Consider the following 56,632-nt stretch of genomic DNA (forward strand, 5'->3'; position numbering starts at 1 on the left):
CCGGCGACGCCGGGGTTGACGGCGAGCAGCAGGTCGTCGACGAGGTCGTGGCGCAACAGCGCGCGGGCGAAGCCGGCGCCGCCGAAGCACACCAGGTCGCCGGTGGCGGCGGCCTTGGCCTGGCGCGTGGACTCGGCGAGCGGCCCGGTGACGACCGTGGTGTTCGGCCAGGTCGAGGCCGTGCCGTGCTCGGTGATGACGAACTTGGGCAGCTCGCCGATGCGGTGCGCGAACCGGTGGTCGGGGTCGCCGGGGTGCTGGTCGGCGGTCCGCTGCCAGTGGGCGAGGTACCCCTCGGAGACCATCGGCCGGCTGAGGACGATGCCGGAGACGGAGTCGAGGAGGTCGTTGAAGCGCTTCCTGAGGTCGGGGCTCCAGGGCCAGTCCGGACCCCAGTCCCACAGGTTCCAGGTGGAGCCGGGGACGTGGCTGTCGACGCATCCGTCGATGGAGGTCTGCATGTGGAGGATGAGGCGGCCCATGTCCGTCCGTTCTCTCTCGGTGTGCCAGGGGTGTCTCAGGCCGGCGGCGAGGCCGGCGCCTGGAGCAGGTCGGTCAGGTTGCGCGCCGCCCGCGGGTCGCCGTCGAGGTGAAGGTCGCCGGAGCGGACGGCATCGGCTGGCGTGCGCCGGCCGGCGAGGACGGCGCGCAGGGTGTCGAGGTCGGTGGTGAGCGTCGCGTCCGGCCGCCCGGCGTCGCTGCGGCTGATCTCGATGGACCCCTCGGTGACCTCCAGGGCGTAGGTCTCGGGGGCGACGCGCAGTTCGTAGGTGCCGCGCAGCTCGTCGGCGCGCGCGGCGTCGAAGCAGGCCTTGACGCCGAGCAGCAGGGAGTCGCGGCCGAGCTCGCGGTCGGGCGGGGAGGGCGCCCTGCTTCCCCAGCGTCCGAGCCCGAGGAGCACGGGTTCCAGCTCGCGGCCCCATTCGGTCAGCTCGTAGAGGTGCACACGGGCCGGCGCCCCGAGGTCGCGGCGTCGGACGACGCCGTGGCCGGTCAGGTCGGCCAGCCGCTGGGTCAGAACGTTCGGGCTCACGCCGGGCAGGCCGGCGAGCAGGTCGTTGAAGCGTTTGGGACCGAGGAGGAGATCGCGCACCACCAGCAGTGCCCACCGGTCACCGATGACGTCGAGGCCGCGCGCCACGCCGCACGCATCTCCATAGCTCCGCCTGCCGCTCATGCCCGCCAGGCTAGCAGGTAACTCCTAATTTAGGACCTTTGCTTTTATGTGAGGAGTTGGCTCTCGAGCGTCGGGTCCATGAGCTTCACGAGAACCCGGGCCTCGTCGTCCGGGTCCACCAGGGAGGTGAAGGCGCGCCGGACCTCCGGAGTGCGTTCCATCCGCGGCCCCCTGTCCAAACCGGCGGGGGTGCCGCGTCGGTAGAGCGGGGCCGCCGCGCGGTGGCCACGGATCTCCGGTGGAGGAGCCAGATGAGCGACGATCCGCACGCGAAGACGAAGACGAAGACGAAGACGGGGACGGGGACGGGGACGGGGACGGGGACGGCCACGGCGGACGACGTCCTGGCGTCGCACCCCGATGAGCCCGAACTGCTCGCGGCCTTCGAGGCGACGATGGCGGCGTGGGCGGGCGGCGACGCGAACGCGTTCGCCGACGGTTACGCCGAGGACGCCACGGTGGTGCTGCCCGGGGTGCACCTGAGCGGCAGGGCCGACATCCGGGCCCGTATGGGGGACGCGTTCGCCGGGCCGCTGAAGCACTCGCAGCGCATCCACCAGGTGCGCGGCATCCGTACCCTCGGGCCCGCGGGCTCTGCCGGTGACCACGCCGTCATCGTCCTCACGCGAAGTGCCACCGTGTTCGCCGGCGAGAGCGAGCCTCCGGCCGACCGGTGGGAACTGGCGACCTGGACGCTCTCGCGGCGCGACGACCGCTGGCTCGTCGAGGCGTACCACAGCTCTCCCGCGGCCTGATCGCCCCGGGTCCGCCCGTCACGGACCACCGCGGTGCGAGGAGAACCCCGCGCTCGCCGGCGTTCTCGGACCGGTCGGCCGTTGTCGCCTCGTCCCGCGGGCCGCCCTCATCCCGCGAACCATCGAACAGGACCGCTACTCACGATCGAAAGGACTCGATGTGGTGTCACACCAGAGCCGCGTCGTGGCTCTTCATGTCGTCCGCCATGTCATCTGACCAGAGAACGGGGAACGATTCATGCTGACTCGCAGGGATTCGCTGCGTCTGCTCGCGGGGGCCGTCGTGGGAGCCGCCGCGCTGCCCGCCCGGCAGGCGGCGGCCGCCGCGCCGCCCGCCCGCCCGGCCATCGCGGCCGGCACTCCACCCACCTGGACGGTCACCGGTTCGAGTTCGCCGTCGTTACAGCCCTTCGACGACCTGCTGAGAAGCTTCATGGAGGCGCAGAGCATCTCCTATGCCTCGCTCGCCGTGGTGCGGCAGGGCAGGCTGGTGCTCGCGCGGGGATACAACTCCACGTCGGGCCCGGTCCTGGCCCAGCCGACGTCGTTGTTCCGCCTGGCCAGCGTGAGCAAGCCGGTCACGGCCACCGCGATCATGAAGCTCGTCCAGGACGGCAGGCTCAGCCTGTCGGCCAAGGTGGCGCCGATGCTCGGGCTCAGCACGGCCGCCGACTCCCGGCTCGGTGAGGTCACCGTGCTGCACCTGCTGCAGCACCTCGGCGGCTGGGACCGCTCGGTGTCGTTCGACCCGATGTACCGGTGGGACTTCGCCATCAGCGGCCAACTCCACGTGCCGCTGCCGGTGACGCAGGCGAACATCATGGACTACACCTCCAGGTACACGCTCGACTTCAAGCCCGGAGACAGGTACGCCTACTCCAACTACGGGTACATGCTGCTCGGCAAGGTCGTCGAGAAGGTCACCGGCCTGCCGTACGCGACCTACGTCCAGCAGAACGTGCTCGCCCCGGTGAAGATCACCCGCATGGTGCAGGGCCGCACGGCCCAGAGCCTGCGACGGTCATCGGAGCTCCCCTACTACTCGGAGATGGCTTCTGCGACGACCGTGCTGGACAACTCCGGCGCTCAGGTGCCGATGCCCTACGGCGGGTTCAACCTGGAGAACATGGCCGCGCACGGCGCCTGGCTCTCCTCGGCCGTCGACATGGCGAAGTTCACCACGATCTTCGACGCTCCCGGCCTGCTCACCTCGTCGTCGATCACGCAGGTGTTCGCCCCGCCCGCCATCAACTGGGACGGCTGGTACTACGGCATGGGCTGGTCCGTCCGCCCCGTCGGCGGCGCCCTGAACACCTGGCACGACGGGACCTATCCCGGCACCTCCACCCTCATGGTCCGGCGGTACGACAAGCTGAGCTGGGTCGTGCTCTTCAATCGGTGGAACGACGCCTTGCAGCAGAGCTACACCGATGACATCGATTATCCGTTGCACCAGGCGGCCGACCAGGTCACCTCGTGGCCGGACACGGACCTGTTCCCGTCCTACGGCCTGTGACGCTCGCCTGATCGGCCGCGGCGGGCGCCCCGGCGGAGACCGCCCCGTCGGGGGGCCCGCCTCGTTGTAGTGGTGACGGCGGCGAAAGCCGGTGAACGGAGTGAGGAGGCCGCATGCCGGACTACATGGTGTTGCTCTACGCGCCGGAGGACGAGGACCGGCAGGAGGAGGAAAGGTTCGCGGAGATGCCGGTGTGGCTGGAGGTGACCGAGAGCCTCAGGAAGGCCGGGCTGCTCGTCGCGAACGCGCCGCTGCACCCGGTGGCCGCCGCGACGACCGTCCGCGTCCGTGACGGCGAGGTGGAACTGACCGACGGTCCGTTCGCGGTGACCAAGGAGGTCCTGGCGGGCTACTACGTCCTCAGGTGCGCCGACCTGGACGAGGCGCTGCGCCATGCGGCGCGCATGCCGATCGCGCGCCACGGTTCGGTGGAGGTGCGTCCGATCATGACCACGGCCGAGATCCCGGCCCACGGTCCAGAACCGGCATCGTGAACACGACGGAACCGAGCCACCTGGAACCGGGGACGGGCGACCCGGCAGGGGCGGCGGTCGTGCGGGTGTTCCGCGATGACCGGGCGGCGGTGCTGGCCACCCTGATCAGGTACGCCGGCGACTTCCAGATCGCCGAGGACGCCGTGCAGGACGCGTTCGCCGCCGCGCTCGCCACGTGGCGGCGTGACGGCGTCCCGGCGAACCCGGCGGCGTGGATCACGGTGACGGCGCGGCGGCGGGCGATCGACCGGCTGCGCCGCGACCGGTCGGTGTCCGACCGCGCCGAGCGCCTGGCCGCGCTGCTGCGCCTGGACGAGCAGGAGCATCCCCCGATGGGCGAAGCGAGCCCGATCACCGACGACCGGCTGCGGCTGATCTTCACCTGCTGCCATCCGGCCCTGAACCTGGCGGCCCGTGTCGCGCTGACGCTGCGCACGCTCGGCGGCCTGACCACCGGCGAGATCGCCCGCGCGTTCCTGGTCGCGGAGCCGACCATGGGCAAGCGCATCGTCCGCGCCAAGCGCAAGATCGCCGATGCCGCCATCCCGTACCGGGTGCCCACCGGCGACGAACTGCCCGGACGCGTGCGCGGGGTGCTCCGGGTCGTGTACCTGATCTTCAACGAGGGCTACTCCGCCGGCGAGGGCGACCGCCTCGTGCGCGGAGAGCTGTGTGATGAGGCGATCCGGCTGGGACGGCTGGTGTGCGAGCTCATGCCCGGCGAGGCCGAGGCGTGGGGGCTGCTGGCGCTGATGCTCCTGCACGACGCGCGTCGCGCCGCGCGGGTCGACCGGCACGGCGGCTACGTGGCGTTGCCCCGGCAGGACCGGTCGTTGTGGGACCGGGACCGGATCGGCGAAGGGCTCCGCGCCCTGGAGCGCGCGGCCGGGTTCGCGCGCCCCGGCGAGTACCAGATCCAGGCGGCGATCAGCGCGCTGCACATCCAGGCTTCCGGCGAGGACACGACGGACTGGGCGCAGATCGCGCGGTTGTACGGCGCCCTCGGCAGGCTCACTCCCTCTCCGGTCATCGAGGTCAACCACGCGACCGCGGTCGGGTTCGCCTTCGGGGCCGCGGCGGGCCTCGCGTTGCTCGGGCCTTTGCTGGACGAACCCGCCCTCGCGCAGTACCAGCCGTTGCACGCCGCGCACGCCGAACTGCTCAGGCGGGCCGGTGACCGGACGGGCGCCGCGCGCGCGTACGAGCGGGCGATCGAGCTGTCCGGCAACGCCGTGGAACGGGCCGAACTCCAACGGCGCAGGATGACACTGACGCCGGGCTGAGGGACGGGAGGGCACGGGGCGGCGGCTCCCGGCTGCCGCCGGCCGGAGGGGCACGGCATCCTTGGGGGATGGACCCGACACTCGCTGAGATCAGCCTCCCCGGACGGGTGGAGGACACCGACGGCATCAGCGCCGAAGAGCTCGCGCTGGCGGCACGCAACCACGGCATACCGCTGGAAGCGCTGCGGTACGACGTCACGCCGCTCGGGTTGCACTACCTGTTGATCCACTACGACATTCCGGTGATCGACCCGGCGGAGTGGCGGCTGGAGGTGGGCGGCCTGGTCTCCCGGCCGGCGACGTTCGGCCTGGCGGACCTGAAGGAGCTGCCCCGGCGCACCGTGCGGGTGACCATGGAATGCGCGGGCAACGGGCGGGCCAGGCTCGCGCCCCGCCCGGTGAGCCAGCCCTGGCTGGTGGAGGCGGTCGGGACGGCGGAGTGGACCGGGGTGCCTCTGCGCGAGGTGCTCGCCGCGGCCGGCGTCGACCCCGGCGCGGTGGAGGTGGTCTTCACCGGCGCCGACCACGGCGTCGAGCGCGGAGTCGAACAGGACTACCAGCGCAGCCTGCCGCTCTCGGAGGCCATGCGTGAGGAGGTGCTGCTGGCCTACGAGATGAACGGCGCGCCGCTCGCGCCGCAGCACGGCTTCCCGCTGCGGCTCGTCGTCCCCGGCTGGTACGGCATGGCCCACGTGAAGTGGCTGCGCGACATCGAGGTCCTTCGCCAGCCCTTCACCGGATACCAGCAGAGCGTCGCCTACCGCCTGCGCCGGCAGCCGGACGAGCCCGGCGACCCGGTCACGCGCATCAGCCCCCGGGCGCTTCTGGTGCCGCCGGGTTTCCCCGACTTCATGTCCCGCACGCGGGTCGTGCGGCCGGGGCCGGTGACGCTCGAAGGCCGCGCCTGGTCCGGCGGCGACGCGGTCGAGCGGGTGGAGGTCAGTGTGGACGGCGGGCGGGGCTGGTCCCCCGCGGTGCTCGCCGAGCCGGACGGGCACCGGTGGGCATGGCGGAGGTTCACCTTCGACTGGCACGCGGAGCCGGGGATGCACGTCCTGTCGGCTCGCGCGACCACCGCCGGCGGCCTGAGCCAGCCCGAGACACAGGCCTGGAATCGGGGCGGATTCGCCAACAACGCGATACAGCGGGTGGCGGTGGCCTGCCTGAGGGCATAGCGCACAGCGTCCGGCACGCGAGAACCTCGGAGGCGCGGGCCGGTCTCGGCGGTCCTGTGCGCCGCGCCGGGTTCGTGCTCAGCCGTTCGTGTGGTCTGTGGCATGCGCGCTGGTGGGATGGGGAGCCGGTAGGCGCAGGGTGGCCACGGCGCCGCCGTTCGGCGCGTTGGCGAAGGTCAGCGTGGCGCCGATGACGCGAGCCTGGCCGAGCGCGATGGTCAGCCCGAGGCCGTGGCCGTGCCCGCGTTCGGCCGCGTCGGTGCGGAACCGTTGCGGCCCGCCGTCGAGCACGGCGTCCGGGAAGCCGGGGCCGTGGTCGCGCACGACGACCGACGTGCCCTCCACGGCGACCTCGACCGGGGCGCGGCCGTGACGGTGGGCGTTGATGACCAGGTTGGCGACGATCCGGTCCAGGCGCCGCGGGTCGGTCTCGGTCATGGCCGCTCCGGCGCCCGCGACGCGCGCGGGGAGCCCCGTACGGGCCACCGACTCCTCGACGACCTCGCCCAGCGGCACCCGGGCCAGGTCGGCACGCTCGACGCCCGCGTCGAGCCGCGAGATCTCCAGCAGGTTCTCGACCAGCGCCCGCAGCGCCCCCACCCGATCTCTGACCAGATCGGTCGCCTCGCTCTCCGGCAGCAGCCCGGCGGCGGTGACCAGGCCCATCAACGGGGTGCGCAGTTCGTGGGCGACGTCGGCGGTGAAGCGCCGCTCGCTGAGCAGGCGGTCGCGCAGGCTGTCGGCCATCAGGTCGACCGTGGCCGCGATCTCGCTGATCTCGTCGCCGCGCCGGCCGCCCGCCACGGACCCGGCCCGGTCGTGCCCGCGCCCGGAGGTGCGGGCGTCGAGGTCGCCCGCGGCGATGCGGCGCGCGGTGCGGGCCACCCGTCTGAGCCGCCGGTTCGGCAGCTCGGCCGCGAGCGCCGCCAGCGGTACGACGACGGCGAGCGCGGCCAGCGAGGCCATGACGATGTGCCGGTCGAGGGCGCGCAGGCTGCGCAGGTCGGCGCCCATGTCGACCTGCGCGGCCAGCACGCGGCCGTCGACGCGCTGGGCCGCCCACATCCACGGGACCTCGGGCTTGCCGTCGTCGTACCAGGTGGCTATCTGGTCGCTCCGCCGGACCTGCCGGGTCAGGGCCGCAGGCGGCGCCGCGTCGGCCGCGAAGGTGCCGCGGGTGGAGCCGGTGCGCCGGTAGGCGTCCACGATCGGCAGCAGCGCGGCCGTGGCCCGTTCACTGCCCAGGGTGAGGGAGCGGTCGAACGTGCTGCGATGGACCAGCACCCCGATGCCCAGCGCCACCCCGCACGCCGCGAGGGCCACCAGCGCGGCGATCTTCCAGCGCAGCGAGTTCACGTTCAGCGGGCCGGGTGCCGGCCGCACGGCGGTGTCGTCCATCTCAGCGCCGCAGCTTGTAGCCGAAGCCGCGGACGGTCTCGATGCGCTCGGCCCCGATCTTCTTGCGGAGCCGCTGCACGCACAGGTCCACGACGCGGCTGTCGCCGTCCCAGCCGTAGTCCCAGACGTCGCGCAGGAGCGTCCGCCGATCGAGCACGATGCCCGGATTGGCGGCGAACTCCAGCAGCAGTCGCAGCTCGGTCGGCGCCAGCGCCACCTGCCGTCCGGCACTGAAGACCTCCAGGCCGGCCGGGTCGATGGCCAGGTCGCCGAACACGAGCAGGCCGTGCGGGCCGGCCGGGCCGCCCGCGGTGGAGGGGACGTTCCGGCCGGGTGCGGCACCAGGACCGGCGGCGGCTTGGGAGGTGGGCGCGGTGGGCGCTTCGACGGCGAGCGCGGAGGTGGGTACGGCGGCGGGTCCGACGGCGGGTTCGGCGGAGGCGAAGGTGGCGCGGCGCAGCAGCGAGCGGATCCTGGCCACCAGCACGGAGATGTCGACCGGCTTGACGACGTAGTCGTCGGCGCCGGCCTCCAGGCCGGAGACGACGTCGAGGGAGTCCCCGCGCGCGGACATCATCAGGATCGGCTCCAGGCTCGACTCCCGGATCCTGCGGCACAGCCCGATGCCGTCCAGCACGGGCAGCATGACGTCGAGCAGCAGCAGATCGTGCCGCCGCTCCCGGAACAGCTCCAGCGCGGTCAGGCCGTCGCCGGCCACGGTGACCCGGTAGCCGTAGCGCTCCAGCGCCATCGCCACCGTCTTGCGGATCACCTCGTCGTCCTCGACGAGCAGGATCGTGACCGGCTCGGACGCGCCGCCGCGAGCGGTTGGAACAGACATCTCCTCCAACCTATAGCCGTCCCGAGGGTGGTGACCGACCGCGCCCGGCGCCAGGTGGGCAGGCCGAACAGCCAGGTCGCCCCCATCTTGCGGAGTACGGCCTCCACCAGCAGGCACACGGCCACCACCAGTGCGGTCATCAGCACCGGGTGAACGACCGCGAGGACGTACCGCGCCTGCGTCCCGGCGTGGGACAGGGGCGCGACGAGCGCCCGGTGCAGCAGGGCGAGCACCGGCATGTGGATCAGGTAGACGGCGAGGGTGCGGCGTCCCAGCCAGGCCAGAGCGCCGCCGATCACGGGGACGGCGGCCACCGCCGGGGCCGCGGACACGCCGAACACGGTGGCCAGAACGCAGACGGTCGGCCATACACCGGGCAGATGCCGCGTACCGGTCACCGCCATCATGGCCAGCGCCAGCGCGTACGCGAGCCCGGCGGGCAGTGCCCGCCGCCCTCCCGTGGTCGAGGCGAACCGCTCCACCTGCGGGCGTAGGTGCAGCCCGGCCAGGAAGAACACCAGGTTCTGCAACAGGGACCCCCGGTTTCCCGCGGTGGGCAGGACTCCGGCCGACACGACGACCGACAGGACGAGGGCGGCGGCGATCACCACGGGCGCGGGCACCCGGCGCAGGGCCTTGGCGAGCGCGAAGTAGAGCGCGAGGGCGTAGAGGTACCACAGGTTGGGCGGGCTGATCGTGAGCTGCTCGGCCAACTCGGCCCAGCCGTGCGCGCCGGCCGTGTCGAACCCGGGGGCGAAGCCGAGCAGCACCGTGTGGATCGACACCCACAGCACGTACAGGTAGAGGTAACGCGCCACCCGGCCGCGCGCCACCGTGCGCCATGGCCGGTGGAAGGCGCCGGCGGCGAACATGCCGGAGATCGTGAAGAACAGCGGCATCCGCAGCGTCAGGAGCTGGTCGCCGAGCATGCCCCAGATGCCCGGGATGGGCACGCCGAGATTCCAGCCGACCCGCAGGTAGTGCTTCGTGATGACGTGCCAGAGCACCACCAGCAGGATGCACGCGCCCTTGGCCGTGTCGGCCCACCCCATCCGCTCCGCCGCCCGCTGGGGGCGGAGAAGCGTGGGCGTGGGGCTGGGCGTGGGGATGAGGAACATCGCGGACCACCTCGGGGAGAACCGGTGTGCCGTACCGGCGCACCGGGGCAACCCTGGGCGAGGCGCGTGTCCGCGATGCCGTGACGGCGTATCCGCGACCGCTCAGCCGTGTATCAACTCCACCGGCGCCGCCATCGCCATCGCCACTGGCGCCGTCCGCTGGAGCGGGTCGCGTGTCCGCCGGTCTCTAGGAGCGGGCCGCGTCCGCTGCCATGGCACGGGAGGCGTGGGCCAGGGCGGTGATGCCCGCGCCGGCCAGCAGCCCGGCCGGGATCAGGTAGGCCGGCGCGGAGGCATCCAGGCCGAACGGCGGCAGCCCGGCGACGGTGCGCAGGACCAGCACCGTGAACAGGCCCGCGTACCCGGCGATCGCCATCGCCACCAGCCACACCTGACGGCGCCGGGACAGCCCGCCGAGTCCCAGCAGCCACGCGATGACGCCGAGGACCTGGACGGCGTGCATGGGGACGGCGTGGGCGGACTTCATCGCGCCGGCGGCGCCGTAGGTCGTCATCGAGGTGGTGAGCGGCGTGGCGCCGGCGTCGACCAGCGCGTCGCCGTGCATGATCATCCAGGCGCCGGCGGCGAGCGCCGCCACCAGCCCCACCAGGCCCGCCCGGAGCGCCCAGGCCATCGGCGCGGGCGCGGTCGTGCGGACGAAGGAGGCGACCGCCATGATGACGATGACCAGGACCATGCCTCCGATGACCCACCCCGCGGCCTGGAACAGGGCCTTGTCCAGCGGCGTCGTCTCGTTGAAGTGCGAGGCGACGCCACGGGCGTGCTGCATGGAGATGTAGGCGACCTCTCCGGCGGCCGAGGAGCACAGCAGGACCGACAGCACCCAGCCGATCCACCGGCGCACCGGCAGGTACGCGGCGACCGCGCCGAGCGTCGCCGTGGTCATGCCGAACGACACGCCGAAGGTCACGGGTTTGCGCCAGGACAGCGGGCCGGACGCCGTGCCGCCCATCACGGCCCACAGGACCGCGTGGCCGAGCCCGATGGCGATCAGGATCGCCCCGGTGACGTAGGCCAGGCGCCGGTAGCCGGGAGCCTCGTCCCACGAGGCGCGGGCCGCGGCACGGGCGCGGCCGAGCAGCGCCGCGACCCCGCTCCTGGGCAGCGGGTTCACGCTCAGCGGCGCGCCGAATCCGGTGGCGGGGGTTGTGTCGGTCAGGGGGCGGGCGGGGACGCCGGTCGCCGGGGCCGGGAGCGAAGATGCGGTGAGGGCGGAAGGGATGATCGTGCCGGGGCGGGGGGTTGGGCTGGACATCGGGAGCCTCCCTGAGGGCCGCGAGGACGGCGCGGACGCCGAGGACACCAGGACCGTAGGCCGCCGCCCCTTCCGCCCGGATCCCCCGCGCCGCCCAAATCGCCCCTCCCCGGCGCAGGGGATCCGGCGGCCGTTGATCCCTCTTGCGAGGGAGGTCTTTTCCGGGCGCGAAACGGATACTGGCGGCATGGCAATCAGCCGATCATCGTTGTCCGCGGCCTGGGCCGGGGCGCGTCCGCCGGTCGCTGACGCGTCGCTCGGCGGGGTGCTCGCGGCGGTGTCGCTGCTGGCCCTGGTGCTGCGGGCACGGGCCGAGCACATGCCGCCGCCCGGCCCGGCGGCGGTCGTGCTGGTGCTGCTGATCACCCTGCCGTTGGCCTGGCGGCGGCGCCACCCGTTCTGGGTCAACCTCGGAGTGGGCATGGGATCGGCCGTGTACGGGGCCACGCCGCTGCCCGACCTGGTCACGCCGGTGCCGATCGGCGGCGTCGTCGCCCTCTACAGCATGGCCGCGTGGTGTGAGAACCGTCGCTGGTCGGTGGCCATCGGCGTGCTGAGCGGTGGCGCGGTCATGGCGGTCGCCCTCGCCCCTGCCACCGACAGCGACGCGCTCGACCTCGCCTTCGGCGTGCTGTCGCTGGGCAGCGCCTGGGTCCTGGGCGACAGCGCCCGCATCCGCCGCGCGTACACCGCCGAGCTGGAGGCGCGCACCGCCTGGCTGGCACGTGAGCGGGACTTCGAGGCACGGCGCGCGGTGACCGCCGAGCGGGCCCGCATCGCGCGGGAGCTGCACGACGTGATAGCCCACCACGTCAGCATGATGGTGGTGCAGGCCGAGGCCGGTCCGGTCGCGGCCGAACGCGACGGACTCGCGGCGGGGCGGGCCTTCGACACCATCTCCGGCATCGGGCGCCAGGCCCTGGTGGAGATGCGCCGTCTGCTCGGCGTGCTGAGGGAGGAGACCGGCGACGGGGGACCGAGCCTCGCCCCCCAACCCGGCGTGGCGGAGCTTCCCGCTCTGGTCGAGCAGGTGCGCAGGACCGGTCTGGACGCGACGCTACGGGTGGAGGGCGATCCGGTGCCGCTGCCGGCGGGGGTGGACCTGTCGGCCTACCGCATCGTGCAGGAGGCGCTGACCAACGTGCTCAAGCATGCCGGTCACACACGAGTGCGGGTGCGGATCCGGTACGACCAGGACGACCTGCGCGTCGAGGTCCGCGACAGCGGATCCGGCGACAGGCGTCCCGTTCCGGACGGCGGCGCGGCCGGTGGACGCCCGGTCGCGTCGGAGGGGTGTTCCGTCCTGGACGGCGCTGCGGCCGGTGGAACGGTCGCGCCGGGCGGGCCTCCTGTCCTGGACGGTCGTGGTACGGCGCGGGGGCCGGTCGCGCCGGGCGGGCGTCTCCTGCTGGATGGCGGTGTGGCCGGGGGGTCGGTCGCGTCGGACCGAAGGGCGGTACGGGGCGCGGGGGACGGCGCGGAAGGACTCGGCCGGGCCGTGGCGCGGGGGCACGGCCTGGCCGGCATGCGAGAGAGGGCGCAGCTGTTCGGGGGCGAGCTCGCCGCCGGGCCGGGCCCGGACGGCGGTTTCACGGTGGCGGCGCGGCTGCCGATCGGAGGGACGCGGTGAGCATCACGGTCGTCGTCGCGGACGATCAGGAGTTGGTGCGGGCCGGGTTCCACATGATCCTGGACGCTCAGCCGGACATCGAGGTGGTGGCCGAGGCGGCCGACGGCGCCGAGGCGGTCTCGGCGGCCCAGCGGCTCAGGCCCGATGTGGTGCTCATGGACATCCGGATGCCCAGAATGGACGGGCTCGAGGCGACCCGCCGCCTCGCGGGTCCGGGCGTCGCCTACCCGGTCAAAGTGCTGATGCTCACCACGTTCGACCTGGACGACTACGTCTACGAGGCGCTGCGGGCCGGGGCGAGCGGCTTCCTGCTCAAGGACCTGCGCCGGGACGACCTGGTCAACGCCGTGCGCGTGGTCGCGGCCGGCGAGGCGCTGCTCGCCCCTTCGGTCACCAGGCGGCTCATCGGCGAGTTCTCCCGGCGCCCGCGCCCGCCCGAGAAGGCCCCCGCCGTCCTCGGGACGCTCACCCCCAGAGAGCGCGAGGTGCTGCAGCTCATGGCACGGGGAGGGTCGAACGCCGAGATCGCGGCCGGCCTGGTCATCGGCGAGCAGACGGTGAAGACCCACGTGAGCAACATCCTGGCCAAGCTGTATCTGCGCGACCGGGTACACGCGGTGATCCTCGCCTACGAGATGGGCCTCATCGAACCCGGAACCGCCTGACGCCGCGAACTCCCACGCCCGTACCCGTCCGGCTCGGCTCTGCTGACATCCGTACGTGTCGGGTTGGCTGTCCTGGGGGCCGTACGTGCCGGCTTGGCCCCCGGACGCGTGCTTGTCGGCTTGGCCCCCGGACGCGTGCTTGTCGGCTTGGCCGTCCGGTCGGGGGGTCACTTGAGCGGCGCCGGGTCGGCGGGTCGGGGGTACGGCGAAGTCGGCGCCGTCATACGGCGAGCGACCCGTCGTACGGTGAGTTCGAGGCTGGCGGGATTCGGCGAGAATGGCGTAGAACTGCCCGATGAGCAGTGAGACACTTACCGGCCGCCTCGCGCGGGCCGCCGAGCAGGGACGGGTTCCCGATCTGCACGCCGTCATCGCCGTGCACCGGGGCGAGGTGATCCTGGAGCACTACGGGGAGGGCGAGGACCACCTCCTGAACGAGCCGCTCGGCCATGTCCGGTTCACGCCGGACACCCTCCACGACGTCCGTTCGGTGACCAAGAGCATCGTCTCCCTGCTCTACGGCATCGCCCTGGCCGACGGCCGGGTGCCCGAGCCGCACGAGCCGCTGCTGCGGCACTTCCCCGAGTACGCCGACCTGGCCGAGGACCCGCGGCGGTCCGCGCTGACGGTGGGGCACGCGCTCACCATGACCCTCGGCCTGGAGTGGAACGAGAACGTCCCCTACACCAGCGCCGCCAACGGCGAGATCGCGATGGAGATGGCCCAGGACCGCTACCGGTACATCCTGGAACGGCCGGTCGCCGAGGAGCCCGGCACGCGGTGGACCTACTGCGGGGGCGCCTCCGCGCTGCTGGCGAGGCTGGTCGAGAAGGGAACCGGGGCGAAGATCGAGGACTATGCCCGCGCCAGGCTGCTGGAGCCGCTCGGCGTCACCTGTTTCGAGTGGTCGACCGGCGACGACGGAGTGGCGCTGGCGGCCTCCGGCCTGCGGCTGACCGCCCCGGCGCTGCTGGAGGTGGGGCGGCTGGTCCTCGACGGCGGGCGGGACCTGGTGCCCGCGTCCTGGCTGGAGGTCGCCACGCGCCCGCACGTGCGGATCGACGAGGGCTTCCACTACGGCTACCAGTGGTACGCGGGCGACGGCTGGACGGGCGGGTTCGGCAACGGCGGCCAGCGCCTGTACGTGTCATCGCCGCTGGACCTGGTGGTCGCGGTCAACGCCGGGCAGTACAACGTCCCCGACCAGCCGACCGCCCAGGTGGTCCTGGACGAGGTCATCCTCCCCGCCGTCCGCGCCTGACCTCTCGCCCGCTCCTTCTGTCCGGCCGGTCCCACCGGCGTGCCGCCCGTCCGCGACCGGTGCGCCGTGGGTGTCAGGAGGGCGGCCTCGTGGCGATGACGACGGTGGCGGAGTACTCGTCGGAGGTGGCCACACGCGCGCGCAGCCCCGCGCGTTCGACGGTCTCCACCGCCCGGGACGCCTGGCGTTCACTGGTCTCGAACAGCAGGCGCCCGCCCGGCCTCAGCCAGAGCGGCGCGCCCGCGGCCACCCTCCGCAGGACCGCGAGGCCGTCGGCGCCGCCGTCGAACGCCACCCGCGCCTCGTGCAGACGGGCCTCGGCGGGGAGCAGGCCGATCGCGTCGGTGGGCACGTAAGGCGCGTTGGCCAGCAGGACGTCCACGCGTCCGCGCAGAGTGGGCGGAAGGGGCGCGTAGAGGTCGCCTTCGTAGACCCGGGCGGGCCCGGCGAGCCGGGCGGCGACCGCGGCGACGTTGCGGCGGGCGCACGCCACGGCGGCGGGGTCGATGTCGGCCGCGTGCAGTTCCGCGCGCCGCGCCGTCACGGCCAGCGCCACGCCCAGCGCGCCCGAGCCGCAGCACAGGTCCAGGATCACCGCGTCCGGCGCGGTGAGCGCCACGGCCTGGTCGACGAGGAACTCGGTGCGGCGGCGTGGGACGAAGACGCCGGGGTCCACGGCCACCCGCAGTCCGCGGAACTCCGCCCAGCCGAGGACGTGTTCGAGCGGCAGCCCGGCGGCACGCCGGTCCACCATGGCGGCCACGCCGGCGGGCGTGGTGGCCGTGGCGAGGATCAGGCTCGCCTCGTCCTCGGCGAACACACATCCCGCCGCCCGCAGCCGGGCCGCGACGGCCACCGCCGAGACGGGGTCACGGCCCGCGACCGGCCCGGCGGCCAAAGGTGCGGGAGCGGTGGCTGGACGCGCGGCGGCGCCGGCGTGGCCGGGGATGAGGGGGGCCGTGGAGGGGGCGACGGCGGGGGAAGGGGAGCGGTGCGACGATGAAGCCGACATGTGAGCCTTTCGGGGATGCCTCGCGAGGCGCTCCCGGGCTCACCTACACCGTGCGCATCGCACGACCTGGAGCACGGAGCGCCCAACCGGGTACAGCGGTAATGGGTCTCACCTCCTAGGTCGGTCCACCAATGCGGACGGCACCACTATATGCGTCATTCCATGACCTGGCCTCCTCTTAGGGCCGGTTCCCGGCCCGGGTTTCGGTCCGCGACTCGGTGCGCTCGCGCGGCTCCTGCTCGCGGTGTGGCGGCTCAGGAGGAGTTCGCCGGGGCGGCCTCCGGCGTGAAGGCGGGCAGCAGAGCGGGCAGGACGGCGGCGCCGCGGGAGGTGACGGTGAGCTCGCGGGTGCCTTCGCGCGGTTCGATGAGACCTCGTGCGACGAAGGCGTCGAGCACGGCCTTGCCCAGGACGCCGCCCAGGTGAGGCAGGCGGTGGACGCGGTCGAGGCATGCCGTGGCGAGCTTGCGGCGGCGGGCGTCCACGGCGTCCAGGTCGACGCCGAGGTCGGCGAGGAAGCCGGCGCCGGCGCCGAGGGTGAGCGCGCTGTCACGCCCGTCCGGGGGCCGCAGGGCGCCGCGTTCGACGAGGGCGCCGAACACCGCGACGCCGAGCAGGCCGGCGGCGTGGTCGTAGCAGGTGTGGGCGATGTCGTCGGCGGTCGCGGGGCGGCCAGGGCGTACGGCGAGATCGGCGTGCGCGTACCGGGCCAGCGCGGTGAGCACGTCGCCGAGCCCCGGTGAGGCGACCTGGTAGACGGCGTGGCGGCCGGTGTGCTCGACGGCGACCAGCCCGGCGGCGCGCAGGCGGGCGAGGTGGTTGCTCATGCGCGGCGCGGAGACGCCGAGGACGTCGGCGAGCTGGCTGAGGGTGTGCGGGCCCTCGGCGGAGAGCAGTTGGAGCGCGGTGAGCCGCACCGGGTCGGCGAGTTCGCGCGCGAGGGAGACGACCGAGCCCAGCACCGGCTCGCGCGCGTCGACCCATCCGCCGCTCATCGTCCCTCCCCGTTGCACGGTACCACCATTCACCAAGTCCTGAATGGTGGTTGTCCGGACGGTCCGCGGGTCGTTACATTCACCCTTAAGCGATTCGTGAAGGGTGGTTGGTGGAATGGTGCTGACGCCGGCGACGGAGGCCGCCGCCGAGACCGCCGGGCTGCGGCGGCTGCTGTGGGGGAGGGGCATCTCGGCCCTGGGCGACGGCCTGTGGTTCACCATCTGGGCGCTGTACTTCACGCGCATCCTGCATCTGTCACCCGCCCTGGTGGGCCTGGCCATGGCCGCCGCCGGCGGCGTGGGCCTGCTGGCGGCGATGCCGCTCGGCGCCATGGCCGACCGGTACGACCCGCGGGTCATCCTCGTCGCCGTGACCCTCCTGCGCGGGGCCGCCATGGCCGCCTACACGCAGGTCAGCGCGCCGTGGGCGTTCGTCCTTGTGACGGTGGTCTTCGTCGCGCCCGCCAACGGGGCCTCGGCCGTCCGCACGGCCCTGGTCGCGGAGCTGGTCACCGGCACCGAGCGCCGGGTGGGAGCCCTCGCCCGGCAGCGGGTGGCCCAGCACGCCGGATACGCGCTCGGCGCCGGCGCGGGCGCGGTGGTGCTCGCGGCGGACCGGCCGTCCGCCTACCTGGCCGCCATCTGCGGCAACGTGCTCAGCTTCGCCGTCCTGGTGGCGCTGACCGCCACCATCGCCCCGCCGCCGGGGCCGCGCGCGGCGCGCGAGCCTCGCCGCGGAGTCCAGGTCGTCCTGCGCGACCGCCCCTACCTGGCCGTCATCGGCGCCACATCGGTGCTGTCGCTGTGCTGGGCGATGCTCTCGACCGGCCTGCCGCTGTGGATCGCGAACTTCACGCGCCTGCCCCTGTCACTGAGCGGAGCGGTCGTGGTGATCAGCTCGGTGGGCATCGCCGCGCTGCAGGTCCTGGTCACCCGGTTCACCGGCGCCCCCGCCCAGGCCGCGCGCACCGTGGTCTGGGCGGGCGGGTCGCTGGCCGTGAGCTGCGCGCTGCTGGCGACCACGGCCGGGCGCGCCGGCGCGGTGGCGATCGGGGTGGTGACGCTCGCCGCGCTGTTCCACGTGGCCGGCGAGCTGGGGTACGTCGGCGGCGGCTGGGGCCTGTCGGTGGAGTTGATGCGCGAGGATGCCCGGGGCGCCTACCAGGGGGCCTCGGAGGCGGCGACCGCGACCGTGCAGATGTTCGCGCCGGCCGTGTTCACGCTCGCGCTCACCGGGCTCGGCGCGACCGGATGGCTGCTGATGGCCGTGGTCTTCCTCGCCTGCTCCGCGCCCGTCCCCGCGCTCACCCGATGGGCCGTGCGCACCCGGTGACCCGTCGTCCACGGCTCCTTTCCGACGGGCCGTCCGCCCTCGCCGATCCGCCTCCAGGCCGGCCGCCCGTGCGGGCGGAAGGGGCCGGTCCGGTGTCACCGGACCGGCCCCCGAGCGGGCGTCCGGTCAGCCGCAGTGCTCGAAGGGGCTGTCGTAGGCGGAGGAGCCCGCCTTGCCGCCCCACTTCACGCAGGTGTCGGAGGCGGAGGCCCGGACGGGCCCCGCGTAGTAGGCGAAGGCGCCCGAGTCGGTCACCCGGCTCTTGCCCTGGACCTCCAGATAGGCGGAGGTCGTGGTCGCCGAGCCGACCGACGCCGTCTTGATCGTGGTCACGCAGTTGTAGCCGTTGGAGGTGTTGTAGAGCAGGTAGACCCTGCCCGCGCTGCCGAGGGCGGCGGAGTCGACGACGCTGTAGCCGCTGCCGCAGACCTCCTCGGGCGAGTAGGGGTTGTTGCTGCCGGAGCAGTTGTGCGAGGTCAGGGTCTGCGCGGGGTAGCCGAAGGTGACGCCGTTGAAGACGGCCTTCTGGACGTTGGCCGGGTAGGAGGTGTCGGTCGTGCGCACCTCGTAGTGCAGGTGCGGCGAGATGTTGTTGCCCGGCTTGCTGGTGTTGCCCACCTCGCCGATCTTCTGTCCCTGCGAGACCTGCGCTCCGACGCCGACCGAGCGCAGGCTCAGGTGGGCGTAGTAGGTCGACCAGCCGCCCCCGTGGTCGATCTTGACCAGGTTGCCGAAGCCGTTGGTCGATCCCTGGTGGGCGGAGATGACCACCGTGCCGGCGGCGGCGGCGACCACCGTGTCGCCGTAGTCGGCGTCCGCCGTGCCGCCGCGGTTCCAGTCGATCTCCCACGACTGGTGGGCGCTGCTGCCGCTGGAGTTGCCGCTCCACGACTGGTCGCAGGGGAAGGGCATCTGGAAGTTCGGGCGGGGACCGGCGGCGCTCGCGCCCGGGGCCAGCGCGACGCCTCCCGCCAGGCTGAGCAGCAGGGCGGCGCCCGCCGTCAACAATCCTCTGAGCTTCATGCGGATCCTTTCTCGCAGTTCCGGCGGGTGGCGCCGACGACGGCTCGGCGGAGCCGGTTTCGGGATACTCGGGAGGAAACTCCGAAGGACGGTCCGAGGTGTCGGAGGCTCGGCCCTTCGCTTTGCGTACAGCGTCCGGATAAGCCGTATAAGAAACGTCCAAAACGGATACAAAGAGATCCGGAGCTTTGAGTGACCGACCCGGTGAAGCGGGTGCAGAGTCTCAAAGGAGCAGGCGGGCATGACGACTGATCGGCCCACATTCAGCGTTCTCGGACCTTTGGACGTACGGCTCGGCGGACGGCCTGTACGCCTCGGCGGCACCAAACCGCGGATGCTGCTCGCGACTCTGCTGCTCCATGCCAACCGCGTGGTGGGCACCAGCCACCTGATCGAGGTGCTGTGGCCGGAGCGCCGGCCGCGCTCGGCGGTGGAGAACCTGCGGACCTACGTCAGCTCCCTGCGCGCCGCCCTCGCCGAGGCCGCGCCCGCCGCGGCCGATGGGGGGTCCGCCCGAGAGTCGTTGGCAGGGGAGCCGGTGTCCCGCGGGGGCGGGGCCGTCATCCGGGCCAGGCAGTCCGGTTACGTGATCGACGTGTCCCCCGGGGACCTCGACCTGCTCGCCTTCGAGCGGCTTCTCGCCGAGGGTGGCCGGGCGCGGGCCGAGGGCCGCGCCGCCGAGGCCGCGGACCTGCTGTGCCGGGCACTTTCCCTGTGGCAGGGCACGCCGCTGGACGACCTGCCGGGCAGCCCGCTGTGGGAGGGCCGCCTGTCGCCGCTGGCCGAGACCCGGCTCACGGCGGCCGAGGAACTACTGGCCCTGCGGGTGTCCCTCGGGCAGTACACCGCCGCGATCGGCGAGCTGCGCGTCCTGCTGGTCGAGCATCCGTTCCGCGAGAGCCTGTGGCGGCAGCTCATGCTCGCCCTGCACTGGAGCGGACGCCAGGCCGAGGCGCTGCGCGCGTACGCCACGGTCCGCGACCGGCTGGTGGAGGAGCTCGGGGTCGAGCCGGGCGCCGAGCTGCGCCGCACCCACGCCGCCGTCTTGGCGGGCGTCCCGTCTCCCGCCGGGGAGCCGTCCGGCGGGCGGGTCGCCGAGGTGGCGGGGGAGCCGTCCCTGTGGCGGCTGCCGCCCGACATCCCCGACTTCACCGGCCGGACTGCGGACGTCGCCACGCTGGTGGACGCGCTCGCGCCGGACCGGGCGGCGGGCCCGCCGGCGATCACCGTGGTCGTCGGACCGCCAGGGGTCGGCAAGTCCGCCCTGGCCGTGCACTGCGCGCACGCGGTACGCGACGGCTACCCCGGCGGGCAGCTGTACCTGGACCTGGGCGGCACCACCCCCGCGCCCGCCGACCCGGCCGACCTGCTCGCCGAGGCGCTGCGCGCGCTGGGCGTGGCCGAGGGCGCGCTGCCCGCCGGCGTGCGCGAGCGTTCGGCCCTGTACCGGTCGCTGCTGGCCGGACGCAGCGTCCTGCTCGTGCTGGACGACGCGGGGGGCGCCGCGCAGGTGCGTCCTCTGCTGCCGGGCGGCGGCTGCTCGGTGCTGGTCACCAGCCGGCGCAGGATCACCGAGCTGCCCGGGACGCTGCAGGTCGAGCTGGACGTGCTGACGCCATCCGAGTCCGAGGAACTGCTCGGCAAGATCGTGGGCGTCCAGCGGCTGGAGCGCGAGCGGGACGCGGCGGCGGCCATCGCCCGGTCGTGCGGCCACCTGCCCCTGGCCCTCCGCATCGCCGGGGCGCGCCTGGTGGCGCGGCCGGGGTGGCCACTGCGCCTGCTGGAGCGACGGCTGGAGGACGAGGCCCGCAGGCTGAGCGAGCTGCGGGTCGGCGACCTCGCGGTCCGGGCGAGCGTGGAGCGGAGCTACCGGCTGCTGCCCGAGGACGCCGCGCGGGCGTTCCGGACGCTCGGCCTGCTCGGCCCGCGGTCGCTGCCCGCCTGGGTCATCGACGCCGCGCTCGACCGGCACCACGCGGACGAGGTGGTGGACGACCTGGTGGACGCCAACCTGCTCCAGCTCGTCGGCGGCGACCCGGCCGGCCGGCCGCGGTACCGGCTGCACGACCTGATCCGCTGCGGCGCGCGGGAGAAGGCCTACGCCGACCCGCAGGGGCTCGCGCTCGGCCGGGTCGTGGGGGCGTGGCTGGCGGTGGCCGAGCGGGCCACCGCGCGGCTGCCGACCACGGTGTTCGGCCTGATGTCGCCCACGGCCACCCGCTGGGAGCCGGCCGACGCCACCGTCGGGCAGATCGGCGCCGACCCGCTGTCGTGGTTCGACACCGAACGGGAGGCGCTGGTGGGGACGGTGCGGCTGGCCGCCGACGCGGGCATGGCCGACTCGGCGTGGGGCCTGGCGGCGTCCCTGGTGCCCTACTTCGACCTGCGCGGGCACTACGACGCCTGGCGCGGGACCCACGAGATCGCGCTGGAGGCGGTGCGCGCCAAGGGTGACGCGCGCGGCGAGGCCGCGCTGCTGCGCGGTCTCGGCCAGGTGTACCTGTACCAGGACGGGTACGCCGAGGCGGCGGAGATGTTCCACCGGTCCTACCAGCTGTTCCGGCGGCTCGGGGACGGCAGGGGCGAGGCGATCGCGATATGCGGGCTGGGCGCGGTGGACCAGATCCGCGGCGAGCGGCGCAGGGCGCTCAGGCGGTTCCGGCAGGCGCTCGGCATGTTCCTCGGCATGGGCGACCCGGCGGGCGAGGCGTACGCGCGGCAGGCCATCGGCAAGGTGTGCCTGGAGTCGGGCGACCTCGCGGCGGCGGCGCGGTGGCTGGACGAAGCGCTGCGGCTGGCGCGGGCCATCGGCGACCGCCACCGCGAGGGCTGCGTGTTCAACCACTTCGGCCGGCTGCACGACCTGGCCGCCGACTTCGACCGGGCGACCTCCTACCAGGACCGGGCGCTGGACATCTTCGAGAGTCTCGGTGACTGCCACTGCGCGGCGTACGCGATGCAGAGTCTCGGCAACCGCCGCGCGGTCCGCGGTGAGCGGGTGCGCGCCTCGGCGCAGCTCGAACGGTCACGCACGATCTTCCGGCGGCTCGGCGACCGCAGCGGCGAGGCCAGCGCGACGCGGATGCTGGGCGAGCTGCACCGTGCGGCCGGTCGCGCCGACCTGGCCAGGGACTACCTGCACCAGGCGTTCACCCTGCAACGCGAGCTCACCGCGCCGGACGCGGGGCCCGCGGGCGATCCGGCGGGCCGGCGGGCCCCGGTGGACATTGGGACCGTAGAGGATGCGGCGGTCAGCGGACCGCGGTGGACGTGGGGACCTTAGGCGATGCGGCCGGTCAGTGGGCCGCGGCGGTGGAGATGCCGACGCCGCCGCGGGTGTCACCGCCGTAGCGCCGCTTCTCGCCGGCGATGTCGAGCGGTCTGATGCTCGATCGCCCGGCGATCGTCTCGGGCGTGAGCAGCCCGGCGGGCACCAGCCAGGAGACCTCGAACTCGATGCCGTCGGGGTCCTTGGCGTACAGCGCCTTGGTGGTGGAGTGGTCGGAGGCGCCGGCCAGCGCGCCGAGGTCGCGCAGCTTGGCGGCGATCTCCTCCAGGTCGTCGAGGGTCTCGACCTCCCAGGCCAGGTGGTAGAGGCCGACGGTCGCCCGCCCCGCCTCCGAGGCCCCGGCCTGCGGACCGATCTGGAACAGGCCGAGGTCGTGGTCGTTGTTCGACGCGGGGGCCTGCAGGAAGGCCGCGCCGGGGAAGCCCATGACCACGCGGAAGCCGAGCGCCTCCTGGTAGAAGGCGACGCTGCGCTCGACGTCGCGCACGTACAGGACGGCGTGGTTGAGACGGTGGACCGGCATGGCGCCTCCAATAGCTTGAACTCTCAAGTAAGCATACCTCGTACATGGTTGAGAGTTCAACTATCGATGCGTCAAATAGGTGGGACCGTCAGTGATGAGGGGCGAGCAGGTAGGCGCCGGGGTCGGCGATGATGCGCTGGAGCACCTGACCGGCGGCGCCCAGCGGCGCGGCGTCGGCCCCGACCTGCGACACGACCACCGCGGGGACGCGGGCGCGCATCTGCCCGAGCCGCTGGTGCAAGGTCTCCTCCGCCGGCCCCGACACCCACGGGAACAGCGGGGCGAAGATGCCGCCCAGCACGATGGTGTCCGGGTCGAGCAGGTTGACCGCGCTGCTGAGCGCGACGCCGAGCGCCGTCCCCGCCCGCTCGCAGGCGGCCAGGGCGTCGCGGTCGCCGGCCCGCAGCCGGGCGACCAGCACGGACATCTCCTCGCCCGGGGGCAACAGGGCGTCCTGCCCGGCGTACCGTTCGAGGCACCCCGAGCCGCCGCACCGGCACTCAGGGCCGTCCGGCGCGACGACAACGTGGCCGAGCTCGCCCGCGTATCCATGCGCGCCCCGGAACAGCGCTCCGTCGACGACCAGGCCCGCGCCGATGCCGATCTCGCCGGAGACGTGCAGGAAGTCGCCGAGCGCGGCGCCCGAGCCGAACCACAGCTCGCCCAGGGCGGCGAGGTTGGCCTCGTTCTCCACCAGCACCGGGAGCGGCAGCCCCAGAGCGCCCGCGACCGCCACGTCCCGCCAGCCGAGGTTGGGCGCGCGGTGGACGTTGCCGGTGGACCGGTCGACCGGGCCGGGCAGGGCGACGATGCCACCGGCGACCGACAGGCCGAGCCCGGCGGCCTCGGCCAGCACGGACGTGGCGAGTGCGCGCAGCCGGACGATCACGTCCTCGGGAGAGGCGGCGCGGTTGTCCACAGCCTGTGCACGGAGCAGCCGCACCGTCCGGCTGAGATCGACGACGCAGGCCGCCAGGTAGTCGACGTTGATCTCCAGGCCGAGGGCGGCCACGCGGTGCCCGCTGAGGCGGACGGCGACGCCCGGCCGGCCCCGCTCGCCGTCCCCGACCGTGCCGGACTCCACGGCCATGCCCGCGTCGATGAGGTCCGCGACCAGCTTGGACACCGTGGTCTTGGACAGGCCGGTGGCCTCGGCGAGCGCGGCGCGCGTCAACGGCCCCCGGCGGTCGAGCGCTCCGAGGACCACGGCGAGGTTCCTCGCCCGCATCGCGTCGTGCCGTACGGCCTGGGTCATCGGCGGGTCTGCTCCGGTACCGATCACAGCCTCCAGTGTGGTCCGGTGAAGTGGCCCGGCGGTCCCTCTTGACCTCGGGCGGATCGGGGCAGAGTATTTAGTCCACAACATAGACTAAATCGGGAGACACTCCGTGGACGCGTACACACCCAAGAAGGAAGACAAGTTCACCTTCGGCCTGTGGACGGTGGGCTGGCAGGCGCGCGACCCGTTCGGCGACGCCAGCCGAGCCCCGCTCGACCCGGTGACCAGCGTGCACCGCCTCGCCGAGCTGGGCGCCTACGGCGTGACGTTCCACGACGACGACCTCCTCGCCACCGAGCCCGACCGTGACAAGGCCATCCAGAACTTCAAGCAGGCCCTCAGCGAAACCGGCCTCAAGGTTCCCATGGCGACCACGAACCTGTTCACCCACCCCGTCTTCAAGGACGGCGGCTTCACCAGCAACGACCGCGACGTCCGCCGCTACGCGATCCGCAAGGTCCTGCGCAACGTCGACCTCGCCGCCGAGCTGGGCGCGACGACCTATGTCTGCTGGGGCGGGCGCGAGGGCGCCGAGTCCGACGGCGCCAAGGACGTGCGGGCCGCGCTCGACCGTTACAAGGAGAGCCTGGACATCCTGTGCCAGTACGTGCTCGACAAGGGGTACGACATCCGCTTCGCGCTGGAGCCCAAGCCCAACGAGCCGCGCGGCGACATCCTGCTCCCCACGATCGGTCACGCGCTCGCGCTGATCGGCGAACTGGAGCACCCCGAGATGGTCGGCCTCAACCCCGAGGTGGGCCACGAGCAGATGGCCGGGCTCAACTTCGTGCACGGCATCGCGCAGGCGCTCTGGCACGGCAAGCTCTTCCACATCGACCTCAACGGTCAGCACGGCCCGAAGTACGACCAGGACCTCGTCTTCGGCCACGGCGACCTCAAGAGCGCGTTCTTCCTGGTCGACCTGCTGGAGAACGGCGGCTACGAGGGCCCGCGCCACTTCGACTACAAGCCGCTGCGCACCGAGGACGCCGAGGACGTGTGGGCCTCGGCCGCCGCCAACATGCGCACCTACCTCATCCTCAAGGAGAAGGCGGCCGCCTTCCGCGCCGACCCCGAGGTGCAGGCGGCGCTCACCGACTCGCGCGTCACCGAGCTGGCCCAGCCGACCCTCGCTCCTGGTGAGACCTACGAGAACCTGGCCAACGACGACTTCGACATCGACAAGGCGGCCGAGCGCGGCTTCCACTTCACCCGGCTCAACCAGCTCGCGCTCGAGCACCTCCTCGGAGTGCGGGGATGACGCTGGTCGCGGGAGTCGACTCATCGACGCAGAGCTGCAAGGTCGTCATCCGCGACGCCGAGACCGGGGCCCTGGTCCGCGAGGGCAGGGCCCCTCACCCCGCCGGCACCGAGGTGCACCCCGACCACTGGTGGGAGGCCCTCCAGCGGGCCCTCGCCGAGGCGGGCGGGCTGTCGGACGTGGCGGCGCTGTCGGTGGGCGCCCAGCAGCACGGCATGGTCTGCCTGGACGAGAACGGCCAGGTGGTCCGGGACGCGCTGCTGTGGAACGACACCCGCTCGGCGCGCGCGGCGCAGGATCTGGTGGCCGAGCTGGGCGGGCCGCAGGCATGGGCGGAGGCGGTCGGCAGCGTCCCGGTCGCGTCCTTCACCGTGACCAAGCTGCGCTGGCTGGCCGAGCACGAGCCGGACAACGCGGCCCGCACCGCCGCGGTGGGCCTGCCGCACGACTGGCTCACCTGGCGGCTGGCCGGCGCGCCGGGCGTCAACGCGCTCACCACCGACCGCGGTGACGCTTCGGGCACCGGCTACTGGTCGCCCGGCACGGGCTCCTACCGTCCCGACCTGCTCAAGCTCGCGATGGGCCACACCCCCGTGGTGCCGCGCGTGCTGGGCCCCACGGCGCAGGCCGGCCGGGCCGGTGAGGTCATGCTCGCGCCGGGCACCGGCGACAACATGGCCGCCGCGCTCGGCGTGGGCCTTGGCCCCGGCGACGTGGTGGTCTCCATCGGCACCTCGGGGACGGTCTTCGCCTGCGCCGGCGAGCCGAGCCACGACCCCTCGGGAGCCGTGGCGGGCTTCGCGGACGCGACCGGCCGGTTCCTGCCCCTGGTGTGCACGCTGAACGCCGCCCGGGTGCTCGACGCGGCGGCGCGGATGCTGGGCGTCGGCCTGGACGAGTTGGGCGATCTCGCCCTGCAGGCGCCCCCCGGCGCGGATGGGCTGGTGCTGGTGCCCTACCTGGAGGGCGAGCGGACCCCGAACAAGCCGGACGCCACCGGCGCGGTGCACGGGCTGCGGCTGGCCAACTCCACGCCGGCGCACTTCGCGCGGGCCGCCGTGGAGGGCATGCTGTGCGGGCTGGCCGACGGGCTGGACGCGCTCGGCGTCGAGCCGCGGCGCATCCTGCTGATCGGCGGGGGCGCCCGGTCGCGGGCCGTGCGCCAGATCGCGCCCGCGGTCTTCGGGCGTCCCGTCGTGGTGCCCGAGCCGGGCGAGTACGTCGCCGACGGCGCGGCCCGCCAGGCCGCGTGGCTGCTCAGCGGCACCGCCGAGCCGCCGGCGTGGCTGGCGGGCGAGCCGGAGGTCTACGAGGCCGATCCGGCGCCCGGCGTCCGCTCCCGGTACGCGGAGGCGGCCGCCACCGTCTGACCCGGTGCCGGGGCCCGCACGCCGGGCCCCGGCACCCACCGCGGGCGAGCGTCCCCCGCGACCGGCGGACGTCCCCGGGACCGGCCACGGCAGGCGGGGGAGGACCCTGAGGGACCCCGAGATCGCCTCAGGGGTGGTTCAGGGACGGCACCGGATGTTCGAGACGGCCGTTCCGGGACAGTCTTGGACCATGCTGAGAAGGCTTTACCCCCTGGCCGCCGGAGCGGGCATGCTCGCCGCGTCGATCGCGGCGCTGCTGGCCGCGTCGCTCACGATGGCGGCCGGCCGCGTCGGCACCCCTTCGGGCGTCCTGGACCTCACCATCGGCCGCGCCGCCGCGCTCGAGCCCGGTGGCGTCACCGAGCCGGCGCTGGCCCTGGTCGGCCTTGCCACGCTGGGACTGCTGGCCGGCATGCGCGCCGTCGCGGCGCCGCTCGCGGGGTGGCCGGAGCGGCTGCTGCTGGCGTGGGCGGTGTCGCTGATGGGCGCGGCCGTCGTGCCGGTCGCGGGGGTCGCGGACGCGCTGATGGCGCTGGCACTGATCAGCATGGCCGCCGCCGCGGCGCTGATGGCACGGCGGTTCGGCGAGGACGCGCGGTGGGCGGCGCTGGCCCGTCCGCTGGAATGGCTCGCGCTGGGCGCGGGCGGCGGGCTCGCCGTGCTCACCTATGTGGCCCTTCCCGGCCACCAGGTTTTGATCGGTGTGGCGGAGTGGGCCCTGCTCGCGGTCGAAGTCGCCGTTCTCGCCTTTTCCGCCGTGCAACTGGTGCGCGTCGCCCTGCCGGCGCGGACGCGCATCGCCACGATCATGGCGATGGCCGCGACCATGGAAAACGCTACAAGTGGCGCACGAAACACCACTGCGGTGTTAAGCCGACAGTAAACGCAGAAGCGCTTAATTCACGATATATCACAGAAGCATCAAGAAAATCAGCCGCCACAATGCTATCCTCATCGGCGATCTTCACCCTCGGCTGCCGGTCCCTTACGGCATCCCGCCAACCGATGAGGTGCCATGGCATCGAGCAGGTCCATCAGATTCAAGATCTCCGCTTTGCTCGTGATCCCGCTCCTCTCGCTGACCGCACTGTGGATCTTCGGGACGAGCGTCACCACGCGGGACTCGCTGAACCTGCTCGCCGTGTCGTCGTTGTACGAGGAGATCGGCAACCCCGGCGACCAGTTGACGATCGCCCTCCAGCGTGAGCACCTGCTCTCCGCCGAATACCTCGGCGCCCCCTCGGAACGGACCCAGACCGAGCTGCTGCGCCAGCGCCAGCAGGTCGACCTGCTCCGCCAGCGGATGCGCAGGCTCGCCCTCACCGAGACCGCGCAGTCCAGGCTCTCCACGCCGGAGATGCGCGCGCGGTTCGCCGACGTGATGGCCGTGGTCGACAAGCTCGACGCCACCCGCGCGTCCGTGGACAGCGGGGCCATGGACCTGGTGACGCTGACCCGCGACTACGCCCTGGTCCCCGACGCCATGCAGAAGCTGGTCGTCAGCATGTCGCTCACCGGCGGCCTGGAGCTGTTCCACCAGTCGCAGAGCCTGACCGCGATGGCGTACGCCAAGGACCACCTCTCGCGCGAGCGGGCGCTCGCCGCCGGCGCGATGATCGAGAACCGCCCGCTCAACCCCGGCGAGCTGAGGACCTTCTCCGCGCTGGCCACCACCCGCCGGTTCCTGTTCGACCAGGGGATGGCCGAGCTCGAACCCTCCGTGCGCGCGCCGTTCGCCGCGCTGGCGCGCTCGGAGGAGTACCGGCGCTTCTCCACCCTGGAGAACGACATCGTCCTCGGCGAGGGCCGCACCTTCTCCCACAAGACCTGGCGGACGATCACCGACCGGGTGGAGGGCTCCTACCAGGGCACGCTCACTCGCGCCGGCGCCGCGCTCGCCGCCGGCGCCGAGCCGGTGGCCATGGCCTCCTTCGTGCGGGCCGGCCTCGCGGGCGCGCTCGGGCTCATCGCCGTCGTCAGCTCGCTCCTGGTCGCCTTCCGTGTGGGACGCCGGCTGACCCGGGAGCTCGGCGACCTGCGGACCGCCGCGGCCGACCTGGCGACCGTGCGCCTGCCGCGCGTCGTCGAGCGGCTGCGCGCGGGCGAGGAGGTCGACACCGCCGTGGAGGTGCCGCCGCTGGTCAGCACCGCCACCACCACCGAGGTGCGCGAGCTGACCGCGGCGTTCAGCAGCGTCCAGTGCACCGCCGTGCGGGCCGCCGTCGAGCAGACCCGGCTCCGCGACGCCGTCGGCGAGGCGTTCCGCAACCTCGCCCGGCGCAGCCAGTCGCTGCTCCAGCGGCAGCTCCGGCTCCTGGACGGCATGCAGCGGCACGCCGAGGACCCCGAGACGCTGCGCGACCTGTTCCGGGTCGACCACCTCACCACCCGCATGCGGCGGCACGCCGAGGGCCTGGTCATCCTGTCGGGGGCCTCGCCGGGCCGTACCTTCCGCCAGGAGGTGCCGGTGATGGACGCGCTGCGCGCGGCGGTCGGCGAGGTCGAGGACTACACGCGGGTCCGCGTCCACCCGATGCCCGAGGTGATGATCGTCGGCAACGCGGTCGCCGACGTCATCCACCTGTGCGCGGAGATGATCGAGAACGCCACCTCGTTCTCCCCGCCGAACACCGAGGTCACGGTGAACGGCGAGATGGTGGCGCGGGGCTTCGCCGTCGAGATCGAGGACCGCGGGCTCGGCATGACGGCCGGGGAGCGCGACGCGCTGAACGAGAAGCTGGCGCGTCCGGCCGAGTTCGACCCGGCCGACACCAAGCGCCTGGGCATGTTCGTCATCGGTCGGCTCGCCGCCCGCCATGACATCCGGGTCGAGCTGCGCGCGTCGCCCTACGGCGGCACGACCGCGATCATCCTGCTCCCCGACCGGCTGATCACGATGCCCGAGCGGCCGGCGGCCACGCCCGTGCGGCCCACCCCGCCGCCCGCGCGGACCGCGATCCTGCCCGCCGCGCGTGCCAGGTCCTTCTTCGACGAGCGGCCCGCGAGCCCGCCCTCCGGCCTGCCCGTCCGCACCAGAACCGCTCCCGCGACGGAGGCGTCCCGGCCGGAGGAGGCCGCCGGTCCGTCCGCGCCGCTGACGCACGACGCCCCCGAGCCGCCCGCGCCCCTGACACAGGGCGTTCCCGAGCCGACCGGCCCGCGCTCCTTGGACCCCGGACCGCGCCTGCCGCGCGAGGAGACCTCCGGCCCGGTGGCCCGGCCGTGGCAGGACGCACCGGAACGGGCGGGCGCGGCGCGGTCGCCCGATGCGCCCGCGCCGCAGCCGCCGCCCGCGTCCCGCCCGGCGGCGCCGGGCAAGGGGGCCCTCCCGCGGCGCACCCGGCAGGCCAGCCTGGCCCCGCAGCTGCGCCCGCGGAAGGGGCACTCCGACCCGGCCGTGCCGGCGGCCCACGGCGGCCATCCGCGGGAGGAGCAGCGGGGTAACGGTCATCCCCGGGAGGAACAGCGGGGCGACGGCCACGTGCGGGAGGAGCACGGCGGCTCGGCGGCGGTCGCGGGGACGCCCGTGGAGCGATCGCCCGAGGAGTCCAGGGCGTTGTTCGACTCGCTCCAGCTCGGCTGGCGGCGGGGCAGGGCCGGCGACCGGCCAGACGGTGAGGAGGTGTGACGATGTCGGCCGAACTGCACTGGCTTCTCGACGACTTCGTGGCCCGGGTGACCGACGTGCGGCACGCGATCATCCTGTCCAACGACGGCCTGCGCGTGGCCGCGTCGAGCAGTCTCGAACGCGAGGACGCCGAACACCTGTCGGCCGTCGCGGCGGGCTTCCAGAGCCTGGCCAAGGGCGCCAGCCTGCGGTTCGAGGGCGGCGCGGTCCGTCAGACCATCGTGGAGATGGAGTCGGCGCTTTTGTTCGTCACCTCGGCCGGCAACGGCAGCTGCCTGGCGGTCCTGAGCATGATGCAGGCCGACGCGGGCGTCGTCGCCTACGAGATGGCCCGCCTGGTCGCCGGGGTCGGCCGGCACCTCGGCACCCACCCGAGAGGCGCCGTGTGATGGACGAGCCCGAGGTGATCGACGACGGTCCGGTGGTGCGGCCGTACGCACTCGCCAAGGGCCGGACGCCGCCGCCCGCCGAGGCGTTCGACCTGTTGGCCCACCTCGCCGCCACCGGGACGCCCCCCTCCGGCGCCGACCTGGGCCCCGAGCACCACCGGCTGCTCGGGCTCGTCCAGGAGCCCCGTCCTCTGGTGGAGGTCGCCGCCGACATCGACCTGCCCCTCGGCCTCGTCCGCCTGCTGCTCGCGGATCTGGTGTCCTGCGGCGCCGTCCAGGTTCGCCCGCAGGCGCCGAGCACCCGCAATCCCAGGGCGGCCCTCCTCCAGGAGGTCATCAAGGGTATCCAGGCCCTCTGACCGGAACCGTCCGGGCCCTTCGGCCGAGAACCGTCCAGGCCCTGTGACCGAGAACCGGTGCCAGGGTCCGCGGCGGCGTGGAAACCGTCCGCCGGGGTCGGCGCGCGGCCGTCGCCGCGCGGCGGGCTCCTATCCGGCGGCGGGTGTGAGGGTGCGAAGGGCGTGCTCGACCAGGGTGACCAGCACGACCTTCGCCGAGGCGCGGCGCCGGACGTCGCACAGGATCACCGGGATGCCCGGGTCCAGGTCGAGCGCGATGCGGACGTCCTCAGGCTCGTGCTGCTCGGCCTCGTCGAAGCAGTTCACCGCGACGATGAAGGGCGTGCCGCGCTGCTCGAAGTAGTCGATGGAGGGAAAGCAGTCGGTCAGGCGCCGGGTGTCGGCCAGGACGACCGCGCCGAGCGCGCCGTAGGACAGCTCGTCCCACATGAACCAGAACCGCTCCTGCCCGGGGGTGCCGAACAGGTACACCACCAGGCCCTCGCGGATGGTGATCCGGCCGAAGTCCATGGCCACCGTCGTGGTGGTCTTGCCTTCCACGCCGTCGATGTCGTCGACGCCGATGCCGCGGTCGGACAGGACCTCTTCGGTGCGCAGGGGGCGGATCTCGCTGATCGCCCCGACCAGCGTGGTCTTCCCCACGCCGAAGCCGCCCGCCACCAGTATCTTGAGGGCGACGGGCTCCTCAGAGTGCTCGTAGGCCATTGATCACTTCCTTGAGAATGCGCTCGTTCGGACGCGGTCCCGCGTGGGCGGGCGGCCGAACGCTGATCATGCCGTGATCGTGGAGATCGCCGAGGAGGACCCGGACCACGCCGAGCGGCAGGTCGATCTCGGAGGCGATGTCCGCGACCGACATCGGCCGGTCGGTGAGCTCGAGGATGCGGAGCTCCTCCGGGCCCAGACCGGCCTCGCCAGTGTAGGGAGACCCGGTCGCCGTGACCATAGCGATCAGGTCAAGATCGTCGGCCGATGAGCGGGTGCGGCCGCGGATGAGGGCGTAGGGCCGCACGATCGGCCCCGCCTCCTCGTCGATCCACTGCTCTCCGCGCGTCCTCATGACAATGTCCGCCGGGGGTTGGTCGAGATGTGCTGGCCGACGCGCTTGACGAGCATCGCCATCTCGTAGGCGATGTGGCCCACGTCCGCGTCCGAACTGCTGAGCACCGCCAGGCAGGTCCCGGTGCCGGCGGCGGTCACGAAGAGGAAGGCCGACTCCATCTCGACGATGGTCTGGCGCACCTCGCCGCCGCCGAAGTGACGGCCCGCGCCGCGGGCGAGGCTCTGGAAGCCCGACGCCACGGCGGACAGGTGTTCGGCGTCCTCCCGGCTGAACCCCTTGGACGCGCCGACGACCAGTCCGTCGGTCGAGAGGATGACCGCCTGCCGCACGGCCGCGACCCTGCTGATGAGATCGTCGAGGAGCCAGTTCAGTTCGCCGTTCGACGAGACATTGCCGGTCATTCGTCACCCTTCTCGCCACTCGTCTGCTGTACGTAACCCTCACTATGGTTGCGCAGCTCGTGCTTTTGGTCACCTTCGTCAGGCCGGTCGGTGGCGCTCCGACCGGGCCCCGAGGTCCGCCGGGGCAGGGGGGTGGCGACGTCACCCCTGTTCGAGGGCGCTTCGGGCCGGGGTTCGCCCGTCGCGGAACTCTGCGGCACTTCTCGCTCGGCTTCCAGCCGCCCGCGCCGGCCGCCGTGCTGGAAGGCGGAGAACATCGCGCGCGCCTCGTCCGGTGAGCGCTCGGCGGCTCCCGGGGCTCCGGTCGGCTGTCCCGCCTCGCCGGTCGGGGCGGGCAGAGGGGTCGGCGCGGCCAGCGGGCCGGTGTTCTCGCGAAGCTGCGGGGCCATGTTCGCCTGACGCACCCGCCGCGGCAGGCCCCGGTGCGTGCCGTTCGGCGCGCTGGTGCGCGAGGACGGCGTGCCGTTCGAGGAGCCCGGACGCGGTGGCCGGGTGGACGCCTCGCCCCCGTCCCACGGGGAGGCCTCCCCGGCGCCCTGGGACGACGCCTCGCGCGCGTCGCGAGGAGAGGCCGATCCGGCGAGCCCGGTGGAGGGCGCGCCCGCCTCCGGGACCGGCGGGGCGCCGGCGTCCGCGGCTCTGCCGCCGTTCAAAGCGATCGGGCCGGTGTCGGCGATGCCGGGGATCACGGTCAGCGCGGGCGGGGCCGGGTCACCGGACCGCTCGTGCGAGGGCGTGAAGAACGGAGATCCGCCGGCCGCGGGCTCGGGGGCGGCGGGCCCGGTCACGGGCCTGGACGTCCGGCCGTGCCGCGGCTCGCCGGCGTGCCCGGCGCCGGTCTCGGCCGGGGCCGCGGAACCGCCCGCCAACGGGTCGGCCATCAGGTGCTTCGGGACCAGCACGATGGCCGTCGTGCCGCCGTAGGGGGAGCCGCGGAGCACCACGCTCACGCCGTTGCGCGCGGCGAGCTGGCCGACGACGAACAGCCCGAGCCGGTCGCTGTCGGCCAGGTCGAACTCCGGCGGCTCGGCCAGCCGCTCGTTGACCGCCTTGTACTCCTCCGGGGACAGGCCGAGGCCGCGGTCCTCGATCTCGACGACGAAGCCGTTGCCGACGACATCACCGCGCACCTGCACCGTGGTCTGCGGCGGCGAGAACATCGTCGCGTTCTCGATCAGCTCGGCGATCAGGTGGATGACGTCGGCGACGACGGCCCCGTTGATGTGCGCGTCCGGCAGGGGATACAGATTGACCCGGGTGTAGTCCTCCACCTCGGCCACGGCGGCGCGCACGATGTCGACCACGGGCACCGGCTTGCGCCAGGCCCGGCCGGGCGCGGCGCCGGACAGGATGATCAGGCTCTCGGCGTGGCGGCGCATGCGGGTGGTGAGGTGGTCGAGCTGGAACAGGCCCTCCAGCGCGTCCGGCTCGTTCGTGCGGCGTTGCATGGTGTCCAGCAGCCTGAGCTGGCGGTGCAGCAGCCCCTGCTTGCGGCGGGCGAGGTTGAGGAACACCTGGCTGACGCCCTGGCGCAGGGCGGCCTGCTGGACGGCGGCCTCCACGGCGGTGCGCTGCACCGAGCTGAACGCCTGCGCCACGTCGCTGACCTCGGAGGAGTCGCCGCCGGTGATGGGCGGCGCCTCGGTCTCGACGTCGACCTCCTCGCCCTGGCGCAGCCGGTCGACGACGCGCGGCAGCCGGACGTCGGCCAGTTCGCGGGCGGAGTTGCGCAGGTCGGCCAGCTCGCGCACCAGGCGGCGGCCGAATCGCACCGAGATGACGATCGAGGCGATGACCGCCACCAGGCCGAGGCCGCCGGCCAGGATGATGCGCAGGAGGATGCCGGTGGCGATGGTCTTGGCCCGGTCGGCCAGGACGCGGGTCGCCTTGACGGCGACCTGGTCGAGCGTCGTGGAGAGGTTGTCGATGATCGGCTGCCACTTGCCGAGCGTGTCCGGTAGCGGGCCGCCGGTGTGGATCCTGCCGAAGAGGTCCTGCTCCATGGAGGCGAAGCGCTTGTAGGTCGAGGAGGCGACGACCTCCTCGTAGGGCCTGCGCAGCTCGGGGTCGAGGGCGGCCATGCTCTTGGCCTGCTGGAAGCGCCGGTTGGCGGCCCATTCGGCGAAGGCGGAGAACTCGGGGTGTGTCAGCCCCCCGGAGCGCAGGGCCCCGCCGACCAGCGCGTTCTCCCGCGCGATGATCTCGCGTACGTTGCCCATGCCCTGCATCGCCGCGGCCTGCTCGAAGACCGCGAGGTCGGGCACCGAGGTCATGCGGGTGAAGACGGTGAACAGCGCGTCCATGACGCGGTTGTAGGCCTGGATGGTCTCCAGGCGGTTGGACTGCGCGGTGTCGACGTTGGCCCGGATGTTCGGCAGGCCCTGCAGCTCGTCGATCAGGGAGTCGATGGAGTCGCTCATCGCGTCGGTGAGCGCGCCGCGGGCGCCGTCCTCCGTCGCGGCGGCGCGGAACTTCTCCAGGGAGACATCGGTGGTGTGGCGCTGGGCGGCCAGCTTGTTCTGGTCGTCGAGCCGCACGCTGAGGGCCTCGGCGGACAGGGCGCGTTCACTCTGAATCTGGAGTCCCAGATCTGTTGAGGTGACGCCCACACTCTGATAGATCGTGTTCGCCCGCATGAGGGCGATGCCATCACCGACGGTCAGATTGAGGACGAACCCCCACAGGGCGCTGAGCGATAGCAACGGCAGAAGCAGCAACGCGAAAATCTTGACTCGGATGGACCGCTTTCGGGAACTCATGGTCACTCCTGCATCGCTTGGAGGCTCTGCCGCATTTGGGGGGAAATGCACCTCCGGAAGATCGCACAGCAGGCTAGCACCGATACAGTTTGCGCGTACTGGAGGATCAGATGATATCTGTCGTTACTGGGGCGAGTGCGGGTATTGGGGCAGCCGCTGCGGAGGCGCTGGCCAGAGCCGGTCACGATGTCGTCATCGTCGGCCGCTCGCGCGCCAAGCTCGACTCCGTCGCCGACCGCGTCGCCGCCGTCTCCGGCCGCCGCCCCGATGTCGCGGTGGCCGACTTCACCTCCTTCGAGGACGTCACCCGCCTGGCCGCCGATCTGCTGGACCGCTACGAGCGCATCGACGTGCTGGCCAACAACGCCGGCGTCATGTCCGCCAAGCGGCGGACGACCCGCGACGGGCACGAGGTGATGGCGCAGGTCAACCACCTGTCCCCGTTCCTGCTGACCAACCTGCTGCTCGACCGGATCACCGCGTCCGGCGGCAGGGTGGTCACCACCTCCTCCGCCGCCGCGCGCACCGGGCGGCTCGACCCCCGCGACATCGACCGCGCGCACCGGCGGTGGTCCGCCTGGCTGCAGTACGGCGACACCAAGCAGGCCAACGTGCTGTTCACCGTCGAACTCGCCAGACGGGGAGTGAACGCCACCTGCTTCCACCCCGGCGTCGTCAAGACGGGGTTCGCGCCCGACAGCCTCTACATGAAGGCGGTGCTGATGGTCCCCGGCGTCGCGCGCTCGCCCGAGCAGGCCGCGAGCACGCTCGTCCACCTGGCCACCACGCCCGACGGCGTCGAGCACTCCGGCCGCTTCTTCGCCAAGAGCGCCCTCGCCTCGGCGAGCAGGTCCATGACCGACCCCACCCTGGCCGCCGCCCTCTGGGAGACCAGCCGCGCCGCCACCGGCCTGTCCACCCCCGACCGCACCTGACGACGGCCCGCGCCGCGCCATCGGCCCGGCCCGGGCGCCTGCCTCCCCCTACGGGGCGGCCAGCGCCAGATCGAGCACGTCGATGCCGACCGGAGTGCGCCTGGTCGTGATCCGGCTCACCGACCACGGTGCGGGGAAGCGGTCCAGCAGCGCGCGCACCGCGATCACGGCCTCGTGCCGGGCCAGGTGCGCGCCGAGACAGAAGTGCGCGCCGTGGCCGAAGGAAAGGTGCTCGTTGGGCGTCCGGCCGGGCCGGAACTCGTGCGGCTCGGCGAACACCCGGGGGTCCCGGTTGGCCGACAGGACCATGGCGACCACGCGCCGGCCGGTGTCGATGGCGTGCCCGGCGATGCCGGCCGGGCCGGTGGTGAACCGGTCGGTGCCGCCGACCGGGGGCAGGAACCGCAGCACCTCCTCGACGGCGCCGGGTACCAGCGCGCGGTCGGCGCGCAGCCGGGCCAGTGCGCCGGGGTGGGCCGCCAGGCACAACACCGTGTTGACCAGCAGAGTCTTGGTGCTCTCGTGGCCGTTGACGAGCAGGAGCGTGCAGAAGTCGAGCAGCTCCTCCTCCGAGAGCCGGCCGCCGTCCGGCTCGGCGGCCAGCAGGGTGCCGATCACGTCGTCTCGGGGCCGGGCGCGGTGCTCGGCGAACACCTCCCGCAGGTACTCGCCCAGTTCGGCGCGCGCGGTGCGGAAGGCGGCCCGGCGCCCCGGGTCCTCGGTGAACGAGCCGGCGAAGGAGGTGATCGCCTCGCTCCAGCGCACGATGTCGGCCTGCCGGTCCGCCCGGACTCCGAGCAGCGCGGCGATGGTGCGCACCGGCAACGGGTAGCCGAGCCGGCCGATCACGTCGAGCTCGCCGTCCACATCGGTCAGCAGCGTCCGCACGGTGCCGGCGATCGAGGGCAGGAGGGCCTGGATCGCGCGGGGCGTGAAGGCCCGGCCGACCAGACGGCGCAGCACGTGGTGCCGGGGCGGGTCCATCGCGGACAGGCTGCCGAGAAGCGGATTGTCCCGGTGCGGCACGGGCCGGGCGCTGTAGCGGAGTTCGTCGGAGGAGAACACCGAATGGTCGGTGAGAACCTGCCTCACCTCGGCGTGACCGTGTACCACCCAGGCGCCCAGCGGTTCGACGAAACGCACCGCGTCCCCGGCGGTACCGTCCCGTGCGGTCTCCCGGTACCAGTCGAGGATCTCCCCGACAGCGCCATCAGCCATGCGTCGAGTGTCGTGGCTCCCGGCCGGCCGAGGCTTGGAGAAAACGGACGTCCGGCAGCAACGTGGCCGGCGGCGCCCCCACGGCGTGCCGGAACTCGGCGAGCAGGTGTGACTGGTCGTAGCAGCCGCTGCGCACGGCGATGTCCGCCCAGTCGGGGCGCTCCCCCTTGGCCACCGCGGCGCGCGCGGCGGCGAGCGCGTGGTGCAGCCGGACCACCCGCACGTAGGACTTGGGCCGCAGTCCGACCGCCACCCCGAACCGCCGCCGCAGGTGCCGCCCGGACAACCCCGCCCGGGCGGCATGCCGGTCCACCGGCGCGCCCGGCTCGGCGTGCATGGCCGCCAGCACGATGAGCACGCGCTCGTCCACCTGGCATCGCCCGGCCCGCGCCCGCACCAACGCCAACGCCCCGCCCAGCCGTTCGCTGACCGAGCCGCCCAGCCGTTCGCTCACCGAGCTCCCCAGCCGTTCGGTCGCCGAGCTCCCCAGCCGTTCGGTCGCCGACCCGCCGAGCCGCCCGACCTCGAGCGGCGTCCCGGTCAGCGGCACCTCGTCGGCCGCCACCCCGAACAGTCCGGTCACCGTCCCCGGTCGTAGCCGCACCCCCACCAGCGGTCCGCCCTCGGGCAGCGCCCCTTGCCGGCCCCGCGTCTCCGGCCCGGCCAGCCGGCACGCCCCGTCGGGCATGACCAGCAGGTCGACGGTGGGGTGCGGCAACCCTCTCGGCACCGTGCCGCCGTCGAGCACCCAGGTCGCGGCCACGAGATGGGTCAGGTCGGCAGGGACGGGCAATGCGGTCACCCGTGCAGTCAACCCGGTGGCCGCCGCCTTCGCCAGCGACCAACCGGACGCGGGCACAGCCCAAGGACGGCAGTGGGTGAGGCGGGCGGCGGCTCACCATCCGGCGGACCGCGATGAAAGTTTCACGACATCTCATCGCAACAGCGCCGAACGCGCCACGGGAAGAGCCAGGCGGCGCGCTGACGGCACCCCGAGGCGTCCGGGAGATTCGATCCGCCTTCTTGACGCCGGGGCCTTCAGTGCATTGACTCCGCACTATCCCGTCAACAGCGAATCGGTTCGATCGGGGATGAATGTTAGCGCTAACATCCATCTGATCAGGCTGCTGTGGCGGTGCCGTCCCATGATCCCTGATCGAGAGAAGAAGGCATGATGCTGTTCGGAAGCCTGAGAAGGGCGCTCGCGACCGGGGCGAGCGCGTTGCTCGCCACCGTCTGCCTGGTCGGCGGTGGCACGGCACGGGCCGCCACCACCGGCCCGTGTGACATCTACGCCGCGGGCGGTACGCCGTGTGTGGCGGCGCACAGCACGACCCGTGCGCTGTACGGCGCCTACAGCGGCCCGCTGTACCAGGTCAGGCGCGCCTCGGACAACACCACCCGCGACATCGGCGTCCAGAGCGCGGGCGGCGTCGTCGACGCCGCAGCCCAGGACTCGTTCTGCTCCGGCACGACCTGCCTCATCACCATCCTCTACGACCAGTCCGGCCGTAACAACCGCCTCACCCAGGCGCCCCCCGGCTACTGGAAGGGTCCGGCCGCGGGCGGATGGGACAACCTCGCGAACGCGACCGCGGCGCCGATCACCATCGGCGGCCAGAAGGCCTACGGCGTCCGCGTGGAGCCCGGTACCGGCTACCGCAACAACAACACCAACGGTGTGGCGACCGGCGACCAGCCGGAGGGCATCTACGCGGTCGTCGACGGCACGCACTACAACCAGTGGTGCTGCTTCGACTACGGCAACGCGCAGACCGACGGCCAGGCCGACGCCCCCGCCATCATGGAGACCGTCTACTTCGGCGCCGACAAGCAGTGGGGCTACGGGGACGGAGCCGGCCCCTGGATCATGGCCGACCTGGAGTGGGGGCTGTTCTCCGGGGTGAACGCGGGCCACAACACCCTCGCGTCGATCAACCACCGTTTCGTCACGGCCATGGTCAAGGGCGAGCCGAACCACTGGGCGATCCGGGGCGGCGACGCGCAGTCGGGCGGCCTGACGAACTACTTCGACGGACGGCGCCCCAACGGCTACAACCCGATGAAAAAGGAAGGCGCCATCCTGCTCGGCATCGGCGGCGACAACAGCGTCTCCGGCCGCGGCACCTTCTTCGAGGGCGTGCTGACCTCCGGCTATCCGAGCGCCGCCACCGAGAACGCCGTCCAGGCCAACATCACCGCCGCGGGCTACGCGCCGGCGGGCGGCGGCAACCCGCAGCAGGGCTCCCAGATCGTGGGCGGCCAGTCCGGCCGGTGCGTCGACGTGCCGAACTCCAGCACCACCAACGGCACCCAGGTGCAGATCTGGGACTGCGGGAGCGGCACCAACCAGCGGTTCACCTCCACCTCGGGCAAGCAGTTGCAGGTGTACGGAAACAAGTGCCTGGACGCCAACGGGGCCGGTACCGCCAACGGCACCCAAGTGATCATCTGGGACTGCAACGGCCAGGCCAACCAGCAGTGGAACGTCAACTCCAACGGCACCATCACCGGCGTGCAGTCCGGTTTGTGCCTCGACGCCAACGCGGCCGGCACCGCCAACGGCACGAAACTCATCCTGTGGGCCTGCAACGGCCAGGCCAACCAGCGGTGGACCCTGCGCAGCTGAGCTTCGGCCGCGCCGTGCCCGCCCTCCCGTGATCGCCGCGGCGAGAGATCAGATCGCAACAAAGATCATTCCGTTGGGAGCTCCAAGCCCGCTCAGTCGTTTCGGCGTACCGATGCCCGACGCGGGCCCGGCTTCCCTGTCGTCCCTACCCGCTCCCTGGGTAGGGGACGGTCTCCTGCCGCGACGTCCGTCACGGGCCGAGCGCCACGGGTGGGCGGTCACACTTGGGACCGCCCACCTGCTCGCCGGGCGGGACCGTCCACTCCTGTGACGACGACCGGGCCTGTACGGCCGGGGGATGTCGCACTGTTCGCCCAAGGGTCATCCGCCGTTCAGCGGGTTCCCAGGCCGTCTCGTTAGGGTGCGTGGGCTGTGACCGCCGCCACCCCCGCCACCCCCGCCACCCCCGCCGTTCCGGCCCTGCCCGACGCCCCGGCCGCCGCCGTCCGCGCGGCCAGGGCCGCCCGGGACCCGTTCCTGGACAACGCCAAGTACCTGGCGATCCTCCTCGTCGTGATGGGGCACCTCATCGAGGACCTGCGGGACGTCCCGGCCGCGCACGCCATCTACTTCTTCGGCTACACCTTCCACATGCCGCTGTTCATCACGCTGAGCGGCTACCTGTCGCGGAACTTCACCTTCTCGCCGGGCAAGGCGCGAAAGCTGATCACCCAGCTCGCGCTGCCGTACGTGATCTTCGAGCTCGCGTACTCGCTGCCGCGCCTGGTCATGTACGGCAAGCTCGACATCAGCCTGCTCGACCCGTACTACCTCACCTGGTTTCTGATGTCGCTGTTCATGTGGCGGCTGTCGACCCCGGTGTGGCAGCAGCTCCGCCGGCCGCTCGCCGTGGCGGTGGGGCTGTCCCTTCTGGGAGGCATGAGCGAGTTGCCCGACGAGCTGTCGATGAACCGCACGCTCGGCCTGCTGCCCTTCTACGTGCTGGGGCTGATGACCCGTCCCGAGCACCTGGAGCTCCTCAAGCGCCCGTGGGTGCGGGTGGCCGGCGCCGTGCTCCTGGTGACAGGGCTGGTGGTCGCGTTCGCCGTGCACGCCGACATCGCGACCGAGTGGATCCGCTGGCGGCACAGCAACGTCAAGATCGGCGTGAACGACCTCACGGGCAGTGTGATCCGGCTGGCGATGCTGTCGGCGGGCGCGGTGCTGGTGGCCGCGTTCCTGGCCGTCACACCCGCGCGCCGCACCTGGTTCTCCGGGCTCGGCGCGGCCACGATGTACGCCTACCTGCTGCACGGCTTCGCGGTGAAGGTCCTGGAGAGGTACGACGCGGGGCTGCGCACCCCGTGGGGCGTCGCCCTGGTGGCCGCGTCCGGCGTGGTCCTGGCCACCGTGCTGTGCACGCCGCCGGTGCGCCGCCTGTTCCGCTGGGCCGTGGAGCCGGACCTGTCGTGGGCCTTCACCGCCATCCGCCGCCCCCGGCCCTCACGCTGACCTCATCCGGTTCGTGCCGGGGTCACCTGCGAGGTTCGTGCCGGGGTCACCTGCTTCATGCCGGGGCCGCGTCCGAGAGGTCGCGTACCGCGCGGTGGGCCGCGCTGACGGCCGCGCCGGCGTCCCCGCCGGACACCGTGTCCGCGCCGGCCATCGCGATGCGCCCGAAGCGCCGCCGCGCCGTGTCCGCCGTGAGCGGCGCGCCGGGACGGGAGGCGTCCCACGGCCCGGCGTGCTCGCGGGCGTACCCGTGCCCCCACCGGTTCACCGTGAGCCCCTCCACGTCGCGGGCGGCGTCGAAGCCGAACGGGCCGAGCAGGCGGGCGAGTTGTTCCCTGACGGTGAACTCCAGCACCGCGTACGGCGTGAGCGCCAGTGCGCGGCGCCCGGCCTCCGCCGCCCGCGCCGGAGCCATGCCGGGCGGGGCCGGAGCGTGCACGAGGTGGACGGTGATCGGCTCGTCCGGGCGGCGCGGGAACCGGTAGGAGCCGGCGCCGACCGGCGGGGCGAGTTCGGCGGCGGCCCAGAACGCTCCGGTGAACCGGACGCGGTGGACGCCGGCCTCGCGGAAGGCGTGCCATGCGCGCAGTTGCGCCGTGGCGCACACCACCGGCATCCGCACCGCCTGCCGCATCGCGTCCCTCTGGGCGGCGGGCAGGTCGCGCACCAGGTGCGGGATCGCCGCCGCCCAGCAGGCCATGATCACGGCGCCGGCCCGGACCGTGCGGACCCGGTGGCCGTCGAAGTACCCCACGGTGACCGAGGCGGCGCTGTGGGGATCCCCGTCGTTGCGCACCAGCACCACCGGGCTGGACAGCCGCACCCGCACGCGGTTGGACGGCCGGTCCAGCGCGCCGTAGTCGAACCACGTGGTGGTGATGTCCTCCAGCGCCGTGGTCCCCGCGAATCCCGGCACCATGCGGCCGACCATCGCGCGCACCAGGGACTGCGGGCCCTCGGGCAGGCAGGGCACCTCGGCGTCGTCGCCGGCCCGTCGTCCGGCCGCCCGCGCCGGGTCGCGGGGCGAGGGCGCCGAGCCGGCCGGCCCGAGTCCGGCGAAACCCGGATAGGCGTGGCGGTCCGCGGCGGCCCAGGCGTCGATGGCGCCCAGCGCGTCCGCGCCGTGGGCCCGGGTCGCGGTGGGCATCGTCCGGCAGAACGCGACGGCGTCGGGGTGGACGCGGCAGACCTCCCGCAGGAAGCCCGCGTAGCTCAGCCCGGCGAGCCGCCGCTTCTTGTCCTCGCCGGACAGGCCGGGGAACCAGTCGGGAGGGTCGTCGTAGAGCATGACCAGGTCCCTCCGGGCCTGCGCGGCGATCGGCAACTCGGCGACCCACTCGGCGGTCGTCCTGCCCGGGGGCAGGGCCACCAGCCGGTCGGCGCCGGCGCCGTAGGTCTCCCGGTCGCAGAAGACCCCTTCGTGCATGCCGAGGCCCGGATACAGGCCCGGTTCGGCGTGGGCGCGTAACCTGCCGGGTTCGGCGCCGAGGTCGGCCAGGAGCTCCCGTGCCTGCGGCGGCCAGGCGGAGGGGGCGTAGAGCGCGCGGGCGCCGCCGTGCGCGACCAGCGGTCCGGCCCGCCCTGCGGGGTGGAACTCGGTGCGGCGGGCGGGCCCGCCGATGTCGTCATGGCCGTCGAGGATGAGCACCCGCGCCCCGGGGTGGCGCCGCACCCAGATGTAGGCGGCGGTGACGCCGCTGATGCCGGCGCCGACGACGACCAGGTCGTAGCTCTCCACGGGCGGCCGTGGCGCGTCCACGCGCTTCCAGAACCTGCCGTCGCGCAGGGCGTGCGCCACGCCGGTCGCGTCCGGGGTGTCCCCTCGCAGCCCTTGCAGCGCGGCCGGATGCGGCCGTGCGCGCCCGTGTCCCGGGTGCGTCCCGTCCCTCGGGGACGGTGAAGGTCCGCCCGGGTCGCCGGCCGGGCCGAGGGGCGTACCGGCGGACGCCGGGCCGGCGGGGGAGGCGAAGGCGGCGCACGCGGCGGCCGTCGTGACGCCGTCCAGGAACGCCCTGCGGCTGATCGCGCGTCCCGTCCACGGTCCGGCGCGCAGGTCGCCTCCGGACGCGCGGGCGGAGGTCGCGGGGGATCGCCCGCCGGGAGGGAAATGAGCCGTCATTCCGCCGATCCTCGCCCCGCGCGGAATGGAACAAGGCGCATGTCGCGGGCGGCGAGCCGAGTCTTTTCGGGTTCATTGCGTGGGCCCTACGGGCGCGGCATCCCGCTTTGATGGTGATCGTGCCTCATGTGGGGAACGCCGCGAACACCTGGTTCGTTGGGCCGGACGAAGACGATCCGCGCGGACGAATCGGAGTCGCCGCGAAATGCCAGGGGGCTTTTCGCCGGCCGATGAAGATACGGGGCAAACGGGGTAACGTTCGCGTTCGCGGGTCGATTTATGACGACGGGGTGTGCTGCACGTGGTGGGCAGACAGGGCAGGGTCACCGGCAAGATCGGGCCGGGCCTTGTGGGCGAGGTGCTGGTGCCGATACGCGGGGGCGTTGAGGCTTTCTATGCCCATCCCAGCGTGCCCGAAGAGGAGATCCCGGTGGGAACGATCATCATCGTCGTCGAGTACTCGCCACCACGCACCGTCTACGTGGCGCGCGCGATCGTCTGACTCTCCCACCCCCCTCATCTCGGAGGTCAACACATGACCGGTACGGAGCTGGCCTTCTGGGCCGGCGGCATCGTCGTCCTGTTCGTCGTCCTGGTCCTGCTGTTCAAGGCCGTGTGGCGGGTCGCCGAGCCGAACGAGGCGCTCATCATCTCCGGCCTCGGCGCCCACACGAGGAACGAACTGGCCGACAGCCTGGGCTTCAAGATCATCACGGGGAAGGGTGCGGCGGTCATCCCGGGCTTCCAGACCGCGCGCCGCCTGCGGCTCGACAGCCGCGCCACCAACCTCCAGGTCAACTGCGTGACCCAGCAGGGCATCCCGGTGCAGGTGCGCGGCGTGATCATCTACAAGGTCGGCGACGACTTCGTCTCCATCGCCAACGCCGCCCGCCGCTTCCTGGACCAGCAGGACAGCATGAGCGGGGCGATCCACGAGCTGTTCACCGGCCACCTGCGCTCGATCATCGGCAATCTCACCGTCGAGGACCTCATCCTCAACCGCGAACGGCTCACCGGTGAGACCCGCAGCAGCGCCGCCGACGAGATGAGCAAGCTCGGCCTGGTCGTCGACTCCCTGCAGATCCAGGAGATCGACGACGAGACCGGCTACATCCTCAACCTCGGCAAGCCGCACGCCGCCCGGGTCGCCGCCTCCGCCCGCATCGCCGAGGCCCAGCGCGACCAGGAGGCCACCGAGGCCGAGCAGGTCGCCGCCGCCAAGAAGGCCGCGGCCATCCGCGAGTCCCAGATCCAGCAGGCCGGCTACCAGGCCGAGGTCGACCAGGCGTCCGCCAAGGCCCGGCAGGCCGGCCCGTTGTCGGAGGCCACGGCCCGCCAGGAGGTCGTCGTCCAGGAGACCCGCGCCGCCGAGCTGGAGGCCAACCTGGCCGAGCAGCGGCTCCAGTCGCAGGTCCGCAAGCCCGCCGACGCCAAGGCCTACGAGACGGTCACCCTCTCCCAGGCCGAGCGCGACGCCCGCATCGCCCAGGCCGAGGCCGAGGCCAGAGAGACCGAGCTGCGCGCCGTCGCGCAGGCGTCCCAGGTGAAGCAGGCCGCCGCCGCCGAGGCCGAGTCGGTGCGGCTGCGCGCCGAGGCGGCCGGCGCGGCCTCCCGCGCCACCGGTGAGGGCGAGGCGGCCGCCGCCCAGGCGCGCGGCCTGGCGGAGGCGGAGGCGGCCAAGGCGCGCGGCCTGGCCGAGGCCGAGGCGGCCAAGGCCAAGGGCTTGGCGGAGGCCGAGTCGATCAGGGCCCGCTCGCAGGCTCTCTCGGAGAACCAGGAGGCCGTCATCGCCCAGCAGCTCGCCGAGAACTGGCCGGCGATCGTCGAGGCCGGCTCCAAGGCGTTCGGCAACGTCGACCACATGGTCGTCCTGAACGGCGCCCAGGGCGTCGAGGAGCTGCTGGCCAAGGCGCTGACCCTCGGCGGCACCGGCCTCGGCCTGGCCCGCTCCCTGCTGTCCGGCGCCACCCCGCCCAACCTGAACGCCGCCGCCCCCGCCGCCCCCGAGACGGCCGTCAACGGCACCGTCCCCCTGGAGAAGTAGCTCAAGGACTCCCGGTCACCCGGACGGGGCCGGGCGCGCACGACGGCGCGCCCGGCCCCGCCGCATGCGTGGGGACGGGCGTGGCGGGCCCTGCGCGGGTGTTCTAGGCTCGGTGCGGTGACGATCCTCCATCTGGCGCTGGCCGCCGACTGGGAGGCCGCCGTGCGTGCCGGTGAGTACCGCGTGTCCACGCTCGGCCGCACCCTCGAGCAGGAGGGGTTCATCCACGCCAGCGCCGACCGGGCGCAGCTGGACGGGGTGGCCCGGAACTTCTACGCGGCGGTGGCCGCCCCCCTCGTCGTGCTGACCATCGACGAGGCGCTGCTGGACGGCGAGGTCCGCCTGGAGGTGCCTCCCGGCGCGCAGGAGGCCTTCCCGCACATCTACGGCCCCGTCCCCGTCCACGCCGTCACCTCCGTGGAGCCCTTCTCCCTCTGACCGGCCTCGGCCCGAGGACCTCGGCCAGGGCGTCCAGGGCCGCGGCGTAGGAGTGCTCCGGTGGTGTCCCGTACCCGACGATGACGCCCTGCGGGTGGCCGGGGCTCTCCCGGTGCCAGTAGTCGGCCAGGCCGCCCAGGGCCAGGCCGCGTTCCTCCGCCGCCGCGAGGACGGCCCGTTCGTCCGGGCCGCCGGGCGGCAGGTGGATCAGCGCGTGCAGGCCGGCCGCGACGCCGCCCGGGTCGAGGAACGAGGCGCGCGCGGGGCCAAGGCGCGCCAGCAGCAGGTCGCGGCGGCGGCGGTAGTGCAGCCGGCAGGCGCGCACGTGCCGGTCGTAGACGTGCGAGGTGATCAAATCGGCCAGGACGAGCTGGGCGAGGGTCTCGGTGTGGTGGTCGGCGTGCAGCTTGGCGTCGGTGACCGGCCCGACCAGGCGCGGGGGCAGGATCATCCAGGCCAGGCGCAGCCCTGGCACGAGGGTCTTGGCGGCGGTGCCGAGGTAGGCGACGTGATCGGCGGCCATGCCCTGCAGGGCGCCGACGGGCTGGCGGTCGTAGCGGAACTCGCCGTCGTAGTCGTCCTCGATGATCAGGCCGCCGGTGCTGCGCGCCCAGTCGGCGAGGGCGTGGCGGCGTTCGGGGTGCAGGGTGGCGCCGGTCGGGAACTGGTGGGCGGGGGTCACCACGACCGCGCCCACCCCGGCGTAGGCCGCCGTGCTCAGCAGGCCGGTGCGCGCCCCGCGCCCGTCGACCGGCAGGGGCAGGACGCCGGCGCCCGCCCGGCGCACGATCTCCCGGTGGAAGGCCAGCCCCGGGTCCTCCATCGCGATGGTGGGGCGCCCGCCGGCGGCGACCACCCCGGCCAGCAGGGCGAGGCCCTGGACGTACCCGGTGATGACGACGATCCGGCCGGGGCCGGCGAGCACGCCGCGCGTGCGCCCGAGATAGCCGGCCAGCGCGGTGCGCAGCGCGGCGGTGCCGGCCGGCGCCCCGTAGCCGTGCACGGCGGCCGGCACGGTCGCCAGCACCCGCCGGGTGGCGCGCAGCCACGCCGCCGCGGGGAACGTGGTCACGTCGGGGCTGCCGGGCCGCAGGTCGAACCTGGGCGCCGGGGAGTCCCCGCCGGCGGGCGGCGCGCCCGCGCGCTGCGGGGCGACGTCGGCGACCGAGGTGCCCGAGCCGTGGCGGGCCGTCAGGTAGCCCTCGGCGATGAGCTGGTCGTAGGCGGCGCTCACCGTGCCGCGCGAGAGCCCGGTCTCGGCGGCCAGCGCCCGGCTGGACGGCAGGCGGGTGCCCGGCGCGAGCCGGCCGTCGCGGATCGCGTCGCGCAGCGCGTGCTCGAGGCCGGTGCGCCGACCGGCGACGGCGTCCATCTCGACGAGCAGGTCGACCCCGAAAGTGGCCCAATCTCCTGACACAACACTGGATCTTACCGCCGGTCCACTGGGCTTCTACCATGGATTTCATGACGACGACGAACACCACGAGCGCCCCCGCCACCACGCGGCCGCAGCACCGTGTCAACTTGAACAAGCACACCGCCGAGATGTACAAGGCCCTCGGCGAGCTGGACGGCCTGGTCGCCGGCAGTGGTCTGGAGGCCCCGCTGCTCGAACTGGTGCGCATTCGCGCCTCCCAGATCAACGGCTGCGCTTTCTGCGTCGACATGCACACCATCGACGCACGGGCCGCGGGTGAGCGGGAGCAACGCCTCTACGCCCTCACGGTCTGGCACGAGACGCCGTTCTTCACCGACCGCGAGCGCGCCGCGCTGGAGCTGACCGAGGCGATCACCCTGCTGCCGCAGAGCGGGGTGGGCGACGAGGTCTACGCCCGGGCCGCGGAGCAGTTCGGCGAGGAGGAGTTGTCCAAGCTCATCTGGGCGATCATCATGATCAACGCCTGGAACCGCATCGGCGTCACCTCGCGGCTGGTCCCCGGGAACTACCACCCCTCCGCGCACTGATGACCTCTCCCAAGGCGGCGGAGCTGCGGGCGCTGCACGTGCCCGGACGGCCCCTGGTGCTGCCGAACGTCTGGGACGCCGCCTCCGCGCGCGCCGTGGTGGAGGCGGGCTTCCCCGCCGTGGCCACCGGCAGCGCGGCGGTGGCGCCCGTCCTCGGCTACGCGGACGGCGAGCAGGCGCCGGCCGGCGCGATGCTGGACGCGGTCGCCCGCATCGCCCGCGCGGTGCCGGTGCCGGTCACCGCCGACCTGGAACGGGGGTACGGGCTCGCGCCCGCCGAACTGGTCGAGCGGCTGGTCGCGACGGGGGCGGCCGGTCTCAACCTGGAGGACTCCGACCCGGGCACCGGCACGCTGGTCGATCCCGATGAGCAGGCCGGCTTCCTGGCGGAGGTGCGGGCCGCCGCCGCGAGGGCGGGAGCCGACCTGGTGATCAACGCGCGGGTGGACACGTACCTGCGCGGCGCGGGGACCTCCGGTCCCCACGGTGCGGGGGCCGCGGACCCGCGCGACGAGGGGGCCTCCGACCGGCGGCTCGCCGACGCCGTGGAGCGCGGGCGCCGCTACCTGCGGGCGGGAGCCGACTGCGTGTACCCGATCGGCGCCGCCGACCCCGAGGTGATCAAGACGCTGGTCGCCGAGGTGGGCGGGCCGGTCAACGTGCTGTTCCGCCCGGGCGTCCCCTCCCTCGCGGAGCTGGCCGCCCTGGGCGTCGCCCGGGTGAGCTTCGGGCACGGCCTGCACGCCGCCACTCAGCGGTACCTGGCCGCGATGCTGTCCGCGATCGCCTCCGGGGAGACCCCGTACGAGATCGGCGGCCCGTAGGCGCCCTGCCCAGCCCGAACGCCGGCGTCCTGCCCGGGGAAGTGGGACGCGGCGCCACCACGCCCACCGCGGCGGCGGTGGGACGTGTCGCGTCCGCGACGACCCGCGACGCCGGCGGCCGGCCGGTGAGCCCGTACGGGACGCGTGCGATTGGAGCTCTCCGCACAGGGGCAGGTACCGGCAGGAAGCGCACGCGCCCCCCGGCGGCGACATCGAGCGGGGGGCTGTATGGGCATGAGCGGGTTTCTGGGCAGGTGGCCGGTGCTGCGGCAGGTCACCGGCCCCGACCGCGGCGGCCTCGGAGCGGCGGCCCGCTCGCCCCGCACCGACGCGCTGCGCGCCCGCGTCGCCACCGCCGACCGCGTGGTCAAGTCGGTCTGCCCCTACTGCGCGGTGGGCTGCGCCCAGAACGTGTACGTCTCCGGGGGCAAGGTCGTGCAGATCGAGGGAGACCCCGACTCTCCGGTCAGCCGCGGCAGGCTGTGCCCGAAGGGGTCGGCCACCCTCCAGCTCACGACCGGCCCGGGGCGCGAGCACGCGGTGCTGTACCGCAGGCCCCACGGCACCGAGTGGGAGCAACTCGACCTGGACACGGCCATGACCATGGTGGCCGACCGGGTGGTGCGCACCCGGCGCGAGACCTGGCAGGAGGAGCACGACGGCAGACGCGTCGCCAGGACCCTCGGCATCGCCACCCTGGGCGGCGCGACCCTGGACAACGAGGAGAACTACCTCATCAAGAAGCTGATGACCGGGCTCGGCGTGATCCAGGTGGAGAACCAGGCGCGGGTCTGTCACAGCTCCACGGTCACCGGGCTCGGCACCTCCTTCGGCCGGGGCGGTTCCACGACCTTCCTGCAGGACCTCCAGTTCTCCGACTGCGTCGTCATCGAGGGCTCCAACTTCGCCGAGGCGCACCCGGTGGGCTTCCAGTGGGTGATGGAGGCCAAGCTGCGCGGCGCCACGATCATCCACGTGGACCCGCGCTTCAGCCGGACCAGCGCGATGGCCGACCTGTACGTGCCGATCCGCCCGGGTTCGGACATCGCCTTTCTCGGCGGGATCATCAACCACGTGCTTCAGGAGGGCAAGGACTTCCGCGAGTACGTCCTCAACTACACCAACGCGTCGAGCATCATCACCGACGACTACGCCGACACCGAGGACCTGGACGGGGTGTTCTCCGGCTGGGACCCCGGCACCCGCACTTACGACGTCGCGACCTGGCAGTACAAGGGGCCCGCGGTGAAGGCCGCGTCGGGGCGGCGGCTGCGCCTCGACGAGTACCACGTTCCCGGCCGCAGCGAGGCGCACGGCTCGGGCGGCGCCCCGGTCAACCTGCACCCGCAACGCGACGAGACGCTGAGCGACCCGCGCTGCGTGTACCAGATCCTCAAGCGCCACTTCGCCCGCTACACCCCGGAGTTCGTCCACCGGACGTGCGGCATCCCGCCGGAGCTGTTCCACCGGGTCTGCGACGCGCTGACCGCCAACTCCGGGCGCGAGCGCACCAGCGCGTTCGCCTACGCCGTGGGCTGGACCCAGCACACCGTGGGCACGCAGTACATCCGGGCGGCGAGCATCCTGCAGTTGCTGCTCGGCAACATCGGCCGGCCGGGCGGCGGCATCATGGCGCTGCGCGGCCACGCCAGCATCCAGGGGTCCAGTGACATCCCGACCCTGTACAACCTGCTGCCCGGCTACATCCCGATGCCGTACGCGCACAGCGACGAGGACCTGGACACCTTCACCGAGGTGATCAGCACGCAGAAGGGGTTCTGGGCCGACGCCCGCAACTACGTCGTCAGCCTGCTGAAGGCCTACTACGGGGACGCGGCGACGCCCGGCAACGACTTCTGCTTCGGGCATCTGCCCCGGCTGACCGGCTCGCACAGCACCTACGACACGACGATGGCCCAGCTCGACGGCGTCTGCAAGGGCTACTTCCTGTTCGGGCAGAACCCGGCGGTGGGGTCGGCCAACGCCCGCCTGCAGCGGCTCGGGATGGCCAACCTGGAGTGGCTGGTCGTGCGCGACTTCTCGCTCATCGAGTCGGCGACCTGGTGGAAGGACGGCCGCGAGGTGCGGAGCGGCGAGTTGCGCACCGAGGAGATCGCCACCGAGGTGTTCTTCTTCCCCGCCGCCGCGCACACCGAGAAGAGCGGCACCTTCACCAACACCAACCGCCTGCTCCAGTGGCACGACGCGGCCGTCGAGCCCTCAGGCGACCGCCGCAGCGACCTGTGGTTCACCTACCACCTGGGCCGGATGGTCAAGGAGCGGCTGGCCGGCTCGGACGAGCCGGGCGACCGCGCGTTCCTCGACCTTGCCTGGGACTATCCGGTCGAGGGCCCGCTCGCCGAGCCGAGCGCCGCCGCCGTGCTCCAGGAGATCAACGGGTACGGCCCCGACGGGCGGCTCCTGTCGGGCTACACCGAGCTGCGCGACGACGGCTCGACGCGGTGCGGCTGCTGGATCTACTGCGGGGTGTACGCCGACGGCGTCAACCAGGCGGCGCGCCGCAGGCCGCACACCGAGCAGAGCTGGACCTCCCGCGAATGGGGCTGGGCCTGGCCGCTCAACCGGCGCATCCTGTACAACCGCGCGTCGGCCGACCCGGAGGGCGCCCCGTGGAGCCCGCGCAAGGCGTACGTGTGGTGGGACGCCTCGCTCGGCCGGTGGACCGGCCACGACGTGCCGGACTTCGTGGAGGACCGGCCCCCGGACCACCGGCCGCACGAGGACGCCGAAGGCGTGGACGCGCTGTCGGGCATCGACCCGTTCATCATGCAGGGCGACGGGAAGGGCTGGCTGTTCGCGCCCGCCGGGCTGATGGACGGCCCGCTGCCGACCCACTACGAGCCGCAGGACACCCCGTCGGAGAACCTGCTGCACCCCGCGCAGCGCGGCAACCCGGCCCGGCTGACCTACGACCGGCCCGGCAACCGCTACCACCCGCCCGGCAGCGAGGTCTACCCGTACGTGGTCACCACCTACCGGCTGACCGAGCACTTCACCGCCGGGGGCATGAGCCGCTGGGTGCCGTACCTGTCGGAGCTCCAGCCGCAGATGTTCTGCGAGGTGTCGCCGGAACTGGCCGAGGAACGCCTGCTGGAGCACGGCGGCTGGGCCACCGTCATCAGCGCGCGCGGCGCCATCGAGGCCAGGGTCATGGTCACCGATCGGATGCCGTCGCTGCGCCTGGACGGCAGGGTCGTCCACCAGATCGGCCTGCCCTACCACTGGGGACCGAACGGCCTGGCCGTCGGCGACCCCGCGAACGAGCTGACCTCCATCGTGCTGGACCCGAACGCCGACATCCAGGAGACCAAGGTGCTCACCGCCGACATCCAGCCGGGGCGGCGGCCGCGCGGACCCGGCCTCCCGCGCCTGGTGGAGACCTTCCGCCGCCGCGCCGGCATCGACCAGCCCGCACACCAGGGTGGCGTGCGATGACGGCGCCTCCGGCCGCCGGGCTGCCCGCGGTCCAGGAGGAGACCGGCTACCCGGAGCATCCGCCGCGGATGGGCTTCTTCACCGACACCTCGGTGTGCATCGGGTGCAAGGCGTGCGAGGTGGCCTGCAAGGAGTGGAACCGGCTTCCCGCGGACGCGCCTTTCGAGCTCACCGCCATGTCCTTCGACAACACCGGGCAGCTGTCGGGGTCCACCTGGCGGCACGTCGCCTTCATCGAACAGCGCAAGCCGGTGCGCGCGCCGCAGGCCCCCGGCGGACGGCCTTCCGGCGACCAGGGGGCCGGTGACCTGCGCTGGCTGATGGCCTCCGACGTGTGCAAGCACTGCACCGACGCGGCCTGCCTGAACGTCTGCCCGACCGGCTCGCTGTTCCGCACCGAGTTCGGCACGGTCGTCGTCCAGGAGGACGTGTGCAACGGCTGCGGCTACTGCGTCTCGGCCTGCCCGTACGGGGTGATCGACAAGCGCGAGGACGACGGCCGGGTGTTCAAGTGCACGCTGTGCTACGACCGCCTCGGCGACGGGCTCGTCCCGGCCTGCGCCAAGGCGTGCCCGACCGAGTCCATCCAGTTCGGGCCGGTGGACGAGCTGCTCGAACGGGCCGAGGCGCGCGTGCGCTCGCTGCACCGCGACGGCGTCCAGGACGCCCGCCTCTACGGCGAGGACCCCAAGGACGGGGTGCGCGGCAACGGCGCGTTCTTCCTGCTGCTGGACGAGCCGGAGGTGTACGGACTGCCGCCCGCCCCCATGGACCCCACCCGCGACCTGCCCTCGATGTGGCGGCACGCGGCCGCCGCCGCGGCGGCCCTGGTCTGCGGGGTCGCCGCCGCCTTCCTCACGGCACGCCGATGAGGCTCGGCGGCGACCGCCCCCAGGTGGACACCGGCGCGACGAGAGCGAGGAGCGAGATGACGACGCGTGGACGCGCCGGCGGCGGGGCGACCCTGACGGCCGATTCGATCGCGGAGGAGTTCACCTCCTACTACGACCGGCCCATCCTCAAGCCGCCGGTCTGGCGGGAACTGCACATCGGCGGGTACCTGTACCTGGGCGGGCTGGCCGGCGCCTCCTCGGCGCTCGCGGCCGGCGGCGAGCTGACCGGCCGCCCGTCCCTAGCCCGCGCGACGAAGCTCGCCGCGCTCACCGGCATCACGCTGTCGCTGGCCGCGCTGGTCGCCGATCTCGGGCGTCCGGCCCGCTTCGTCAACATGCTGCGCGTCGTCAAGCCGTCCTCGCCGATGAACATGGGCTCCTGGCTGCTGGCCGCGTACGCGCCGCTGGCCGGGGTCAGCGCGCTCACCGACCTCACCGGCAGGTATCCCCTCGTGGGACGGGCCGCCGGGTACGGCGCGGCGGTCCTCGGACCGGCGGTCAGCACCTACACCGCGGTGCTGATCAGCGACACCGCCGTGCCCGCCTGGCACCAGGGACACCGTGAGATGCCGTTCTTGTTCGCCGGCTCGGCCATGGCCACGGCGGCCGGGGCGGCCCTCATCGCCACGCCGGCGGCCGAGAACGCCCCGGCGCGCCGCGCGGCCGTGCTCGGCGTCGCGCTGGAACTGGCCGCCGGGCGGCTGATGCGCCGCCGCCTCGGCATGGTCGCCGAGGCGTACGAGCGGGGACGGCCCGGCACGCTGACCCGCGCCGGCGAGCTTCTGAGCCTGGCCGGCGCCCTGGCCGCCCTGGCCGCCGGCCGCGTCTCCGCCGGCCGTGTCCCAGGAGGCTCGCCCACCGGCCCGTCCCGCGTCCGGCTCGGCTCCCTGGCTTCACTCGCGTCACCGGCCTCCAGGCCGCACGCCTCCCACGCCGTCCCCGGCCATCCAGGGCGGGGACGGGCGCTCGCGGTCGTCTCGGGGGCCGCGCTGATGGCCGCCTCGGTCTGCGTCCGCTTCGGGGTGTTCTCGGCGGGCGTCGCCTCCAGCCAGGACCCCCGCTACACCGTCGTCCCGCAGCGCGCCCGCCTGTCCACCCCGCCGTCCTAGGAGGGGTGCGCACCCGCCTCGCCTCCCGCCGTCCTAGGACCGCCGTGCCGCGCCCTCGGGTACCGGCATCGGCGGCGTGGCGGGGCGCCAGGCGGCGCGGGCGGCGGCGGCGGAACCGGCCCCGGCGAGGAGCAGGACGGCGATGGCCGCCGCGGTCCAGCCGAGTCCGGCGCTCAGGTACAGGCCGCCGAGCACGGCGATGGCGCCGACGGAGGAGAGCACGGGGCCGGTCGAGTTCAGCGCCGACAGCGCGGACGCCCGGCCGGGGCCGGCCACCGCCGACACCTGGGCGATCAGCGGGCTGTACCCGGCGGCGTGGCCCGCCCCCGCCGCGAACAGCAGCGGCGTCACCAGCGCCACCGGCCACCCGCCGCCCCACAGCCCGGTCACCGCCGCCACCGCCGCCGCGACCCCGGCGAAGACGACCGGGCCGGCGACCGGGAGGGCCGCCTGCGTCCGTTCCGGCAGCCGGGTCCAGGTCAGGCTCAGCGCGGCGAACCCCGCCGCGTAGGGGGCGAAGGCCAGCCCCGCGCCGAACGGGCCGAACCCCAGCCGCCCCTGCAGGTGGAGGGTCAGCGCGAACAGGAAGGCCGCGTAGCAGGCCATCACCGTGAAGCACGCGACCAGCGCGGGCCGCACGCCCCTGGGACGCAGCACCGTCAGGTCGAGCAGCGGCTGCCCGCCGCGCAGGGCCATGCGGCGCTCGAACCGTGCGAATCCCGCGAGCAACAGGGCCCCGGCGGCCAGCGACGCCCACGTCCAGGGCCGCCAGCCGTGCTCCCTGCCGAAGATCAGCGGCGTGATCAGGGCCGTCATCGCCACGGTCAGCAGGCCGACGCCGGCCAGGTCCAGTCGCGCGGCGGTCGCGCCCGCTCGCGGCAGCGCCCGCACGCCGGCGACCAGCAGGACCGCGCCGGCCGGCACGTTGATCAGGAACGCCGGACGCCAGCCGAGGCCGAACAGGTCGGCCCCGACGACGAGCCCGCCGGCCAGCTGGCCGAGCGCCACCCCGAGGGCCAGCACCATCGAGTACAACCCGATCGCCCGCTTGCGCGCCGCCCCGTCGAAACGCAGCTGGATGAGGGAGAACACCTGCGGCGTCATCAGCGCCGCGGCGGCGGCCTGCACGATCCGCGCCGCCACCAGCGCGGGGGCCGCCCAGGCCAGCCCGCAGAGCAGGGAGGCCAGCGTGAAGCCGGCCAGCCCGCCGAGGAAGGCCCGCCGGTGGCCGAGCACGTCGCCGAGCCGCGCGCCGGTGACGATCAGCAGGCCGACAGCCAGCATGTACGCGGAGGCGACGAGCTGCACCATCGCCCCGTCGCCGCCGAGGTCGCGCTGGATGGACGGCAGCGCCACCGTGACGATCGAGCCGTCCATCGATGCCATCGTCTGGCCGGCGAGCAGGACCGCGAGCACGATGCCGCCCCGCCGCCGGGTGAGCGTGGAAACCATTCCGACAGGCTCGCCCGCCGTCCCGCCCCGCGTCTTGCACGTATTTGCGCTTCTTCTCTCGGACGTCCGAAATGTGGCCGCATCGGGCGGGGAAGTGGGGTGGCCGTGCCTAAGGTGGGCGGGTGCGTACGTCCCGACGGGTGGTGGACGGGTCAGACTTCTCCGTCCATGTGGTGTCATGCGGTGAACGGCACGACGGATGGTCGGCGCCGGAGGAGGGCCACGGCAACGGCCTCGTTCTCGTGCGGCGCGGCAGGTTCCGCGTGCGCAGCGACGGCGACGAGGTGAGCGCCGACCCGACGATGGGGTATCTGACGGTCCCCGGCCGCGAGTACGCCTTCGCGCACCCGGCGGGCGGCGATGTGTGCACCTTCATCCACGTGCGGGAGCCGCTGTGGCACGCCGTCGCCGGTGACGAGCCGCCGCGGGCGCCGGTCGCGGTCGACGGCAGGGTGGAGCTCGCCCACCGGCTGCTCCTGCGCGCCACGGCCGACGCCGCCGACCCGGTGGAGCGGCTGGTGGACGCGATCGCCGCCGCGGTGCGCGTCCCCCGATCCCGGACCCGGCCGGGGCGCGGCCGGGGCGAGCTGGCGGCGCGGGCGCGGGAGGCCATCGTCGCGGGCGACCCGGAGTCGGCCGACCTGGTGCGGCTGGCACGGGCCCTCGGCGTGTCGCCCTCGCACCTGAGCCGCACGTTCCGTGCGCACGTCGGCATGACGGTCAGCGGCTACCGCAACCGGGTGCGGGTCAGCCGGGCCCTGGCCCGCATCGAGGAGGGTGAGACCGACCTGGCCGGGCTGGCGCTCGCCCTGGGGTTCGCCGACC

At 73.5% G+C, this 56,632-nt stretch carries 48 protein-coding genes (2 of these 48 only partly in view); 28 read left to right on the forward strand and 20 right to left on the reverse strand.

Annotation, left to right across the window (positions count from 1 at the left end):
- Together ACWEN6_RS30155 and ACWEN6_RS30160 are read right to left on the reverse strand one after the other, a co-directional pair.
- A protein-coding gene (locus ACWEN6_RS30155; protein WP_452574900.1) for a dihydrofolate reductase family protein crosses the window boundary here: on the reverse strand, positions 1-482 show its 5' portion. 115 nt of this gene lie to the left of the window's left edge; only the first 482 of its 597 coding nucleotides appear in the window; it begins with the start codon at positions 480-482; the stop codon falls past the left edge of the window.
- A gap of 35 nt (positions 483-517) precedes the next feature.
- Positions 518-1,177, reverse strand: coding sequence for a winged helix-turn-helix transcriptional regulator (locus ACWEN6_RS30160; RefSeq protein WP_452574902.1), 660 nt, complete (start codon positions 1,175-1,177; stop codon positions 518-520).
- A gap of 251 nt (positions 1,178-1,428) precedes the next feature.
- Between ACWEN6_RS30160 and ACWEN6_RS30165 the strand changes: the two genes are divergently transcribed.
- From ACWEN6_RS30165 to ACWEN6_RS30185, 5 genes are all read left to right on the forward strand, one after another.
- Complete coding sequence (locus ACWEN6_RS30165) at positions 1,429-1,932, forward strand: SgcJ/EcaC family oxidoreductase (protein ID WP_452574904.1); 504 nt, start codon at positions 1,429-1,431, stop codon at positions 1,930-1,932.
- Between the two features lie 238 nt (positions 1,933-2,170).
- Positions 2,171-3,448, forward strand: a complete 1,278-nt coding sequence (locus ACWEN6_RS30170; protein WP_452574906.1) for a serine hydrolase domain-containing protein — start codon at positions 2,171-2,173, stop codon at positions 3,446-3,448.
- A 113-nt stretch (positions 3,449-3,561) separates the two neighbouring features.
- Positions 3,562-3,942, forward strand: a complete 381-nt coding sequence (locus ACWEN6_RS30175; protein ID WP_452574908.1) for a YciI family protein — start codon at positions 3,562-3,564, stop codon at positions 3,940-3,942.
- On the forward strand, positions 3,939-5,225 hold the full coding sequence (locus tag ACWEN6_RS30180; RefSeq protein ID WP_452574910.1) for an RNA polymerase sigma factor: 1,287 nt from the start codon (positions 3,939-3,941) through the stop codon (positions 5,223-5,225). The genes ACWEN6_RS30175 and ACWEN6_RS30180 overlap by 4 nt, the downstream gene beginning before the upstream one ends.
- Positions 5,226-5,293: 68 nt before the next feature.
- Positions 5,294-6,400 (forward strand): sulfite oxidase, encoded by a 1,107-nt coding sequence (locus tag ACWEN6_RS30185; RefSeq protein ID WP_452574912.1) that lies wholly within the window; start codon positions 5,294-5,296, stop codon positions 6,398-6,400.
- A 78-nt stretch (positions 6,401-6,478) separates the two neighbouring features.
- On the opposite strand, the gene ACWEN6_RS30190 is transcribed toward ACWEN6_RS30185, so the two are convergent.
- The 4 genes from ACWEN6_RS30190 to ACWEN6_RS30205 form a co-directional block, all read right to left on the reverse strand.
- A complete protein-coding gene (locus tag ACWEN6_RS30190; RefSeq protein ID WP_452574914.1) occupies positions 6,479-7,798 on the reverse strand; it encodes a sensor histidine kinase in 1,320 nt (439 codons plus the stop codon).
- Position 7,799: 1 nt separating this feature from the next.
- Complete coding sequence (locus ACWEN6_RS30195) at positions 7,800-8,639, reverse strand: response regulator transcription factor (protein ID WP_452574916.1); 840 nt, start codon at positions 8,637-8,639, stop codon at positions 7,800-7,802.
- Complete coding sequence (locus ACWEN6_RS30200; protein ID WP_452574918.1) at positions 8,567-9,757, reverse strand: acyltransferase family protein; 1,191 nt, start codon at positions 9,755-9,757, stop codon at positions 8,567-8,569. The genes ACWEN6_RS30195 and ACWEN6_RS30200 overlap by 73 nt, the downstream gene beginning before the upstream one ends.
- 187 nt (positions 9,758-9,944) lie before the next feature.
- Positions 9,945-11,033, reverse strand: coding sequence for a hypothetical protein (locus ACWEN6_RS30205; RefSeq protein WP_452574920.1), 1,089 nt, complete (start codon positions 11,031-11,033; stop codon positions 9,945-9,947).
- A 187-nt stretch (positions 11,034-11,220) separates the two neighbouring features.
- On the opposite strand from ACWEN6_RS30205, the gene ACWEN6_RS30210 reads away from it, so the two are divergent.
- The 3 genes from ACWEN6_RS30210 (at position 11,221) to ACWEN6_RS30220 (ending at position 14,589) form a co-directional block, all read left to right on the forward strand.
- Entirely contained in the window at positions 11,221-12,663 is a 1,443-nt protein-coding gene (locus tag ACWEN6_RS30210; RefSeq protein ID WP_452574922.1) for a sensor histidine kinase, read from the forward strand.
- Complete coding sequence (locus tag ACWEN6_RS30215; RefSeq protein WP_452574924.1) at positions 12,660-13,328, forward strand: response regulator; 669 nt, start codon at positions 12,660-12,662, stop codon at positions 13,326-13,328. Before ACWEN6_RS30210 ends, ACWEN6_RS30215 begins: the two co-directional genes overlap by 4 nt.
- 295 nt (positions 13,329-13,623) lie before the next feature.
- The gene (locus ACWEN6_RS30220; RefSeq protein WP_452574926.1) at positions 13,624-14,589 is read left to right on the forward strand and encodes a serine hydrolase domain-containing protein; all 966 of its coding nucleotides are present in this window, start codon (positions 13,624-13,626) and stop codon (positions 14,587-14,589) included.
- Positions 14,590-14,662: 73 nt separating this feature from the next.
- Here the strand turns inward: ACWEN6_RS30220 and ACWEN6_RS30225 are convergent, their stop codons facing one another.
- Entirely contained in the window at positions 14,663-15,487 is an 825-nt protein-coding gene (locus ACWEN6_RS30225; protein WP_452575005.1) for a putative protein N(5)-glutamine methyltransferase, read from the reverse strand.
- Positions 15,488-15,855: 368 nt separating this feature from the next.
- Positions 15,856-16,596: an ArsR/SmtB family transcription factor gene (locus ACWEN6_RS30230; RefSeq protein ID WP_452574928.1), complete on the reverse strand. Its 741-nt coding sequence runs from the start codon at positions 16,594-16,596 to the stop codon at positions 15,856-15,858.
- A 115-nt stretch (positions 16,597-16,711) separates the two neighbouring features.
- Between ACWEN6_RS30230 and ACWEN6_RS30235 the strand changes: the two genes are divergently transcribed.
- A complete protein-coding gene (locus ACWEN6_RS30235; protein WP_452574930.1) occupies positions 16,712-17,929 on the forward strand; it encodes an MFS transporter in 1,218 nt (405 codons plus the stop codon).
- A 126-nt stretch (positions 17,930-18,055) separates the two neighbouring features.
- Here ACWEN6_RS30235 and ACWEN6_RS30240 read toward each other — a convergent pair whose 3' ends face one another.
- On the reverse strand, positions 18,056-18,952 hold the full coding sequence (locus ACWEN6_RS30240; RefSeq protein ID WP_452574932.1) for a M23 family metallopeptidase: 897 nt from the start codon (positions 18,950-18,952) through the stop codon (positions 18,056-18,058).
- 241 nt (positions 18,953-19,193) lie between these two features.
- On the opposite strand from ACWEN6_RS30240, the gene ACWEN6_RS30245 reads away from it, so the two are divergent.
- A complete protein-coding gene (locus tag ACWEN6_RS30245) occupies positions 19,194-22,235 on the forward strand; it encodes an AfsR/SARP family transcriptional regulator (protein WP_452574934.1) in 3,042 nt (1,013 codons plus the stop codon).
- A 13-nt stretch (positions 22,236-22,248) separates the two neighbouring features.
- On the opposite strand, the gene ACWEN6_RS30250 is transcribed toward ACWEN6_RS30245, so the two are convergent.
- On the reverse strand, positions 22,249-22,764 hold the full coding sequence (locus ACWEN6_RS30250; RefSeq protein ID WP_452574936.1) for a VOC family protein: 516 nt from the start codon (positions 22,762-22,764) through the stop codon (positions 22,249-22,251).
- Positions 22,765-22,852: 88 nt separating this feature from the next.
- Positions 22,853-24,046 (reverse strand): ROK family protein, encoded by a 1,194-nt coding sequence (locus tag ACWEN6_RS30255; RefSeq protein ID WP_452574938.1) that lies wholly within the window; start codon positions 24,044-24,046, stop codon positions 22,853-22,855.
- Positions 24,047-24,152: 106 nt separating this feature from the next.
- On the opposite strand from ACWEN6_RS30255, the gene xylA reads away from it, so the two are divergent.
- The 6 genes from xylA to ACWEN6_RS30285 all read left to right on the forward strand — a co-directional run bounded on the left by xylA (position 24,153) and on the right by ACWEN6_RS30285 (position 31,050).
- Positions 24,153-25,304, forward strand: a complete 1,152-nt coding sequence (gene xylA, locus ACWEN6_RS30260) for a xylose isomerase (RefSeq protein ID WP_452574940.1) — start codon at positions 24,153-24,155, stop codon at positions 25,302-25,304.
- A complete protein-coding gene (gene xylB / locus ACWEN6_RS30265) occupies positions 25,301-26,674 on the forward strand; it encodes a xylulokinase (protein ID WP_452574942.1) in 1,374 nt (457 codons plus the stop codon). The genes xylA and xylB overlap by 4 nt, the downstream gene beginning before the upstream one ends.
- 154 nt (positions 26,675-26,828) lie before the next feature.
- Positions 26,829-27,557, forward strand: coding sequence for a DUF998 domain-containing protein (locus ACWEN6_RS30270; RefSeq protein ID WP_452574944.1), 729 nt, complete (start codon positions 26,829-26,831; stop codon positions 27,555-27,557).
- A 132-nt stretch (positions 27,558-27,689) separates the two neighbouring features.
- A complete protein-coding gene (locus ACWEN6_RS30275) occupies positions 27,690-30,302 on the forward strand; it encodes a nitrate- and nitrite sensing domain-containing protein (protein ID WP_452574945.1) in 2,613 nt (870 codons plus the stop codon).
- A gap of 2 nt (positions 30,303-30,304) precedes the next feature.
- Positions 30,305-30,691: a roadblock/LC7 domain-containing protein gene (locus tag ACWEN6_RS30280; RefSeq protein ID WP_452574947.1), complete on the forward strand. Its 387-nt coding sequence runs from the start codon at positions 30,305-30,307 to the stop codon at positions 30,689-30,691.
- Complete coding sequence (locus ACWEN6_RS30285; protein ID WP_452574949.1) at positions 30,691-31,050, forward strand: DUF742 domain-containing protein; 360 nt, start codon at positions 30,691-30,693, stop codon at positions 31,048-31,050. The genes ACWEN6_RS30280 and ACWEN6_RS30285 overlap by 1 nt, the downstream gene beginning before the upstream one ends.
- A 129-nt stretch (positions 31,051-31,179) precedes the next feature.
- Here the strand turns inward: ACWEN6_RS30285 and ACWEN6_RS30290 are convergent, their stop codons facing one another.
- From ACWEN6_RS30290 to ACWEN6_RS30305, 4 genes are read right to left on the reverse strand one after another with little or no spacing between them, the layout of a single operon-like run.
- A complete protein-coding gene (locus ACWEN6_RS30290) occupies positions 31,180-31,755 on the reverse strand; it encodes a GTP-binding protein (protein WP_354842661.1) in 576 nt (191 codons plus the stop codon).
- The gene (locus ACWEN6_RS30295) at positions 31,736-32,062 is read right to left on the reverse strand and encodes a DUF742 domain-containing protein (protein WP_354842658.1); all 327 of its coding nucleotides are present in this window, start codon (positions 32,060-32,062) and stop codon (positions 31,736-31,738) included. Before ACWEN6_RS30295 ends, ACWEN6_RS30290 begins: the two co-directional genes overlap by 20 nt.
- A 44-nt stretch (positions 32,063-32,106) precedes the next feature.
- A complete protein-coding gene (locus ACWEN6_RS30300) occupies positions 32,107-32,514 on the reverse strand; it encodes a roadblock/LC7 domain-containing protein (RefSeq protein ID WP_248963046.1) in 408 nt (135 codons plus the stop codon).
- On the reverse strand, positions 32,511-35,273 hold the full coding sequence (locus ACWEN6_RS30305) for a nitrate- and nitrite sensing domain-containing protein (protein WP_452574951.1): 2,763 nt from the start codon (positions 35,271-35,273) through the stop codon (positions 32,511-32,513). Before ACWEN6_RS30305 ends, ACWEN6_RS30300 begins: the two co-directional genes overlap by 4 nt.
- A 110-nt stretch (positions 35,274-35,383) precedes the next feature.
- On the opposite strand from ACWEN6_RS30305, the gene ACWEN6_RS30310 reads away from it, so the two are divergent.
- Positions 35,384-36,208: an SDR family NAD(P)-dependent oxidoreductase gene (locus ACWEN6_RS30310; RefSeq protein WP_354842652.1), complete on the forward strand. Its 825-nt coding sequence runs from the start codon at positions 35,384-35,386 to the stop codon at positions 36,206-36,208.
- A 48-nt stretch (positions 36,209-36,256) separates the two neighbouring features.
- Here the strand turns inward: ACWEN6_RS30310 and ACWEN6_RS30315 are convergent, their stop codons facing one another.
- Together ACWEN6_RS30315 and ACWEN6_RS30320 are read right to left on the reverse strand one after the other, a co-directional pair.
- Positions 36,257-37,426 (reverse strand): cytochrome P450, encoded by a 1,170-nt coding sequence (locus ACWEN6_RS30315; protein ID WP_452574953.1) that lies wholly within the window; start codon positions 37,424-37,426, stop codon positions 36,257-36,259.
- Positions 37,419-38,228 (reverse strand): helix-turn-helix domain-containing protein, encoded by an 810-nt coding sequence (locus ACWEN6_RS30320; RefSeq protein ID WP_452574955.1) that lies wholly within the window; start codon positions 38,226-38,228, stop codon positions 37,419-37,421. Before ACWEN6_RS30320 ends, ACWEN6_RS30315 begins: the two co-directional genes overlap by 8 nt.
- Positions 38,229-38,597: 369 nt before the next feature.
- Between ACWEN6_RS30320 and ACWEN6_RS30325 the strand changes: the two genes are divergently transcribed.
- Together ACWEN6_RS30325 and ACWEN6_RS30330 are read left to right on the forward strand one after the other, a co-directional pair.
- A complete protein-coding gene (locus ACWEN6_RS30325; RefSeq protein WP_452574957.1) occupies positions 38,598-40,055 on the forward strand; it encodes an arabinofuranosidase catalytic domain-containing protein in 1,458 nt (485 codons plus the stop codon).
- Positions 40,056-40,427: 372 nt separating this feature from the next.
- Positions 40,428-41,507 (forward strand): acyltransferase family protein, encoded by a 1,080-nt coding sequence (locus ACWEN6_RS30330; RefSeq protein ID WP_452574959.1) that lies wholly within the window; start codon positions 40,428-40,430, stop codon positions 41,505-41,507.
- Positions 41,508-41,562: 55 nt separating this feature from the next.
- Here ACWEN6_RS30330 and ACWEN6_RS30335 read toward each other — a convergent pair whose 3' ends face one another.
- Positions 41,563-43,626: an NAD(P)-binding protein gene (locus ACWEN6_RS30335; RefSeq protein WP_452574960.1), complete on the reverse strand. Its 2,064-nt coding sequence runs from the start codon at positions 43,624-43,626 to the stop codon at positions 41,563-41,565.
- A 292-nt stretch (positions 43,627-43,918) separates the two neighbouring features.
- On the opposite strand from ACWEN6_RS30335, the gene ACWEN6_RS30340 reads away from it, so the two are divergent.
- The 3 genes from ACWEN6_RS30340 (at position 43,919) to ACWEN6_RS30350 (ending at position 46,108) form a co-directional block, all read left to right on the forward strand.
- Positions 43,919-44,128 (forward strand): hypothetical protein, encoded by a 210-nt coding sequence (locus ACWEN6_RS30340; protein WP_354842634.1) that lies wholly within the window; start codon positions 43,919-43,921, stop codon positions 44,126-44,128.
- Positions 44,129-44,161: 33 nt separating this feature from the next.
- A complete protein-coding gene (locus ACWEN6_RS30345) occupies positions 44,162-45,670 on the forward strand; it encodes an SPFH domain-containing protein (RefSeq protein WP_452574962.1) in 1,509 nt (502 codons plus the stop codon).
- A gap of 117 nt (positions 45,671-45,787) precedes the next feature.
- Complete coding sequence (locus tag ACWEN6_RS30350; RefSeq protein ID WP_354918376.1) at positions 45,788-46,108, forward strand: DUF952 domain-containing protein; 321 nt, start codon at positions 45,788-45,790, stop codon at positions 46,106-46,108.
- Here the strand turns inward: ACWEN6_RS30350 and pdxR are convergent.
- Positions 46,080-47,525 carry a MocR-like pyridoxine biosynthesis transcription factor PdxR gene (gene pdxR, locus ACWEN6_RS30355; RefSeq protein ID WP_452574964.1) on the reverse strand — a complete coding sequence of 482 codons (1,446 nt, stop codon included), beginning with the start codon at positions 47,523-47,525 and terminating at the stop codon, positions 46,080-46,082. The genes ACWEN6_RS30350 and pdxR overlap by 29 nt on opposite strands.
- A gap of 47 nt (positions 47,526-47,572) precedes the next feature.
- On the opposite strand from pdxR, the gene ACWEN6_RS30360 reads away from it, so the two are divergent.
- From ACWEN6_RS30360 to nrfD, 5 genes are all read left to right on the forward strand, one after another.
- Complete coding sequence (locus tag ACWEN6_RS30360) at positions 47,573-48,073, forward strand: carboxymuconolactone decarboxylase family protein (protein WP_452574966.1); 501 nt, start codon at positions 47,573-47,575, stop codon at positions 48,071-48,073.
- The gene (locus tag ACWEN6_RS30365; RefSeq protein ID WP_452574968.1) at positions 48,073-48,897 is read left to right on the forward strand and encodes an isocitrate lyase/PEP mutase family protein; all 825 of its coding nucleotides are present in this window, start codon (positions 48,073-48,075) and stop codon (positions 48,895-48,897) included. Before ACWEN6_RS30360 ends, ACWEN6_RS30365 begins: the two co-directional genes overlap by 1 nt.
- 228 nt (positions 48,898-49,125) lie before the next feature.
- Positions 49,126-52,353 (forward strand): formate dehydrogenase, encoded by a 3,228-nt coding sequence (gene fdh, locus ACWEN6_RS30370; protein WP_452574970.1) that lies wholly within the window; start codon positions 49,126-49,128, stop codon positions 52,351-52,353.
- Complete coding sequence (locus ACWEN6_RS30375; protein ID WP_452574972.1) at positions 52,350-53,225, forward strand: 4Fe-4S dicluster domain-containing protein; 876 nt, start codon at positions 52,350-52,352, stop codon at positions 53,223-53,225. The genes fdh and ACWEN6_RS30375 overlap by 4 nt, the downstream gene beginning before the upstream one ends.
- Positions 53,226-53,281: 56 nt before the next feature.
- Positions 53,282-54,355, forward strand: coding sequence for an NrfD/PsrC family molybdoenzyme membrane anchor subunit (gene nrfD, locus ACWEN6_RS30380; protein WP_452574974.1), 1,074 nt, complete (start codon positions 53,282-53,284; stop codon positions 54,353-54,355).
- A gap of 33 nt (positions 54,356-54,388) precedes the next feature.
- Here the strand turns inward: nrfD and ACWEN6_RS30385 are convergent, their stop codons facing one another.
- Entirely contained in the window at positions 54,389-55,807 is a 1,419-nt protein-coding gene (locus ACWEN6_RS30385) for an MFS transporter (RefSeq protein WP_452574975.1), read from the reverse strand.
- A 122-nt stretch (positions 55,808-55,929) separates the two neighbouring features.
- Between ACWEN6_RS30385 and ACWEN6_RS30390 the strand changes: the two genes are divergently transcribed.
- Positions 55,930-56,632: the 5' portion of a helix-turn-helix domain-containing protein gene (locus tag ACWEN6_RS30390; protein ID WP_452574977.1), read on the forward strand. The gene runs 77 nt beyond the window's last position; 703 of the gene's 780 nt are visible here — the first part of the coding sequence; the start codon lies at positions 55,930-55,932; the stop codon falls past the right edge of the window.

The sequence above is a fragment of the Sphaerisporangium sp. NPDC004334 genome, from assembly GCF_053602655.1.

What these genes read in the sequence shown, in the direction of transcription:
- ACWEN6_RS30270 (WP_452574944.1), top strand. Translation starts at nt 26,829, where the DNA reads ATGTTCGAGACGGCCGTTCCGGGACAGTCTTGGACCATGCTGAGAAGG.
- ACWEN6_RS30300 (WP_248963046.1), bottom strand. Translation starts at nt 32,514, where the DNA reads ATGACCGGCAATGTCTCGTCGAACGGCGAACTGAACTGGCTCCTCGAC.
- ACWEN6_RS30305 (WP_452574951.1), bottom strand. Translation starts at nt 35,273, where the DNA reads ATGAGTTCCCGAAAGCGGTCCATCCGAGTCAAGATTTTCGCGTTGCTG.
- ACWEN6_RS30385 (WP_452574975.1), bottom strand. Translation starts at nt 55,807, where the DNA reads ATGGTTTCCACGCTCACCCGGCGGCGGGGCGGCATCGTGCTCGCGGTC.
- ACWEN6_RS30185 (WP_452574912.1), top strand. Translation starts at nt 5,294, where the DNA reads ATGGACCCGACACTCGCTGAGATCAGCCTCCCCGGACGGGTGGAGGAC.
- nrfD (WP_452574974.1), top strand. Translation starts at nt 53,282, where the DNA reads ATGACGACGCGTGGACGCGCCGGCGGCGGGGCGACCCTGACGGCCGAT.
- ACWEN6_RS30250 (WP_452574936.1), bottom strand. Translation starts at nt 22,764, where the DNA reads ATGCCGGTCCACCGTCTCAACCACGCCGTCCTGTACGTGCGCGACGTC.
- ACWEN6_RS30175 (WP_452574908.1), top strand. Translation starts at nt 3,562, where the DNA reads ATGCCGGACTACATGGTGTTGCTCTACGCGCCGGAGGACGAGGACCGG.
- ACWEN6_RS30335 (WP_452574960.1), bottom strand. Translation starts at nt 43,626, where the DNA reads ATGACGGCTCATTTCCCTCCCGGCGGGCGATCCCCCGCGACCTCCGCC.
- ACWEN6_RS30160 (WP_452574902.1), bottom strand. Translation starts at nt 1,177, where the DNA reads ATGAGCGGCAGGCGGAGCTATGGAGATGCGTGCGGCGTGGCGCGCGGC.
- ACWEN6_RS30205 (WP_452574920.1), bottom strand. Translation starts at nt 11,033, where the DNA reads ATGTCCAGCCCAACCCCCCGCCCCGGCACGATCATCCCTTCCGCCCTC.
- fdh (WP_452574970.1), top strand. Translation starts at nt 49,126, where the DNA reads ATGGGCATGAGCGGGTTTCTGGGCAGGTGGCCGGTGCTGCGGCAGGTC.
- ACWEN6_RS30315 (WP_452574953.1), bottom strand. Translation starts at nt 37,426, where the DNA reads ATGGCTGATGGCGCTGTCGGGGAGATCCTCGACTGGTACCGGGAGACC.
- ACWEN6_RS30360 (WP_452574966.1), top strand. Translation starts at nt 47,573, where the DNA reads ATGACGACGACGAACACCACGAGCGCCCCCGCCACCACGCGGCCGCAG.
- ACWEN6_RS30235 (WP_452574930.1), top strand. Translation starts at nt 16,712, where the DNA reads ATGGTGCTGACGCCGGCGACGGAGGCCGCCGCCGAGACCGCCGGGCTG.
- ACWEN6_RS30275 (WP_452574945.1), top strand. Translation starts at nt 27,690, where the DNA reads ATGGCATCGAGCAGGTCCATCAGATTCAAGATCTCCGCTTTGCTCGTG.
- ACWEN6_RS30200 (WP_452574918.1), bottom strand. Translation starts at nt 9,757, where the DNA reads ATGTTCCTCATCCCCACGCCCAGCCCCACGCCCACGCTTCTCCGCCCC.
- ACWEN6_RS30290 (WP_354842661.1), bottom strand. Translation starts at nt 31,755, where the DNA reads ATGGCCTACGAGCACTCTGAGGAGCCCGTCGCCCTCAAGATACTGGTG.
- ACWEN6_RS30220 (WP_452574926.1), top strand. Translation starts at nt 13,624, where the DNA reads ATGAGCAGTGAGACACTTACCGGCCGCCTCGCGCGGGCCGCCGAGCAG.
- ACWEN6_RS30280 (WP_452574947.1), top strand. Translation starts at nt 30,305, where the DNA reads ATGTCGGCCGAACTGCACTGGCTTCTCGACGACTTCGTGGCCCGGGTG.
- ACWEN6_RS30190 (WP_452574914.1), bottom strand. Translation starts at nt 7,798, where the DNA reads ATGGACGACACCGCCGTGCGGCCGGCACCCGGCCCGCTGAACGTGAAC.
- ACWEN6_RS30240 (WP_452574932.1), bottom strand. Translation starts at nt 18,952, where the DNA reads ATGAAGCTCAGAGGATTGTTGACGGCGGGCGCCGCCCTGCTGCTCAGC.
- ACWEN6_RS30245 (WP_452574934.1), top strand. Translation starts at nt 19,194, where the DNA reads ATGACGACTGATCGGCCCACATTCAGCGTTCTCGGACCTTTGGACGTA.
- ACWEN6_RS30210 (WP_452574922.1), top strand. Translation starts at nt 11,221, where the DNA reads ATGGCAATCAGCCGATCATCGTTGTCCGCGGCCTGGGCCGGGGCGCGT.
- xylB (WP_452574942.1), top strand. Translation starts at nt 25,301, where the DNA reads ATGACGCTGGTCGCGGGAGTCGACTCATCGACGCAGAGCTGCAAGGTC.
- ACWEN6_RS30310 (WP_354842652.1), top strand. Translation starts at nt 35,384, where the DNA reads ATGATATCTGTCGTTACTGGGGCGAGTGCGGGTATTGGGGCAGCCGCT.
- ACWEN6_RS30325 (WP_452574957.1), top strand. Translation starts at nt 38,598, where the DNA reads ATGATGCTGTTCGGAAGCCTGAGAAGGGCGCTCGCGACCGGGGCGAGC.
- ACWEN6_RS30375 (WP_452574972.1), top strand. Translation starts at nt 52,350, where the DNA reads ATGACGGCGCCTCCGGCCGCCGGGCTGCCCGCGGTCCAGGAGGAGACC.
- ACWEN6_RS30170 (WP_452574906.1), top strand. Translation starts at nt 2,171, where the DNA reads ATGCTGACTCGCAGGGATTCGCTGCGTCTGCTCGCGGGGGCCGTCGTG.
- ACWEN6_RS30165 (WP_452574904.1), top strand. Translation starts at nt 1,429, where the DNA reads ATGAGCGACGATCCGCACGCGAAGACGAAGACGAAGACGAAGACGGGG.
- ACWEN6_RS30365 (WP_452574968.1), top strand. Translation starts at nt 48,073, where the DNA reads ATGACCTCTCCCAAGGCGGCGGAGCTGCGGGCGCTGCACGTGCCCGGA.
- ACWEN6_RS30285 (WP_452574949.1), top strand. Translation starts at nt 30,691, where the DNA reads ATGGACGAGCCCGAGGTGATCGACGACGGTCCGGTGGTGCGGCCGTAC.
- ACWEN6_RS30345 (WP_452574962.1), top strand. Translation starts at nt 44,162, where the DNA reads ATGACCGGTACGGAGCTGGCCTTCTGGGCCGGCGGCATCGTCGTCCTG.
- ACWEN6_RS30230 (WP_452574928.1), bottom strand. Translation starts at nt 16,596, where the DNA reads ATGAGCGGCGGATGGGTCGACGCGCGCGAGCCGGTGCTGGGCTCGGTC.
- ACWEN6_RS30195 (WP_452574916.1), bottom strand. Translation starts at nt 8,639, where the DNA reads ATGTCTGTTCCAACCGCTCGCGGCGGCGCGTCCGAGCCGGTCACGATC.